The sequence below is a fragment of the Streptomyces sp. NPDC034111 genome, from assembly GCF_055575375.1.
On sequence record NZ_JBVIST010000003.1, the window covers coordinates 341,685 to 397,603 of the forward strand.

Genomic DNA, 55,919 nt, shown 5'->3' on the forward strand with positions numbered 1-55,919 from the left:
TCTCGTCCCGGCCGATGCGCTCCGCGACACCGGCGACGACGACCTGGCGGGAGAGCGGATGCCAGGGGAACACCAGGGAGATAGCGGGGTTTTCGGCCAGCTCGCGGCCTTTGCGGCTCTGGTAGTTGGTGAAGAACACAAAGCCGCGGTCGTCGAACGCCTTGAGGAGCACCGTCCGTGAGCTCGGCCGGCCGGCGCTGTCCGCCGTCGAGACGACCATGGCGTTCGGCTCGTGCAGCCCGGCCACGGTGGCGTCCTTGAACCAGCGCGCGAACTGGTCGTACGGACTGGCGGCGAGGTCGGACTCGGCAAGTCCCTCGGCGCGGTAGTGCGCACGCATGGTGGAGGGGTCGGGGGTCTCGGCGTGGGACGCGTCGGGTGGGTGCACGGCCTCATCTTGCAGCATCGGGTCCGGCCAGGTCAGCCGGGAGGGGCGGAAGTCTGCCCCTCGTCGACCGGCCGTAACCCTCCCGTCGGCAAATCGACCAGTGTGCCGGATGTCACGCTTCCCCGCAGGTGGGGGACCCGCCAAAATCGTGGGGCGGTCCACTGTGGCCCCCGGACAGGGGGAGCTATCGTGTTCCGGCCGGCCCGAGCACCCGCGCACCACGCGCCGCACCACACCGCTTACGCCGCCCGCGGCCCGACCCCCCGCGGGCAGGACCCTCGCGTGGCCGATGCTCTGGCGGGGCATCACCGAGGTGACCGGTACGGACCGCGAGCTGCCCGGCGCAGCCGCGTAACCGCACCGCCACCGCACAGCTGACTCGTCCGCCCGGCGCCGGTCATGGACCGTACGCCGTACCCATCTTGAGGAGCCGCCTGATGTCCGACTTCGTACCCGGACTCGAGGGAGTCGTCGCGTTCGAGACGGAGATCGCCGAACCGGATAAGGAGGGCGGCGCGCTCCGCTACCGCGGGGTCGACATCGAAGACCTGGTGGGACAGGTGTCCTTCGAGAACGTCTGGGGGCTGCTGGTCGACGGGGCGTTCAGCCCCGGCCTGCCGCCCGCCGAGCCGTTCCCGATCCCGGTGCACTCCGGCGACATCCGGGTCGATGTGCAGTCCGCGCTGGCGATGCTCGCGCCCGTATGGGGCCTGAAACCGCTGCTGGACATCGACGAGGCGACCGCCCGCGACAACCTCGCCCGCGCCGCGGTGATGGCGCTGTCGTACGTCGCCCAGTCGGCGCGCGGACAGGGCCTGCCGATGGTGCCGCAGAAGGAGATCGACAAGGCGGAGACCGTCGTGGAGCGCTTCATGAAGCGCTGGCGCGGCGAGCCCGACCCCAAGCACGTCAAGGCCGTCGACGCCTACTGGACCTCGGCCGCCGAGCACGGCATGAACGCCTCCACCTTCACCGCCCGGGTCATCGCCTCCACCGGCGCGGATGTGGCGGCGGCGCTCTCCGGTGCGGTCGGTGCGATGTCCGGGCCGCTGCACGGCGGCGCGCCCTCCCGCGTGCTGGGCATGATCGAGGAGATCGAGCGGACCGGCGACGCCGGTGCCTATGTCCGCAACGCGCTGGACAACGGTGAGCGGCTGATGGGCTTCGGCCACCGCGTCTACCGCGCCGAGGACCCCCGAGCACGGGTGCTGCGGCGCACCGCCAGGGAGCTGGCCGCCCCCCGCTTCGAGGTCGCCGAGGCGCTGGAGAAGGCCGCGCTGGAGGAGCTGCACAACCGCCGCCCGGACCGGGTGCTGGCCACCAACGTCGAGTTCTGGGCCGCGATCGTGCTGGACTTCGCCGAGGTCCCGGCGCACATGTTCACCTCCATGTTCACCTGCGCCCGCACGGCCGGCTGGAGCGCGCACATCCTGGAGCAGAAGCGGACGGGCCGACTGGTCCGGCCGTCGGCCCGGTACGTGGGGCCGGGGGCGCGTAGTCCTCGGGAGATCGCCGGGTACGAGGCCGTGCGGTAAGGGTTCGGCCTTCCCACGTTTTTGTCCGTCCCGCCATGGTGGTTTCTCGCCGTGGCGCCTGCGGCGGGCCAGGTGGTTGTCGGGTGCGGTGACGGACCTCCGGGGCCTTGTTGGTGGACTGCTTCGCTTTACGTCCACCAACAAGGCCCCTCCGGCCCGTCCCCTCCCGTTGGGGAAAAGGAAAAGGCCGGTGGGGGTGCACGTCACTGACCACGTGCACCCCCACCGGCCTTGGTCCACCCACCCACGGGAGGGGCCGCGCCGCAGGACGAAGTCCGGAGGAGCGGCACCGCACCCGACAAAACCACGCCCGCCGCCAGGCGCAACGGCGAGAACACGCACGGCGGGACGGACAAAAACGTGGGAGGGCCGCCTAGCGGCCAGCGCTTAGTGCGGAGTCGATGATGTGCGCCCACTCCTCAACAACCCGTTCCCGCCGGGCCGAGTCGTCCGTCAGGAGGTTGGCCAGGCCCAGCCCCCGTGCCATGTCGAGCAGCCCCTGTACGGTCTCCCGTACTCCGGGTACGGATTCGTCGGCGTCGAGCAGCGCCACGGCCGTACGGTGCGCCTCCCGGCCGACGCGGGCCTCCAGGGCGGTGACCGGTTCGCGGAGTTGCTCCTCGTCGGAGGCGGCCACCCACAGGTGCAGGGCGGCCCGGAACAGCGGGCCTGTGTAGAGGCCGACCAGTTCCTCGACGATGATCCGGGTACGGGCGACGGACCCGGCGGGCGGCAGGTTGTGGGCGACGGCCTTCAGGGCGGCCTGCCGTTTGTCCGCGACGTGTTCGACGGCGGCGGTGAACAGGTCCTCGCGGGTGCGGAAGTGGTGCTGGGCGGCGCCCCGCGAGACGCCCGCCCGTTCGGCGACCACCGAGACCGTGCTGCCGCTCCAGCCGCGCTCCGCCAGACATGCGAGGGCGGCCTCCAGCAGTTTCAGGCGGGTGGCGCGGCTGCGCTCCTGCTGGGGCTGCCGGTCGCCGCGGGCCGGGGTCAGCGCGCCCATGCCGGGGCCCGTCGCTCCAGGAAGGCGGTCATGCCCTCGCGGGCCTCGGCGGAGCCGAAGAGCCGCGCGGACTGCTCGGCGAGCGCGTCCGTGTCGCGGTCGAAGGCCCTGAGCACCTCGGCGGTCAGCAGCTTCTTCGACTCGGCCAGTCCCTGGGGTGAGCCCTTGCGCAGCCCTTCCAGTACGGTAGCGAGGCCGGTGTCGACGTCCTCGGCCGCGAGTGTGATCAGCCCGATCCGGGCGGCCTCTGCCGCGCCGAACTTCTCGCCGGTCAGGTAGTAGCGGCCGGCCGCGCGCGGGTCCAGCCGCGGCAGCAGCGGCAGGGAGATGACGGCGGGCGCGAGGCCGAGGCGGGCCTCGGTGAAGGCGAAGGTGGCCGCCGGGCCGGCCGCGGAGAGGTCGCAGGCGCCGAGCAGCCCGAGGCCGCCGGCCCTGACGTGGCCGGTGACCCGGGCGACGACGGGCCGGGGCAGCTCCACGATGGCCCGCAGCAGCCGGGCCAGTGCCAACGGCCCGTCCTTGGCCGCCCCCGAGGTGGCCTCGGTGAGGTCGGCCCCGGCACAGAAGGTGCTGCCCGTATGGGTGAGCACGACCGCCCGGGTCCCGTCGTCGGCCGCGGCGTCCGCGAGCGCCTGGTGCAGTTCGGCCATGAGCCGGGCGGAGAGCGCATTGCGGTTGTGCGGGGAGTCCAGGGTGAGGGTGGTGATGCCGCGCTCGTGGGAGCGCGACACCAGCGGTGTCCCGGGTCCGTCGGTCATCGTCCGTCGAGCTCCTTTCCCTGGCGCGCGGTGCGCGTCGCAGGATCTTTGCATCCCGCGGTCAGTACGACTTCGGCAGGCCCAGCGACTGGTGGGAGACGAAGTTGAGGATCATTTCGCGGCTGACCGGGGCGATCCTGGCCACCCGGGCGGCGGTGATCAGCGAGGCGAGGCCGTACTCCTGGGTGAGGCCGTTGCCGCCGAGGGTGTGGACGGCCTGGTCGACGGCGTGCACCGCGGCCTCGGCCGCCGCGTACTTGGCCATGTTGGCGGCCTCCCCCGCGGCCAGGTCGTCGCCCGCGTCGTAGAGGTGGGCGGCCTTCTGCATCATCAACCGGGCCAGCTCCAGCTCGATATGGGCCTGGGCGAGCGGGTGGGCGAGGGCCTGGTGGGCGCCGATGGGCTCCTTCCACACCTGGCGGGTGCGGGCGTAGTCGACGGCCCGGCCGAGGGCGTAGCGGCCCATGCCGAGGGCGAAGGCGGCGGTCATGATGCGTTCGGGGTTGAGCCCGGCGAAGAGTTGCAGCAGTCCGGCGTCCTCGTCGCCGACGAGGGCGTCGGCGGGCAGCCGTACGTCGTCCAGGGTCAGCTCGAACTGCTTCTCCGGGGCGGCCAGTTCCATCGGGATCGGGCGGCGGCCGAAGCCGGGGGTGTCGCGCGGGACGATGAACAGGCAGGGCTTGAGGCGGCCGGTCCTCGCGTCTTCGGTACGGCCGACGATCAGGGTCGCGTCGGCGATGTCGACGCCCGAGATGAACACCTTGCGGCCGTTGAGGATCCAGTCTCCCCCGGTCTCCTTGCGGGCGGTGGTGGTGATGCGGTGGGAGTTGGATCCGGCGTCCGGTTCGGTGATGCCGAAGGCCATCTTGCGGGAGCCGTCGGCGAGTCCCGGCAGCCAGGTCCGCTTCTGCTGCGCGGTGCCGAAGCGGGCGATGACCGTGCCGCAGATGGCGGGCGAGACCACCAGCATCAGCAGCGGGCAGCCGGCCGCGCCCAGTTCCTCCAGTACGAGGGAGAGTTCGGCGATGCCGCCGCCCCCGCCGCCGTACTCCTCGGGGAGGTTGACGCCCAGGTAGCCGAGCTTGGCGGCCTCGGCCCACAGGTCGTCGGTGTGCCGGCCTTCGGCGACGACGGTGGTGACGTACTCCCGGCCGTAGCGCCTGCCGAGGGCGGCCACGGAGGCGCGCAGGGCGCGGTGTTCCTCGGTCTCGATCACAGGACTGCTCATGGCGTTGCTCATGACGGCTCCTTGTGTGCGGTGAGGGAGGTGCGTACGGGCCCCCTTGCATGCCCCTGAGGCAGGGGAGGGGTCAGTCCGTGACGACCGCCAGCAGGGTGCCCACCTCGACCTGCTGGCCGGTGCGGGCGGGCAGGGCGGTGAGGGTGCCGGCGGACGGCGAGGTGATCTTGTGTTCCATCTTCATCGCCTCCAGCCAGAGCAGTGGCTGCCCGGGCTCGACCCGGGCACCCTCGGCGACCCCGTCCGCGATCCGGACCACCGTGCCGGGCATGGGGGCGAGCAGGGAGCCCGGCTCGGTGCGGGCCGCCGGGTCGGGGAAGCGGGGCAGTGCGGTCAGGATGCAGGTGCCCTGGGGGGTGTCCACGTGGATCCGGTCACCGTAGCGGGTGATCGTGAACGTGCGGCGTACGCCGTCCACTTCGAGGACGACGAGGTCCGCCGCGGCGCGCACCACGCGCACCCCGTCGGCGGTCAGGCCGTCCCTGGTGTGCCGGTAGTGGACCTCGTGTTCGGTGCCGTCGGGTTCGGTGCGGTAGCGCTTGGTCTGCGGCTGCGACGGCAGGTTGCGGAAGCCGCCGAAGCGGGAGCGGCCGTGGGCGTCGGCGAGGGCGGCGGCGAGCGGGGCGCAGGGGTCGGCGGCGGGTGCGGTGAGGGTGTCCAGGTGCCGTTCGTAGAAGCCGGTGTCCATACGGGCCCCGGTGAACTCGGGGTGCCGCAGGGACCGTACGAGGAGGTCCCGGTTGGTGACGGGCCCGTGGACAGCGGCCCGCTCCAGGGCTCCGGCGAGCCGGCGCACCGCCTCGTCGCGGGTGGGGGCGTGGGTGACGGCCTTGGCGAGCATCGCGTCGTAGTGCACACCGATCGGGTCGCCGTCGCGGTACCCGGTGTCGAGGCGTACGCCGGGAACGGTGAGGCGATGCAGGGTGCCGGTCTGCGGGGCCCAGCCGGCGGCCGGGTCCTCCGCGTACAGGCGGGCCTCGACGGCGTGACCCCGCGGGGCCGGGGGCTCGCCCTCCAGGGGGCTGCCCTCGGCGAGGCGGATCTGGAGGGCGACCAGGTCGATCCCGTACACGGCCTCGGTGACGGGGTGTTCGACCTGGAGGCGGGTGTTCATCTCCAGGAAGTGGGCCCGGCCGTCGGCGACCAGGAATTCGACGGTGCCGGCGCCGACGTAGCCGGTGACCCGTGCCGCGTGTTCCGCCCTCTCGTGGAGGGAGGCGGTCAGTTGGGGGGACAGGCCCGGCGCCGGCGCCTCCTCGATGACCTTCTGGTGGCGCCGCTGGAGCGAGCAATCCCGGGTGCCGAGTACCCACACGGTGCCCCGGTCGTCGGCGAGGATCTGCACCTCGACGTGGCGGCCGCCCTCGACATAGGGCTCGACGAACACCTCGCCGTCGCCGAAGGCACTGCGCGCCTCGGCCCGCGCCGCCGTCAACTCGCCGTCCAGCTCGGCGAGTTCGCGTACGATCCGCATACCGCGGCCGCCGCCGCCCGCCGCCGCCTTCACCAGGACGGGCAGGTCGCCGGCCGTGACCGTCTTCAGGGGCGCGACGCCCATGAGCTCCTTGGCGCGCGTCTTGGAGGCCATCGCCTCGATCGCCCCGGGCGGCGGTCCGATCCAGATCAGTCCGGCGTCGAGGACGGCCCGCGCGAAGCCGGCGTGTTCGGACAGGAACCCGTAGCCGGGGTGCACGGCGTCGGCGCCCGCGTCCAGGGCCGCCTTCACCAGGAGGTCACCGCGCAGATATGTCTCGGCGGGCGTCGCCCCCGGGAGCCGCACCGCGATGTCGGCCTGGCGGGTGTGGAGGGCGTCGGCGTCGGCGTCGGAGTGCACGGCGACGGTGCGGATGCCCAGCTCGCGGCAGGTACGGAAGACCCGGCAGGCGATCTCGCCACGGTTGGCGACGAGTACAGAGGTGATCATGTGGACCTCACATCCGGAAGACGCCGAACCCACCGCGTGCGCCTTCCACCGGCGCCGTGTGGATCGCGGACAGACACAGGCCGAGCACAGTGCGGGTGTCGCGCGGGTCGATGACGCCGTCGTCGTAGAGCCGCCCGGACAGGAACATCGGCAGCGACTCCGCCTCGATCTGCTGCTCCACCATCGCCCGCAGCCCGGCGTCGGCCTCCGCGGCCTTGTCGTCGTATGGCTGCCCCTTGGCCGCCGCCGAGGCGCGGGCGACGATCGACAGCACGCCGGCGAGCTGCTGCGGCCCCATCACGGCGGATTTGGCGCTCGGCCAGGCGAAGAGGAAGCGGGGGTCGTAGGCGCGGCCGCACATCCCGTAGTGGCCGGCGCCGTAGGAGGCGCCCATCAGGACGGAGAGGTGCGGGACCTTCGAGTTCGACACCGCGTTGATCATCATCGCGCCGTGTTTGATGATGCCGCCCTGCTCGTACTCCTTGCCGACCATGTAGCCGGTGGTGTTGTGCAGGAAGAGCAGCGGGATGTCGCGCTGGTTGGCCAGCTGGATGAACTGCGCGGCCTTCTGGGACTCCGCGCTGAAGAGCACGCCCTGGGCGTTGGCGAGGATGCCGACCGGGTAGCCGTGCAGCTCGGCCCAGCCGGTCACCAGACTCGCTCCGTACAGCGGTTTGAACTCGTCGAAGTCGGAGCCGTCGACGATCCGGGCGATGACCTCGCGGGGGTCGAAGGGCGCCTTGAGGTCGCCGGGGACGATGCCGAGCAGTTCGTCCTGGTCGTACGCGGGGGGCGCGGCGGGTCCCGGATCGGGGTGCGCCTTGCGCCGGTTGAGGCGGGCGACCACCCGCCGTGCCTGGCGCAGTGCGTCGGGTTCGTCGAGGGCGAAGTGGTCCGCGAGCCCGGAGGTGCGGGCGTGCATCCCGGCCCCGCCCAGCGACTCGTCGTCGCTCTCCTCACCGGTCGCCATCTTCACCAGCGGCGGCCCGCCGAGGAAGACCTTGGCCCGCTCCTTGACCATGATGACGTGGTCGGACATGCCGGGGACGTACGCGCCGCCCGCGGTGGAGTTGCCGAAGACCACGGCGACGGTCGGTATGCCGGCGGCCGACAGCCGGGTCAGGTCCTTGAACAGCGCCCCGCCCGGAATGAAGATCTCCTTCTGGCTGGGCAGGTCCGCCCCGCCGGACTCGACCAGCGAGACCACCGGGAGCCGGTTGGCGAAGGCGATCTCGTTGGCCCGCAGCGCCTTCTTCAGCGTCCAGGGGTTGGAGGCGCCGCCGCGCACCGTCGGGTCGTTGGCGGTGATCAGGCACTCCACGCCCTCGATCACCCCGATGCCGGTGACCAGCGAGGCGCCTGTCCGGTAGTCGCTGCCCCAGGCCGCGAGCGGGGACAGCTCCAGGAAGGGGGTGTCGGGGTCGACCAGCAGCTCGATCCGCTCCCGGGCGAGCAGTTTGCCGCGTTCCCGGTGCCGGGTGCGGTACTTCTCGCCGCCGCCCGCGAGCGCCTTGGCGTGCTCGGCGTCGAGCTCGGCCAGCTTTCCGAGCATCGCCGCCCGGCGCTCCGCGTACTCGGCGCCGGTCGGGTCCAGCGCGGTCCTGAGCACGGTCACAGCAGTACCTCCGGTATGTCCAGGTGCCGCGCGCGCAGCCACTCCCCCACGGCCTTGGCCTGCGGGTCGAACCGGGCCTGGGCGGCCACGCCCGCACCGAGCAGCCCGTCGACGACGAAGTTGAGCGCACGCAGATTCGGCAGCAGATGCCGCTCGACGGGCAGGGCCGCGGTCTCGGGCAGGAGCTGCCGGAACCGCTCGACGGTCAGCTCATGTGCCAGCCAGCGCCAGGCGTCGTCCGTACGGACCCACACCCCGACGTTCGCCGCACCGCCCTTGTCGCCGCTGCGAGCCCCGGCGATCCGGCCGAGGGGCGCCCGCCGGGTGCCCGCCCCCGGCAGCGGTTCGGGCAGCGGCGGATCCGGCAGCCGCACCAACTCCCTTGCCGCAGGCGGAGGTTGGATGTCCATCCGGCTGCCGTCCGGCAGTACGGCGCGGTGCGGCACCTCGTCCGCCGGCACCGCCACCGCCTCGAAGACCCCGTACGGGGAGCCCTTCCCGGGCGGTGCGGTGAGGTGGAAGCCGGGGTAGCTGGCCAGCGCCAGTTCGACCGCGGCGCCGCTGACCACCCGCCCCACCGCGTCCTGGTCGGCGTCCCGCACCACCAGCCGCAGCAGCGCGCTCGCCTCCTCCTGGACGTCCGCGTCGTCCCGGTCGGTGCGGGCCAGCGTCCAGCGCACCTCGGCCGGGCGCGCACCGGCGGCCTCGAACGCCGCCTCCATCTGCGCCCGCACCAGTGCGGCCTTGGCCGGCACCTCCAGCCCGGTCAGCACGAAGGTGACCTCGTTGCGCCAGCCGCCGAGGCGGGTGAGCCCGGCCTTGAGGGTGGGCGGCGGGGCCTCGCCTCGTACCCCGTCGATCCGGACCCGGTCCGGGCCGTCCTGGGTGAGCCGTACGGTGTCCAGCCGCGCCGTCACGTCCGGTCCGGCGTAGCGCGCGCCGGACGTCTCGTACAGCAGCTGGGCGGTGACGGTACCGGTGGTGACCGCGCCGCCGGTGCCCGGATGCTTGGTGATCACGCAGCTGCCGTCGGCGGCGATCTCGGCGAGCGGGAAGCCGGGCCACCGTACGTCATGGCCGCCGAAGAAGGAGTAGTTGCCGCCGGTGGCCTGGGTTCCGCACTCCAGGACGTGCCCGGCGACCACCGCGCCGGCCAGCTGGTCCAGGTCCTCAGGGCGCCAGCCGAAGTGCGCCTGGGCCGCGCCGCTGACCAGTGCGGCATCGGTGACCCGCCCGGTGATCACCACATCGGCCCCGGCGCGCAGACAGGCGGCGATCCCGCCGCCGCCCAGATAGGCGTTGGCGGTCAGCACCCCCTCGCCCCAGCCCCCACGGGCCAGCAGATCGTCCCCCTCCACATGCGCCACCCGTACGGAAACGCCGGCCTTCTGCGCCAACTCCCGTACGGCGTCGGCGAGTCCGGCCGGGTTGAGCCCGCCCGCGTTGGCGACGATCCGCACCCCGCGCTCGGCGGCGAGCCCCAGCCCCTCCTCCAGCTGCCGCAGAAAGGTCCTGGCGTAGCCGCGTGCGGGGTCCTTGAGCCGGTCGCGCCCCAGGATGAGCATGGTCAGCTCGGCGAGGTAGTCACCGGTCAGGACGTCCAGGGGGCCGCCGGTGAGCATCTCGCGCAGCGCGTCGAACCGGTCCCCGTAGAAGCCGGAGGCGTTGCCGATCCGCAGCGGCTCGCCGCCGCTCATCCGGCGCCGCCCCGCGACCTGGGCGCGCGGCCCTTCCCCGGCGGGCCCGCGAAGGCCTGGGCGATCCCCAGCCACCGCTCGGCCTGGGCCCCTTCGGCCCGCAGGGACGGCAGGTCGTCGCGGTGCGCCCGCTGGGTCACCAGCAGGCAGAACTCCAGGGCGTCCCCGGTCACCCGCTGCCCGGCGCCGGCCGGCCCGTACTCCCACCGAGCCCCGTCCGGCGCCCGCAGCTCGACCCGGAACTCCTCTGCGGGCGGGGTCAGTTGATGAGTGACATAGGCGAAGTCCCGGGTCCGCACCCCGATCCGGGCGATATGCCGCAGCCGGGCGGTGGGGAGGCGTACGACGCCCAGCGCATCGGCGACGTCCTGGCCGTGCGCCCAGGTCTCCATCAGCCGCGCGGTGGCCATCGAGGCGACGCTCATCGGCGGGCCGTACCACGGAAGTTTCCCGCCCGCCGGATGCGCGGCGAGCACCCGGAGCAGTGCGTCACGGCCGTCGCGCCAGCCGGCCAGCAGCTCGGCGGGCGGGGTCTTCGCCCCCGCGGCGGCGGCCTCGTCGACAAAGGTCAGCGGCGAGGCAAGGGCCTCCTGCGCGGCCCGTACGAACCCCTCGGGGTCGGTGGCGGAGCGCAGCGCCTGCCGGTCGGTCCACGCCAGGTGGGCGATCTGGTGGGCGATGGTCCAGCCCTCGGCGGGTGTCGGCTCCGCCCAGCGCCCGGCGGGAAGCCCGGCGACCAGCGCGTCCAGCTCCTCACTCTCCGCCCTGAGATCCGCCAGTACGGCGCCGGGATCCAACACGCGGCACTCCCCTCGTCGGCCCCATGTGGCGTAGGGCCTGTCGTCAAACTCCCGTCGTTCGCCCGAAGGGCGGGCCCCGCGGCGTCTGGTGCGTGCGATCGCAAGGCGGAGGGTCGCCCCGATACTGGGTGTATCGGGGCGATCCCGACAACGCGGCGAGCGTGCGTGCCAGGCGTCGCGGGGCAGGCGGGAGTTTGACGACAGGCCCTACGGCCAGGGCAGGTTGACAGGTGTTGTGGTGCGGTTCGGGTCCGAGGGTGGCAGCGCGGCGAGAAACAATCAAGCACGCCTGCATGATTTTCTCGCCGCCGCCGGACACCCCGCCGGGCCGCGGCGATGGCCGGATTCCCCTCGCCCGCACGGCGGAGACGCCCGGTACCCCGGGCGGACGGCGGACCGCGGCCGGCCGACGAGGCTGTGAGGGTCCCTCCGTGGTGCCGACACGGATGCCTCCCACGGCAGGCGCCACGGGGGGGCACCACGGAGGGCACCACGGAGGGCAGTTGTCCACCTCACGAAAGGTCCTGAAGATGCGCACTTCCCCGAAGAGACGAGCCGTCGGCGTCGGCGCGGCGGCCGCCGCTCTCCTCATCGCCTGCGGAGCCACCTCGGCCTCGGCCTCGTCACCGGCCTCGTCACCGGCCGGACCGGCGGCCCGCCCGGCGGCCGCCCCGTACGTCACCCTGACGGTCGGCAACATCCACGGCGCCCCCGCCTACGCCAAGCCGTCCTCGTCCAGCCAGCGCTTCCGGACGTTCCGGTACGGCACCGAGCTCGAGATCGCCTGTCAGACCACCAGGACGCCTTCGGGGCACCTGTGGTACCTGCTGTACAACACCATGCCGACGACGTGGGTGTACTCGGGGAACTTCTTCTCCCCCGCGCACCCGCCGAGGGAATGCTGAGGGGCGGTACTGCTGAGGGGCCGTGCTTCCCTGATGGGCCTCGGCGGGCGGCCCCTCGGCTCAGCCGTGAGCCCCCGCGCTCCGTACCGCGCCCACGCTCGCGACCACGACGAGCCCGATCGCCAGCACCTCGGCCCACCCCAGCGCCTGGTGCAGCACCAGGAAGCCCGCGGCGGCCGCGGCGGCCGGCTCCAGGCTCATCATGACCGCGAAGCCGGAGGCCGGGAGCTTGCGCAGGGCGAGCAGTTCCAGCGTGTAGGGCAGCACGGACGACATCAGGGCGACCGCGGCACCCAGGCCCAGGGTGACCGGGTCGAGCAGTGCGGAGCCCGCGCCCGCGATACCGAGCGGCAGGCTGAGCACCGCGGCGACGGTCATCGCCAGCGCCAGCCCGTCCGCCTGCGGGAAGCGCTGTCCCGTCCGCGCGGAGAGCAGGATGTACGCGGCCCACAGCCCGCCGGCCGCCAGTGCGCACGCCGCGCCGACGAGGTTGAGCCCGTCGAACCCCTCGCGCCCCAGCAGCACCACCCCGCCCAGCGCCAGCGCCGCCCACAGCAGACTCAGCAGTCGGCGCGAGGTGGCCACCGACAGGATCAGCGGACCGAGGAACTCCAGGGTGACCGCGGCGCCCAGCGGGATACGGTCGATCGCCTGGTAGAGGAGCGAGTTCATACCGACCAGTGCGACGCCGAAGGCGAGCACCGTCGCCCAGTCACCGCGCCGGTACCCCCGCACCCTGGGGCGGCAGACCACCAGCAGCACCAGGGACGCCACGGCCAGCCGCAGGGTGACCACGCCCAGCGCGCCCACCCGCGGAAAGAGCAGCACCGCGACCGACGCCCCGAACTGCAACGAGACGATGCCGCCGATCACCAGCGCCACCGACGCGATCCGCCCCCGTGCCCCGGACGCACCGCCGGGCCCCGCCGCGGCCTGCGCGCTCAGCACCTCCGGCGAGGGCGGCACCGGATGCGGCAGCCCGCCGTCGGCCGGGTCGGCAGAGGCCGAAGGGGCGGGATCTATGGATGTGGCGGGATTGACAGAAGTGGCGGGTATCCGTCCCTCGGGACCGGCGGGCGAAGGGTTCACCCCACCACGCTAAGGCCCGCCGTTCCGGTCCGTGAAATGCTGTTTCCCCCCTTGTTATGCTCCCCACGCATGAGCATCGAGCTGCGCCACTTCCGCTGCTTTCTGGCCATCGCCGACACCCTCAGCGTGACCCGCGCCGCCAGCCGTCTGCATCTGACCCAGCCCGCCGTCTCCCGCACCCTGCGCCAGCTGGAGCAGGCGCTGGGCGCCCGCCTCGTCGACCGCTCCACCCACCACCTGGCGCTCACCCCCGACGGCCACGCCTTCCGCGACCGGGCCGCGCTCGCGGTGACCGCCTTCGAGCGCGCCCTCCGCTACGCCGACCACACCACCTGGCCCCTGCGCCTGGGCCACGCCTGGTCCGCCGCCGGCACGGACACCACCGCCCTGCTCCGCCGCTGGCGCGAGGCCCACCCCGACACCCCGCTCGAACTCCGCCGCATCGACGACCGCACGGCCGGCCTGGCCCGCGGCGAGGTGGACGCCGCACTGCTGCGCGGCGAGGTCGACGCACCGGGCCTGGTCACCGAACGGCTCACCACCGAACCCCGGGTCGCAGGACTCCCCGCCGACGACCCCCTGGCCCACCGCACCGCCCTCTCCCTCTCCGACCTGGCCGGCCGCACCCTCGCCGTCAACACCGTCTCCGGCATCACCACTCTCGACCTGTGGCCGCCCACCGCCCGCCCGTCGTCCACCCTCACCATCGGCAACACCGACGACTGGATCGCCGCCATCACCGGCGGCCGCGCCGTGGGCGTCACCACCTCCGCCACCGCCGAGATGCACCCCCACCCCGCCATGTCCTACATCCCCCTCACCGACGCCCCGCCCGTCCCCGTGGTCCTCGCCTGGCGCGCCGGCCCCGGTCACCCGCGGATCCGGGACCTGGTGGCACTGGCCCGGGAGGTCATGGGGCAGGACCGGGCGTGATCACGAGCAGGCCGCAACGCAACAGGGGCGGGCCGGTCCCCGCTGCGACGAACGCCCGTGGACCGGCCCACCCCCTGTCGGCGGATTCCGTCAGAGCGTGAACTGACTGACCACGGCCCGGTGATCGGACGGCCAGTTCTCCTTCTCACCGCCGTAGACCTTCGAGCTGGTGGCGTCCAGCGAGCCGCCCTTGTACAGGATGAAGTCGATGCGGTCCTGGGGCTCGGGCTTGTTGCCGTAGTCGCTGTTGGTGGCGACCTTCGGGCTCCAGGTGTCGCCGGGGGAAGCCGCCTCGTCCGGGTTGACCTCACGGTAGGAGTCCCCGAACCCCCCGTTGGCGAACGCCTTTGTCGCGGGCCATTCCACGACCGAGTCACAGTGCTTCGCCTTGGTCTTCTCGGTCCAGTCCATGTGGGACGGGGAGTTGAGGTCCCCGGCGATGATCGCTGGTGAGGAACCGGCCCACTTGACGATCGACTCGGCCTGCTGCTTGCGCTCGGCCTCGTCCGCGTAGATCGCCTCGTAGCTGTCCTTGTCGAAACAGGCGTTGTACGGCCCGTACTTCGTGTAGCCCAGGTGGATCGAGTACACCCAGACTCCCTTGATTTTCGCCGCCACCGCCACGTCCGACAGCGAGTCGACCTTCTCGATGGGCTGACTGCTGATGACGTCGACGTCCAAACCGCTCTGCGTGTAGTGCTCCCAGCCCAGCTTCTCGGCGATCTGCTTGGTGACGGCCTTGTCGGTCTCCTGGAGGGCCACTACCTCGGTCCCGGAAGCCTTGATCTCCTGGACGGTCGTATTGACCCCGTCCGTGACCTGGGAGCCGCCGTGCCAGGTGTTGAGGCTCATCACGGTCAGCGTCTCGTCGTCCGCCTGGGCGGTGCTCACCGTGGCGACGGAGACCGCCGCACTCAGGGCGAACGCGGCAGCAATTGCGGGTATGACGCGTCGTCGGTTCATCGTGTGGACTCCTTGGTGGGGGGTGGCATCAACGTGCCAGATGTGAATGGAGTAGCCACTAACAGAGATTGAACGAATGAGACGCCATCGCTCAACCAACCACGCCGCCTGACGGCCTCATTGGGCCCCGGACCGGGCCCTGTCTTGGCTCGGCTTTCCACGCGACCGTCCGCCGCACCGGGAGTCCCGACCCCGCCGCGGTCCGGCTCGCACCGCCGTTCAAGCCCCTGGCCGGTGCGGCCTGTTCGCACGTCAGTACCCTGCAAGGCCTACCGTCCAGCCGACCAGCACCCCGGGGGATCACCCTGTCCGCGCACCCTCCGCCCCACGGCGGCCCCGCCCCGTACGGCCCTCAGCCGCCCGGCCCGGGCCCGTACGGCCCCCAGCCGGCGTACGGCCAACCGCCGGTGTACCCCCAGCAACAGGCCTACGCCCAGCAGCCGCCCTACGGCGGCCAGGCCGCGCACCCGCAGTGGATCCCGCCGGGCGAGCCGGTGTTCGTCCCGACGGGGAAGGTCCAGCGCAGGTGGGTCCGTCCGCTGGTCGCGCTCGGCGCGCTGGCGGCCGTCGCCTCCGGGTTCGCGCTGCTGAGCTGGCTGGCGGACGACGGCAAGCCACCGGTCAAGACCGCCGAGGAGGCCGTCCTCGGGGACTGCCTGGAGAACCGCGGGACCGGCGAGGACCCCAACCTCTTCGTCATCGACTGCAAGAACCCCAAGGCCAGATACCGGTACGTGTCCCGCGGCCAGTGCCGTCCCGAAGACGACCGCTATGAGTACGGCCGCCGCTACGCGAAGAGCACGATGTGCCTGATGAGGGTCACCCACTGAGCGCCGGACGATCGCCGCGCCGGGGGTCAGCCCGGAGCGGGTAGTGCCCCGGCGGGGGCGTACGGCCCCCCGACCCCCCACGCTTGGTGCATCGCGTCCGCGAACGCCTCCGCCAGCAGATGTTCGCCCCACTCCGAGGGGTGGGTCCCGTCATACGTGGCGCGGTCGGTCTCCCACCCCGCGGGTTCGGAGGCCAGCAGCAGCGGGGACCCCGGCGTGGAGAGGTCCGCGACGGTCTTGGCGAGGAGTTCGTTGAAGTGCTCGCACTGGGCGGCGAAGGCGGGGTCGGCGGTGGCGCGGACGTTGGGGATGACGGGCATCACGACGGCCCGGATGTGCGGTGTCGCGGCCCGTGCCCGGGCCACGAACTCCCGTACGTTCCGGGCGGTCTGCTCGGCGTTGGTGTAGAAGCCGAGGTCTATCAGGCCCAGCGAGATCAGCAGGGTGTCGGCGTCGTGGTGGCGCACCGCGTCGCCGATCAGCGGCGCCATGTGCAGCCAGCCCTCGCCCCAGCCGGCGAGATGGGAGCGGGCCTCCTCGGGGAAGGAGGGGTCGGCGTAGGCGTCCGAGGTGGCGGCGTCCTCGGCGGCGTCGTGCAGCGTCCGGCGCGGGCCGACGATGCGGTACGGGCCGCCGTGGGTGGCGTTCAGGTGCTGCCACATGCGGTAGCGCCAGGTGAAATCGCCGGTGCTGCCGATCGTCATCGAGTCACCGACGAACATGATCCTCATCCGGTCATGATGGCCGAGAACCCCTACCGGCGGGTACGTGACGCTGGCCACGCCCGCCGGCAGCGCGCCCGGGATGGCAGTCTGTGCCCATGCGTTCGCTTCTGTGCGCGGCCGGTGCCGCGGGGGTCCTGTGGGTGGCGGCGGCCGGGGTGGCCGTCGCCGATGATCCGGCCGGCTTCTCCGTGCGCGATCCCCGGATAAGCGAGTCCAGCGGCCTGGCCGCCAGCCGGCTGCACCCCGGGATCTACTGGACCCACAACGACAGCGATGACGGCCCGTACATCTACGCCGTCGACAGCGCCTCCGGCCGTACCGTCGCCAGGATCACACTGCGCGGCATCGGTGCGCCGCGCGATGTCGAGGCCATCTCGGCCGGCCCGGACGGCGCCCTCTACGTCGGCGACATCGGCGACAACTACGGCGGCAAGTGGGACCACGTGTGGATCTACCGCTTCCCCGAGCCGAAGCGGCTGCGCGATGCCACCGTCACCGCCACCCAGTTCAATGTGCGGTACGCGGACGGTCCGCGGGACGCCGAGGCGCTGATGGTGCACCCCAAAACCGGCCGGGTCTACCTCGCCAGCAAGAAGCAGGACGGCAGCGGCGCGCTCTACGAGGGCCCGCGACACCTGACCACCGGCGGCATCAACACCTTCCGCAGGGTCGCACCGGTCGACCTGTGGGCGACCGACGGCGCCTTCTCGCCGGACGGTACGCGGCTGGTGCTGCGCAGCTACTTCGGCGCCCGCATCTACCGCTGGCAGGACGGCCGCCCCAAGGACCTCGGCAGCGTGGGCGTCCCCATCCAGCAGCAGGGCGAGTCGGTCACCTTCACCCCCGACGGGCGCACCCTGATGTACGGCTCCGAGGGCCACGACAGCGAGGTCAAACCGGTCGGCCTGAGCGACCGGCAGCTGCCGGAGTCGGCGCGGGACGCCGACGATCCGGCGAACCCGGACGGGAACAACCGGCCCGGAGGGAAGGGGAGTTCGGGGGCGGACGAGCTGGACCCGGGCTTCGTCAAGGGGGCGATGGTGCTCGCGGTGGCGACGGCACTGGTCGTGGCGGTACGGCGGCTGCTGCGGCGACGGTCCTAGGAGATGTCCTCCCGGTCGTGCCGGGCTCACGAAGGCTGCTTCTCCTCGGTCACCAGCCGCAGTTCGTAATGGAGGGTCCGCTGCTTCTTCAGCCGGTGCGCCAGCGGCACCAGCAGCCCGTGGAGCAGCGGGTACTTGCGGGTCAGCGACCGCTCGGCCCGCCGGTACTCCCGGGTCTGCGGATCCAGCAGCCGCACGCGGGCCCTGACGGCCGGTCCGGTGGGGCGGCCCCGCCAGGTGGACGGGCAGATCTCCACCTCCGGGAAGTTCCGCATCCGCTTGGCCTTCCAGGCGTCGCCGTACGTGCGGAAGTAGGCGTGGTCCCCGTCGACGGCGATATTGACCGGTGTGCCGACACCGGTGCCGTCCCGCTTGTACGTGGTCAGCAAGATCGTCCCTTGCCGCTCGAAGGGGGCGAGGCCGGGGCTGGGGAGAGTCGTCATGCCTCCCATACAGGCACATCCAGGCCGTTTTCGTCATGCTCCGGTGCGTCCGTTCGGGGGACCCTCCCGGCGTCCGTCCGGGTGATCCTCGTCAGGAGCGGGGGCAACGGACGCCCCAGGCCCCGGCGGACGCCCGCCGGGGCCTGGGGGAACGCGTGCCGAACCGGCTGCTACAGCCGGCCGATCACATGGTCGATGCAGGCCGTCAGGGCCTCGACGTCCGACGGCTCGATCGCCGGGAACATCGCGATCCGCAGCTGGTTGCGGCCGAGCTTGCGGTACGGCTCGGTGTCGACGATGCCGTTGGCGCGCAGCGCCTTGGCGACGGCGGCCGCGTCGATGTCGTCGTTGAAGTCGATCGTGCCGATGACCTGCGAGCGCTTGGCCGGGTCGGTGACGAACGGGGTGGCGTACTTGGAGTCCTCGGCCCAGCCGTAGAGGGTGCGCGCGGAGGTGGCGGTGCGGCGGACCGCCCAGTCCAGGCCGCCCTGGCCGTTGATCCACTCCAGCTGCTCGTTGAGCAGGAAGAGGGTGGACAGCGCCGGGGTGTTGTACGTCTGGTTCTTGCGGGAGTTGTCGATCGCCGTGGGGAGCGAGAAGAACTCCGGGATGTGGCGGCCGGACGCGTGGATCCGCTCGGCGCGCTCGATCGCGGCCGGGGAGAAGACGCCGAGCCACAGTCCGCCGTCGGAGGCGAAGGACTTCTGCGGGGCGAAGTAGTAGACATCGGTCTCGGCGATGTCGACGGGCAGGCCGCCGGCGCCGGAGGTGGCGTCGACCAGGACGAGCGAGCCGGCGTCGGCGCCCGCGACGCGCTTGAGGGGCGCGGCGACACCGGTCGAGGTCTCGTTGTGGGTGAAGGCGTAGACGTCCACGCCCTCCTCGGCCTGCGGCTCCGGGTGGCTGCCCGGGTCGGCGGAGATGACGGTGGGCTCCGCCAGCCACGGCGCCAGCTTGGCGGCCTTGGCGAACTTCGAGGAGAACTCACCGAAGGTGAGGTGCTGGGACTTGGCGTCGATCAGGCCGTGCGTCGCGATGTCCCAGAACGCGGTGGAACCGCCGTTGCCGAGGATGACCTCGTAGCCCTCGGGGAGCTGGAAGAGCTCGCGTACGCCGTCGCGCACCTTGCCGACCAGGTTCTTGACCGGGGGCTGGCGGTGGGACGTACCGAGCAGGGAGCTACCGGTGGCGGCGAGCGCGTCGAGCGCCTCCGTACGCACCTTGGAGGGGCCCGCGCCGAAGCGTCCGTCGGCGGGCTTGATGTCAGCGGGAATCTGGATATCAGCCACGGGGGAAGCCTAATCCGTCGCCGTCCGCGGCCCGACGGCGCGTCCAGCGGGTGAGATGCCGGTGGATCGCAGGGTGGACGGTGCGGCGGGAAGCCCTAGGGGGTGTCTTCTGCGTAGACGGCGGCGGTGGCGGCCGCGGCCTCGGCCAGCACCCGGCGGGCCTCGGGCGGGCCGAGCACCTCCAGGGAATCACCGAACTGGAGCAGCTGGCGGACGGCGTTGACGACGGGGTAGGCCAGCTCGATGACCGCCCACCCGGGGTCCTCGTGGTCCGCGCCCTCTTCGGTGTCCCCCGTACGAGGTGGCCCGGTCAGCGCCCCGCCCAGGATCCGTACCGCCAGATCGAGCCGGTCGCGGCGGATCCGGGCGGTCACCCGTACGTCCGCGGGCCGCTCCTCCACCTCGCGCCGCAGCTGCTGCCACACCTCGGAGAGCTCCACGCCCGGGCAGCGCCGCACCGGGGCGTCGGTCAGCGTCGCGCGCGCCACCCGGTCGGCCCGGAACAGCTGCGGCCTGCCGCGCCGGTCGGCGACGAGGTACCAGGTGCCGGCCTTGGCCACCAGCCCGTACGGATCGACGGTGTAGCTGCGCAGCCGGGTCTCGCCGCTGTGGCGGTAGCGGATCCGCAGCCGCAGGTCGGTGAAGACGGCCTGGTGCAGTTCGGACAGGTCGACGGCGGGGCGGGGGCCGCTGAGCCAGCGGTCGGGGTCGACCAGGATGCGGCGGCCGGTCAGCTCCGCGGCCGGCCGGTGCGGGGCGGGCAGCGCGGCCATCACCTTGCGCAGCGCCGAGCCGAGCGCGTCGTCCAGGCCGAGGGCGGTGTGCGCGCCCTGTGCGGCCAGGACGAACAGGGCGCGCGCCTCGTCGGTGGTCAGCCCGGTGACATCCGTACGGAAGCCGGGCAGCAGCGCGATCCCGCCGTGCCGGCCGCGCTCGGCGTACACCGGGACGCCGGCCGCGGAGAGCGAGGCAACATCGCGGTGGACGGTACGGGTGGAGACCTCCAGCCGCGCGGCGAGCTCACCGGCCGGCACCCGGCCGCGGGTCTGGAGGAGCAGCAGGATCGAGAGCAGACGGTCCGACTTCACAGCCCGATTTATATATGACGGCGGATGTCAACTTATGGCGCCAGAGTGCCGGGCATGGAGATCAACGACCTCGCGCAGCCGTCCGCCCGCCCCACCCGCCCCACCCGCCCCGCTTCCGTCCTCGACCCCGCCGCCGTGGCCGCTCTCGTACGCCAGGTGCAGGGCCCCGTCCTGCTCCCCGGCGACGACGGCTACGACGCCGAGCGGTCCGGGTTCCAGCTGGCCCGCCGGCACCGGCCGGCCGTCATCGTCGGGGCCCGCTCCGCCGACGATGTGGTCGCCGCGGTGCGCTTCGCCCGCGACCAGGGGCTCCCGGTCGCCGTCCAGGCCACCGGGCACGGACTGTCCGCGGCCACCGACGGCGGGCTGCTGATCAGCACCCGGCGGATGGCCGGGGTACGGGTGGACCCGGCAGCCGGCACCGCACGGGTCGAAGCGGGCGTGGTCTGGGGCCAGGTCATCGAGGCCGCCGCCCCGCACGGCCTCGCACCGCTCAACGGCTCCTCCCCGGGCGTCGGCGTCATCTCGTACACCCTCGGCGGCGGCGTGGGCGTACTGGCCAGGACGTACGGCTTCGCCGCGGACCACGTACGGTCCGTCGACCTGGTCACCGCCCACGCCCGGCAGCTGCACCTGACCGCGGAGCGCGACCCCGAGCTGTTCGGGGCGCTGCTCGGCGGCGGCCACGGCCTCGGGGTGGTGACCGCGATGGAGTTCGCCCTGATGCCGGTGGACCGCCTCTACGGCGGGCAGCTGGTGTTCGGCGGCGCGCAGATCGACGAGGCGCTGGCGGCGTATCTGCGCTGGACCGCGACCGTCCCGGACGAGCTGACCTCGTCGCTCGCGCTGATCGCCTACCCCGACCTGCCGCAGCTGCCGGTGCCGCTGCGCGGCCGCTACCTCGCGCAGATCCGCATCGCCTACACCGGGAGCCCGCAGGACGGCGAACGGCTCGTGGCGCCGCTGCGCGCGGTCGGGCCGCGGGTGCGCGACGACCTGCGCGAGATGCCGTACACCGAGTCCCACACCATCCACCAGGACCCCAGCGACCCGCACGCCTACGACGGCGACAACGCGCTGCTCAGCGGGGTGGACGCGGCGGCACTGCGCCGGGTGGCCGCACTGACCGGGCCGGCCGCGCCGGTGATGTGCGTGGTCCAGCTCAACCACCTCGGGGGCGCGCTGGCCCACGGCCGCGGCACGGTCGGACACCGCAACGCCCGCTACGCCCTGCGACTGCTCTCCCCGCTGGACGGCACGGACCTGGCGACCGTACGGACGCTGCACGCCGAAGCGCTCGCCGCCGTCGAGCCCTGGCGGCTCGGCCGGAGCGTGAACTTCCTCTTCGGCGGCCACGGGGAGCGGCCCGACGCGGCCGAGGTGGCGCGCAGCGTGCACGACGCCGGGGAACACCGCCGGCTGACGGACCTCAAGGCCGCCCACGACCCGGAGAACCTCTTCCGCTTCCACCCGGCGGCGGCCGCCGTGGACGGCCGCGCACCGGCCGCCGCCACCACGCTCTCCCCCTGACAGTCCCGCCGGGGAGCCATCACCCCGTCCCAGTGGGCAGGCTGGAGACATGGCTGAACGCAGGGAGACGGAGCAGCGGGATCTGGCGAAGGAGTTGGCGGCCGCGGTACGAGGGGAGGTTTCGTTCACCGCGGCCGACCGGGCACTGATGACCATGGACGCGTCCAATTACCGGCGGGTGCCCGAGGCGGTGGTCGCCCCCCGGGACGCCGAGGACGTCGCGGCGGCGCTGCGGGTGTGCCGCGAGCACGGCGTACCGGTGGTGCCGCGCGGCGCAGGGACCAGCATCGCCGGGCAGGCGACCGGCGCCGGAGTGGTCCTGGACTTCACCCGGCACCTGCGGCGGATCGTGTCACTGGACCCGGACGCCCGCACCGCCGTCGTCCAGCCGGGCGTCATCCTCGACGACCTGCGGACGGCGGCCGGCCGCCACGGGCTCACCTTCGGCCCGGACCCCTCCACCCACAGCCGCTGCACCCTCGGCGGCATGATCGGCAACAACTCCTGCGGCTCGCACTCGGTGGCCTGGGGCACCACCGCCGACAACGTCCGCGCCCTGGAGGTGCTGACCTACGGCGGCGAGCAGGTACGCGCCGGGCGCGGCAGCGACCCCACCGGCGCCCCCACCGGACTGCCCCCGCACCTGCGGGACGGCGTCAAGACCCTGATCGACCGGGAGTTGGCGGTGCTGCGCACCGGCTACCCCGACCTGCCCCGCCGCATCTCCGGCTACGCACTCGACGCACTGCTGCCGGAACGCGGCACCGACCTCGCCCGCGCCCTGACCGGCAGCGAGGGCACCCTCGGCGTGCTGACCGAGGCCACCGTACGGCTCGTAAAGACCCCGGCAGCCCGGGTACTCGCCGTCCTCGCCTACCCCGACGAGAGCGCCGCCGCCGAAGCCGCGCACACCCTCCTCCCCCACCAGCCGATGACCGTCGAGGGGATGGCCGCCGACCTGGTGGGCGGCGCGGCCGGACTGCCCAAAGGCGGCGCCTGGCTGTTCGTGGAGATGGGCGGCGCAAGCCCCGCCGAGGCGACCGCCCGCGCCGAGGCACTGTGCCGGGCCGCCGCCGCGGACGGCACCACCGGCCACGCCGTCGTCACCGACCCGGCCGGCCAGCGGGCACTGTGGCGGATCCGCGAGGACGCCTCCGGCACCGCGACCCGCATGCCGGACGGCTCGGAGGCCTGGCCCGGCTGGGAGGACTGCGCCGTACCCCCCGCCCAACTGGGCCCCTACCTACGGGACTTCCGCTCCCTGCTCGCCCACCACGGCCTGCGCGGCACCCCCTACGGCCACTTCGGCGACGGCTGCATCCACATCCGGATCGACTTCGACCTGCTCACCGACACCGGCATCCGCCGCTTCCGCCGCTTCTCCTACGACCTGGCCGAATTGGTGGTCTCCCACGGCGGCTCGCTCTCCGGCGAACACGGCGACGGACAGGCCCGCGCCGAACTCCTGCCGAAGATGTACGGCCCCGAACTGGTCGGGCTGTTCGAACGATTCAAGGACCTCTGGGACCCGTCCGCCGGACTCAACCCCGGCATGCTCGTCCGCCCGGCCCGGCTCGACGAGAACCTCCGCTTCGCGCCACTGCCCAAGCGCCCGGTCCCCGTCGCCTTCGGCTACCCGCACGACGACGGCGACTTCACCGCCGCCGTACGCCGCTGCGTAGGCGTCGCCAAATGCCGCAACGCCGCTCTCCCACCGGGCTCCGCCGACGTCATGTGCCCCTCCTACCGCGCCACCGGCGAGGAGCAGCACTCCACCCGCGGCCGGGCCCGCCTGCTGCACGAGATGCTGGCCGGCGAGGTCATCACCGACGGCTGGCGCTCACCGGAGGTCCACGACGCCCTCGACCTCTGCCTCTCCTGCAAGGGCTGCCGCAGCGACTGCCCCGTCGGGGTGGACATGGCCACCTACAAGGCGGAGTTCCTCCACCACCACTACGAGGGCCGGCTGCGCCCCGCCTCCCACTACTCCATGGGCCGCCTCCCCCAGTGGCTGCACGCCGCCGCCCCCACCGCCCCCGCCCTCAACGCCCTCGCCCGTACGCCCCTGGCCGCCGTCGCCAAACGCCTCGCCGGTATCGCCCCCGAGCGGCCCCTCCCCACCCTGGCCACCGAAACCTTCACCCACTGGTGGCGGCACCGCCGCGCCACCGCCCCCACCACCGGCCCCGGCCGTACGGTCCTCCTCTGGCCCGACACCTTCACCAACCACCTCGCCCCGGAGGTCGGCCGCTCCGCCGTACGCGTCCTCGAAGCCGCCGGACTCCGCCCCCTCCTCCCGCCCGCCGCCCCACCACGCCCGGCCGGCGCCCTCCCCCTGCCGCGCCGCCACCGCCCCCTGTGCTGCGGCCTGACCTATGTCTCCACCGGCCAGCTCGACCAGGCCCGCGCGGTGATGCGCCGCACCGTCGACGTACTGACCCCGCTCCTGCGCCGCGGCCGCCCCCTGGTCGTCCTGGAACCGAGCTGCGCCGCCGCCCTCCGCACCGACCTCCCCGAACTCCTCCCCGACGACCCCCGGTCCGCCCGGCTGGCCGCCTCCGTACGCACCTTCGCCGAAGCCCTGGAGGAACTGGCCCCCGACTGGCAGCCCCCGCGCATCGACCGCCCGGTCGCCGGCCAGACCCACTGCCACCAGCACGCCGTCCTCGGCGACGCCGCCGACCGCCGCCTCCGCGAACGCGCCGGCCTGACCGGCCGGTTGAGCGGCGGCTGCTGCGGCCTGGCCGGCAACTTCGGCTTCGAACGCGGCCACTACGACGTCTCGGTCGCCTGCGCCGAGGACCAGCTCCTCCCCGCCGTAAGGGCGTGCTCCCCCACCACCGAAATCCTCGCGGACGGCTTCTCCTGCCGCACCCAGCTGGCCCACCTCTCCGACCGGCGGGGCCGGCACCTGGCGGAGGTACTGGCGGAAGGGCTGGACGCGGAGGAGGAAGCGGCGGCCGGCAAGACGGAAGGCGAAGAAGAGGAGGAGGACGAAGGAGAGGAGGAGGCAGGGTAAGAGGAGGGCAGGGTAAGAGGAAGGGCAGGAGGACCGGAAGGGGAGGAGGATCGGAAGGGGAGGACGAGCGGGGCCGGTACGGCCCACCGTGGCCGCCGCCCCGCAGGTCACCCACCCCGGTCCTTGCTTGGAGCGCACTTCAAGGCGTTGGCTGAGGAACCATGAAGTACACGCAGCTCGGACGCACCGGACTCAAGGTCAGCCGACTCGTCCTCGGGACGATGAACTTCGGGCCTCAGACCGACGAGGCCGACAGCCACACCATCATGGACGCGGCGCTCAGCGCCGGGATCAACTTCTTCGACACCGCCAACGTCTACGGCTGGGGCGCCAACAAGGGCCGCACCGAGGAGATCGTCGGGTCGTGGTTCGCCAAGGGCGGTGGCCGACGGGACAAGACCGTGCTGGCCACCAAGGTCTACGCCAACATGGCACCGGACGCCGACGGGGTCTGGCCCAACCACGACAAACTCTCCGCGCTCAACATCCGGCGCGCGGTCGACGCCAGCCTCAGGCGGCTGGGCACCGACCACATCGACCTCTACCAGTTCCACCACGTCGACCGGGACACGCCCTGGGAGGAGATCTGGCAGGCGATCGACGTCCTCGTCCAGCAGGGCAAGATCCTCTACGCCGGGTCGTCCAACCACGCCGGCTGGCACATCGCCCGGGCCAACGAGACCGCCGCCCGCCGCGGCTCGTACGGCCTGGTCAGCGAGCAGTGCCTGTACAACCTCGCCGAACGCCGCGCCGAGATGGAGGTCATCCCGGCCGCCCGCGGCTACGGCCTGGGCGTCCTCCCCTGGTCGCCGCTGCACGGCGGACTGCTCGGCGGCGCCCTCCGCAAGGAACGCGAGGGCGGCGCGGCCCGCACGGTCTCCGGGCGGTCGGCCGACTCCCTCGCCAATTCCACCATCCGCGCCCAGATCCAGTCCTACGAGGACCTGGTCGCCAAGTACGGCCTGGAGCCGGGCGAGGTCGCACTCGCCTGGCTGCTCACCCGGCCCGGAGTCACCGGCCCGGTCGTCGGCCCCCGTACCGCCGACCAGCTCGCCTCGGCGCTCCGCGCCGTCGAGCTGAAGCTGCCGGACGAGCTGCTGGTATCGCTCGACGAGATCTTCCCCGGTCCCGGCCCGTCACCCGAGGCCTTCGCCTGGTGAGGGGGCCGGTGCGCGGGCGGTGAGGGTGAGGCGGGCGGTGCGCGGACGGTCGCCGGTGAGGCGGCCGGTGCGTGGACGGCGACGGTGAGCCGGGCGGTGCGCGGACGGTCGCCGGTGCGGGGGCCGGTGCGTGGACGGCGACGGTGAGCCGGGCGGGCCTCAGCGCACGGCTGCCGCCACGATCACGACGACGAGCAGCACGGCGAAGAGGCCGGACATGATCCGGTTACGGGTTTTGGGATCCACCCTCTGAGCGTAACGGGGGCGGACCCGAACATTTCACCGGGCCGGGAGGGGACGGGACGGGCGGGCCGTGCGGGGACGGGCGGGCGCCCGTCACTGCCCCAGCGGCCAGGAGGCGATCTCCTCGTAGTGCGGCTGGGCGCCCGCCACCCCGGGGGCCGGTGGCCGGCTGTGCATCAGTGAGAGCGCCCCGACGGTCCAGGGGGAGCCGGCGAACTCCTTGAGGGCGCTCGCGTACGGGGCCAGATTCAGGCCGTGGACGCGGTTTCTGGCGAGGGTGAGGTGCGGGGTGTACGGGCGGTGCTCGTCCGTCATGAAGACACCCGCACGCCGGCCCGCCGCTGCCGCCGAACCGGCGAGCTTGCCCATCGCGGGGCGGTCGCCGTCGGCCCCCGCCCACACCACCCGGTCGGAGAACCGGCCACCGCCGGCGATCCGCAGCTCATAGGGGTCACGCCGGTGGGCCGCGCGGGCCAGGCGCTCCTGGAGACCGGGCAGGAGCTCGTCGGACACCTCGCCGTAGAAGGCCACGGTGAAGTGCCAGCCGTCCCGGCCGGTCCAGCGCAGCCGGTCCGCGGCCGGGAGCCGCTTCAACTGCGCCACCTCGGCGGCCAGTTCTTCGAGCGCACGGGCGGGCGGCAGCACAGCGGCGAACAGTCTCATGAGTCAGGCGTACGTCCCCCGGCCGCGGCCGTCAATTCCACCGGGCCTTCCGCCGGGCTCTCCGCCTGGCCCTTCGCCGGGCTCTCCGCCGGGCCTTCCGCCTGGCCCTCCGCCGGGGCCCTCGGTCTGGCCTTGCCACGGAACCGACGACCAACCGGCCGGCCCGCCCTATGCCACCGGGGCCAGCTCCTTCTCCCCCCGCGGCGCCGAATCCGTACCCCGCGGCACAAAAGCGACATGCTGATGCCCACGACGCAGATCGATCTTCAGACGGAGGCCGCCCACCCGGGCCAGGACCAGGCCGACGAAGGCCGCGGCCGCCAGCGAGACCACACCGCCCGCCATAAAGCCGACCCGGGCCCCGAAGGCATCGGTCACCCAGCCGACGAGCGGGGCTCCGAGCGGCGTACCACCCATGAACACCATCATGAACAGGCTCATCACCCGTCCCCGCATCACCGGATCGGTGGCCATCTGCACGCTGGAGTTGGCGGTGACATTGATCGTCAGACCGACCATGCCGATCGGGGCGAGGAGAGCCGCGAAGACCCAGAACGACGGGGCGAGGGCCGCCGTGATCTCCAAGATTCCGAAGACCATCGCCGCGCCGACCAGCAGCCGCAGCCGGGAACTGCCGCGCCGGGCCGCAAGCAGCGCACCGATCAGGGAACCGGCCGCCATCAGCCCGTTGAACAGGGCATACGTACCGGCGCCCTGATGGAACACGTGGTAGACGAACGCGGTCAGCCAGATCGGGAAATTGAAGCCGAATGTGCCGATGAACCCGACCAGAACGATGGGCCAGACAAGCTCGGGACGCCCGGAGACATAACGCAGGCCCTCACGCAGCTGCCCCTTGCTGCGCGGCACCCGGTCGGCCTTGTGGAGCTCGGCGGTCCGCATCATCAGCAGCCCGGTGACCGGCGCGATGAACGAGAGGCCGTTGAACAGGAAGGCCCAGCCGCTGCCGAAGGCCGTGATCAGAACACCGGCGACGGCGGGGCCGATCAGCCGCGCGGACTGGAAATTGGCCGAGTTGAGGCTGACGGCGTTGCGCAGATCGTCCTGGCCGACCATCTCGGAGACAAACGCCTGCCGCGCCGGATTGTCGACGACCGTGGCCAGCCCGAGGAGGAAGGCAACGAGATAGACATGCCAGACCTGCACCTGCCCGCTGAGCGTGAGCACGGCCAGAGCCAGCCCGGTCAGCCCCATCGCGGACTGGGTCAGCAACAGCAGCCTGCGCTTGGCGAAGCGATCGGCGATCACGCCGCCGTACAGCCCGAAGAGCAGCATCGGCAGGAACTGCAACGCGGTGGTGATCCCGACCGCGGCAGACGAACCGGTAAGGCTGAGCACCAGCCAGTCCTGGGCAATGCGCTGCATCCAGGTACCGGTGTTGGACACCATCTGACCAGTGGCGAAGAGCCGGTAGTTACGTATACGGAGCGAACTGAACGTGCCCTTGCGCGGCGGGGCGGCGGGGCTCGTGGTGGTACCGGCGGCGCGGCCGGTGGTACCGGCGGCGGGGCCGGTGGTGGTGGCGGCGGGCCCGGTCGTAGCAGTGGCGGCGCCGGTCGCGGCGGTGGAACCGGCATCTGGGCCGGCGGTCGTACCGGCGGTGGCAGTAGCCGCGGTGGCGGTATCAGGGGCGGCGGCGCCTCGGGTGCCCCCAGGGGCGGCGCCCCGTGCGGTAGCAGTAGCGGCCGCATTCCCAGCCGCGTTCCCGGCCGCGTTCCCGATGACGGTCGAGGCCATACCGCCGGAAAGCGTGCCGTCGGAATCCGTACCGTCGGAATCCGTGTTGCCGGAAACCGTGCTGTCGAGAACCGTGTCCTCGGAAACCGTGTCGTGGTGGAAGTTCGGTGCGGGGGCGGAGTGTGCTCCGGATCCCGTACTCAAAGTGGGTTCGCCTCCTTGACCTGGGGTTTGTCTATAGCTGGGCCAGCTTCTCCAGTACGGGCGCGGCGGCCCGTAGCTTTGCCCACTCGTCCGCGTCCAGCCCGGAGGCCAGCTCGGAGAGCCAGGCGTTGCGCTTGCGGCGGCTCTCTTCGAGCATCGCCTCGGCCTGTTCGGTCTGCGTGACGACCTTCTGGCGGCGGTCGTCCGGGTGCGGTTCGAGCCGGACCAGCCCCTTGGCCTCCAGCATGGCCACGATGCGGGTCATCGACGGCGGCTGCACATGCTCCTTGCGGGCCAGCTCACCGGGCGTGGCATGGCCGCACCGGGCCAGGGTGCCGAGCACCGACATCTCGGTGGGGCTCAGCGACTCGTCCACCCGCTGGTGCTTGAGTCGTCGGGACAGGCGCATCACGGCGGACCGCAGCGCGTTCACCGCGGCCGCGTCGTCTGGGGTGCCCTCCCGGCCGTCAGGCTGGGGGCGGGACAGTTCCGGCATGGTCTTTAGCATAACTCATTACCCTCTCTAAGGAAAGCCGGAGGGGCGCCCGATAGCGACACCCGGCAGGAATCACCCATATGAGTGAGGACGCGGCCGAAAGCGACACGCCTGAGCACGAAAGGGCGGGATCGTGTCCGTATGGGATCGCGAGTGCTCAGCCTGCGCGTGGACGGAGCCCTGCTGGAGCGCATTCAGCAGCACGCCGCAAAACGCGGAATGAGCGTCCAGGACTATGTGGTCCGGACGCTCATCCGCGAGGACTTCGACGAGCGCTTCCAGTCGTCGGTCAACGAAACGGAACGCCTCAGCGTCTGGGACACGGCCACCTGAAACTCTTCACTCTCCGCCACCCTCCGCCGGAAACTAATTACTCTCCGTGTTCGTTGCCGTAAATGGAAGAGGAAGAGGCGGCGGGCAGGAGGAGGACAGGGAGGAGATAGCACCCGCCATGTCACACGGCTACCGAGGAGAAAACAGGAGGGAGGGGGAAGGGAGGAGACAGGGCGGAGACAGGGCGGAAGCGGCGCCAGCCGTAGCCGACCGCCGGGGAAGGAGCCAACGCCCGCCGCCCCCCGCAGCAGGTCGCGACACCCTCCCCGCCACCCCGCTACCTCACGCCGGCTACCTCCCCCACCCCGCTACTTCACGCCCAGTGCCTGCTCGATCGGGTGCAGCAGGAAGTAGACGAGGAAGCAGAGGCCGACGGCGTTCAGCAGCCAGGGGATCTGCTTGAAGCGCCCGGTGGCGGTGCGCAGCAGGATGAAGGCCAGTACGCCGATGCCGATGCCGTTGGTGATGCTGTAGGTGAAGGGCATCGAGCTGATCGTCAGGAACGCGGGGATGCCGACGGTGAAGTCGCTCCAGTCGATCTGCGTGACGTTGGCGGCCATGATCAGGAAGCCGACGACGACGAGCGCGGGCGTGGCGGCCTGCGACGGGACGACGGTCGCCAGCGGCGTGAAGATCAGCGCGAGCAGGAACAGCCCGCCGGTCATCAGGTTCGCCAGGCCGGTCCGGGCTCCCTCGCCGACGCCGGCCGTGGACTCCACGAAGCAGGTGTTGGCGGAGGCGGAGCCGAAGCCGCCGCCCGCGACCGCGATGCCGTCGGCCATCAGGATCCGGCCCATGCCCGGCAGGTTGCCGTTCTCGTCGGTCAGCCCGGCCTCCTCGCCGACGCCGATGATGGTGCCCATCGCGTCGAAGAAGCCGGAGAGCAGCACAGTGAAGACGAAGAGGCAGCCGGTGAGTACGCCGACTTCCTTGAAGCCGCCGAAGAGGCTGATGTGGCCGATCAGGCCGAAGTCCGGGGCGCCGATGATCTTTTCGGGGACATTGGGGACCGCCAGGCCCCAGGCGGCGTCCGGCGTGTTGGTGACGGCGTTGATGATGATCGCGACGACGGCCATGGTGACCATGCCGATCAGGATCGCGCCCTTGGTCTTGCGCACGATCAGCACGAACATCAGCGCCAGACCGACGACGAAGACCAGCACCGGCCAGCCCTTGAGCTGACCGCCCTGGCCCAGGCCCAGCGGCACGGTGGTGTGGGCGGCGTCCGGGTTACGGGTGACGAAGCCCGCGTCGACCAGGCCGATCAGCGAGATGAACATGCCGATGCCGATGGCGATCGCGCGGCGCAGGCCGTTGGGGATCGCGTCCATCACGCGCTGCCTGAGGCCCGAGGCGACCAGGATCATCAGCACCAGGCCGGCTAGGACGACCATGCCCATGGCGTCCGGCCAGCTCATCTTGGGGGCGAGCTGGAGGGAGACCACGGCGTTGATGCCGAGGCCGGCCGCGATGGCGATCGGGACGTTGCCCATCACGCCCATCAGGACCGTGCTCAGTCCGGCCATCAGCGCGGTGGCGGTGACCAGCTGGCCGTTGTCGAGGTGATGACCGAACTTGTCGACTCCGGAGCCGAGGATGATCGGGTTCAGCACGATGATGTACGCCATCGCGAAGAACGTCGCCAGACCGCCGCGGAGTTCGCGGCTTACCGTCGACCCCCGCTCGGAGATCTTGAAGAAGCGGTCGAAACCGTTCTTCGGCGGCTTCGGTGCCGGGTTCTCAAGGGCGTCGACCGGCGTGGTGGCCGAGGGGGACATGCGGGGACCTCAGTCGGACGGGCCTGGGGCAGGCGCGGGGGCCCGAGGGCCCGGAACACGTACAGAGCTTCACTCACCGGATCGGATTGGAGGAATCAACGATCCAATCCGGTCAGATCTAGAAAGGTTCAGTATGAATAAACAATGCACTGATCGCTATCTCCGCGCGTAGACCCTTGCGGCAGGGGGCCTCTGGGCGCATCTGCCCGTCCGATGTGTCCCCCGTTCGGCCCCGTGCCCGGCCCCCGTAAGCTGAGCCCTATGTGGAAGAAGTCCGAACTGCGCGAGGCGCCGGCGCCCCTGGAGGGCCCGGTCGTCGGCACGATCACCGGCGGCACCATCATCTGGTTCGTGCTCTTCCTCGGCCAGCTCCCCTTCTACGGCTGGTTCGCCGACCGCGGCCACTCCTGGTGGGTGTGGACCTGCCTGGCCGGCGGCGGCCTGGGGCTGTTGGGTATCTGGTACGTCCGCAAGCGGGATGCCGCGATCAAGCGTGCCGCGGCGGCGGCCGACGGGTCCTGAGCCCAGCGGGCCCGGAACCCGACGGATCCTGACCCCGGCGGCCCCTGACCGTGGTGGGTCCTGGCTCCGGTGAGTCCTGATGGTGGTGGGTCCTGGCCCCGGTGGGTCCTGGCCCCGGTGGTCCTGGCCCCGGTGGTCCTGGCCCCGGTGGGTTTGGCTTTCCGGCGGCTGCTGACCGACGGCTCCTGATCCGGCGGAGCCCGCCCCCACAGCAGCTCCTGACCCGGTGGCCCCTGCCCCGACGGCAGCTCTCGTCCCTGACGGCAGCCCCCGACCCCGGCGACCGGTCCCACGGCGGCCGCTCCCCCGCCCGCGGACCCCGCCCGATCCAGCGGGTGAAGTGCGCCGTCCGCCCGTAACGTCGAGGGCATGACGGAGCGGACGCGGTCCGGGGTGGAGGGCCCCGGGGCGGGCGGCGGGTCGGCCGGGCGGGCCGGCCGGGAACCGGTCAGTCCCGGCCTGACCGCCGCCGAGGTCGCGCAGCGGGTCGCCCGGGGCGAGGTCAACGACGTCCCGGTCCGCTCCTCGCGATCCGCGGCCGCGATCATCCGCGGCAATGTCTTCACCCGCTTCAACGCGATCATCGGCGTGCTGTTCGTGATCATCCTGATCGTCGGGCCCATCCAGGACGGCCTGTTCGGGTTTGTGATCGTCGCCAACACCGGCATCGGCATCGTCCAGGAGCTGCGTGCCAAGAAGACCCTGGACAAGCTGGCGGTCGTCGGGGAGGCGAGGCCGACCGTCCGGCGCGACGGTGTCGCGGCCCCGCTCGCCACCTCCGAGGTCGTTCTCGACGACGTCATCGAGCTCGGCCCCGGCGACAAGGTCATCGTCGACGGCGAGGTGCTGGAGACCGACAGTCTGGAGATCGATGAATCGCTGCTGACCGGTGAGGCCGATCCGGTCGTCAAGAAGCCCGGTGAGGCGGTGCTGTCCGGCAGCTTCGTCGTCGCGGGCGGTGGCGCCTTCACCGCCACCAAGGTCGGCCGTGAGGCGTACGCCGTCCAGCTCGCCGAGGAGGCCAGCCGCTTCACCCTGGTCCACTCCGAACTGCGCACCGGCATCAGCCAGATCCTCAAGTACGTGACCTGGATGATGGTTCCGACCGCGATCGGCCTGATCCTCAGCCATCTGCTCACCTTGGGGCTGCCCGGCGACGCCGCAATCCGCCGGATGGTCGCCGGGATCGTGCCGATGATCCCGGAGGGGCTGGTCCTGCTCACCTCGGTCGCCTTCGCGATCGGGGTGATCCGGCTCGGCCGGAAACAGTGCCTCGTTCAAGAGCTCCCCGCCATCGAGGGCCTGGCGCGGGTCGATGTGGTCTGCCTGGACAAGACGGGCACGCTGACCGAGGGCGGTATGGACGTCAGCGGGCTGAGGCCGCTCGGCTCCGCATCCGGAGGTTCGGAGACGGGCGGAACCTCGGAGACGGGCCGAAGCTCGCACACGGGCGAAGGCTCGGAGACGGGCGCAGGCGACGCGCGGCGGAACGGTGACCCGGAGACGGGCGCAGACTCGCCGACAAGCAGAAGCTCGGAGACAGGCGCAGACCCGCAGGCGAGCCGAGGCGACGCGCGGCGGAGCGGTGACCCGGGGGTGTATATCGAGCAGGTTCTCGGTGCCCTCGGCGCTTCCGATCCCCGCCCCAACGCCTCCCTCCAGGCCGTCATCGACGCCTATCCCGCCGACGCGGGCTGGCGCTGCACCCGTTCCCTGCCGTTCTCCTCCGCCCGCAAATACAGCGGCGCGGCCGTCGAGGGCCCCGACGGCGCACGGACGACCTGGCTCCTCGGCGCCCCGGACGTTCTGCTGCCGCCCGGTGACCACCGCCTCGCCGAGATCGACGATCTCAACGCCCGGGGTCTGCGCGTCCTCCTCCTGGCCCGTACCGGGCGGGAGTTGGACGACCCCGAGGTCGCGCGGGACGTCCGCCCCGCGGCGCTGGTCGTCCTGGAGCAGCGGCTGCGGCCCGAAGCCCCCGACACCTTGCGCTACTTCGCCGACCAGGGCGTCGCCGCGAAGGTCATCTCCGGCGACAATGCGGTATCGGTCGGCGCGGTGGCCGGCAAGCTCGGGCTGCCGGGCGCCGATGCCCCGGTGGATGCCCGTCGGCTGCCGGGCGCTACGGACGCGATGGCCGCCCGCCTCGACGAGGGTGCGGTCTTCGGACGGGTCACCCCTCAGCAGAAGCGGGAGATGGTCGCCGCTCTCCAGTCCCGCGGGCACACCGTCGCGATGACCGGTGACGGCGTCAATGACGTGCTGGCCCTGAAGGATGCCGACATCGGGGTGGCCATGGGCTCCGGCTCCGAGGCCACCCGTGCCGTCGCCCAGATCGTGCTGCTCAACAACAGCTTCGCCACGCTGCCTTCGGTGGTCGCGGAGGGTCGCCGGGTCATCGGCAACATCACCCGCGTCGCCACCCTCTTCCTGACCAAGACGGTCTACTCCGTCCTCCTGGCCATCCTGGTGGCCTGCTGGCAGATCCCTTACCCGTACCTCCCCCGGCATCTCACCCTGCTGTCCACCCTGACCATCGGCGTCCCGGCGTTCTTCCTCGCCCTGGCGCCCAACAAGGAGCGCGCCCGCCCGCACTTCGTCCGCCGGGTGATGCGCTACGCGATCCCGTCGGGCCTGATCATCGGGCTGGCCGCGTTCGGTACCTATCTGCTGGCCCGCCACTACTACACGGGGCCGGACGCGCTGCCCGCCGAGACCAGCGCCGCGACCCTGACCCTCTTCCTCGCCGCGCTCTGGGTCCTGGTGATCATCGCCCGCCCGTACACGTGGTGGCGGATCGCCCTGGTCCTGACGATGGGCCTGGCCTTCCTGGTCGTCCTGGCCACGCCCTGGCTACAGGACTTCTTCGATCTGCGGCTGGTCGGGACGACGATGCCGTGGGCGGCGGTGGCGATCGCGGCGGTGACGGCGGTGCTGCTGGAGGTCAACTGGCGTTGGGTGGCCTGGCGGTTCCCGGCCTGAGCCTGGCGGTTCCCGGCCTGAGCCGGGCGGGGGTTCCCGGCCTGAGCCCGCCTGCAATGCGGCCCGGCGCACTCCCCGGCACCCGGGTGTACGGGGGGATGGGGTGCCACGGGGAGGCGCCGGGCCCGGGGAGGCCGCTGCTCAGAGAGAGCAGCGGCGAGGCACCCGACTCAGCACCCGAGTCAGCAGTCAGGAAGCAGCGGCAGGGTGGCGGCGCAGTTGTTCGGTGTGTTGTTGGTGATGGAGCTCCCGAACAGCCAGACGGTGCCGGCGTTCTTGTAGATTCCGCCGCCGGTGACGGTGGCGGTGTTGTTCTGGACGTTGCTGGTGTTGAGCACCAGCGAGTTGTCGCTGTAGATCCCGCCGCCGTAGGAGGCCGCGCTGTTGCGGACGGAACTGCCGGTCAGGGTGACGACGCCGCCGAGGTTGGCGATACCGCCGCCCACGCCGAAGCCCGCGTCACCGCGGCTGACGGTGACCGTGTTGAGGGTGAGCTGGCCGTGAGCGACCGGGTTCTGCGAGGGGCCGTCGACCTCGAAGATCCGGAACGGGGCGGCTCCCGGCGCCCGGACGATCTCGGTGGCCAGCCCGGTCATGGAGATCGGAGTGGTGATGTTCGGAAGTCCGGCCGGTCCGCCGGCGCCGCCCCCACTGTGCGCGCTGGTCAGGGTGTAGGTGCAGAACGGCGCCAGGGTCAGCACGCCGCCGCCTGCGGCGTTGGCCCCGTTGACCGCGTTGACCAGTGCGGTCTCGCTGCATGTGACGGCCGTCGGATCCGCCGCCTGTGCGGGCAGGGCGGTGGCCGCGCACAGCGCCAGAGCACTGGCCACGGTCGCCCCTCGGAGAGTACGGATGGCTCGCACAACGCCTCCTCGGACGTAGTTCTGAGCTACCCGCAGCCGCCGCGGCCTCCGGACGGACTCAGCAGCTGATGCCCTCCTCCGGCAAGGCGCGACAACGCGGCAACGCGACAAGGCGCCGTGGACCGAGGCCCCTCGGGGCCTGCCGGCTACCGCACTTCACTCCCTGACGGAGGGATGGGCAGCCCACCTGGTCGGACACCGGAAGTAACTCATCCGGGTGATGCGGCCAGCAAGGGAAAGGGCCCGCAGCCACCCTTTCGGCGGAGCGTGCGCGGTCTTCACCACCCTTACGGGGCCGGACCGCCCTAACGGGCCGGTCACGGAAACCGCCCGGTGATGGCGGCGCCCAGCGCTTCCCCCTACCCTCCGCCCCATGAAGCTGATTTCGGGGGACCTCGCCCACGCGGTACTGGCCGGCCGTCACCACTACCACCACCACTACCACTCCGGCGGCGGCTCCTACGGGGGCGGCATCGACTGGTGGGAGTGGCTGATTCTGGGCGTCGGCGCCGTGGTGTTGGTGTGGTCCCTGGTCAGGAAGTTCTCCTCGGACTGAGCCGCGCCGGGAGGCCGGCCCCCGTCGCGGTGCGACGGGGGCCGTTCCCGGTCCGTTCCGGTCAGTCGAACCAGCGGGCCCGCGCCAGTTCCTCGCCGCGTTCCGGGTCCTCCAGGAGGGCGGCGACCTCGAAGCGGCGGGGCCATTGGGCGGTGGCCCAGGCCAGGCCGGCGGCGACGCCTTCGAGGGTGGCGGCGTGCAGGGTGCCGTCGGTCCAGCGCCAGTCGAGTTCGGCGGTGTCGTCGGGGCCGTCGCCGACGAGGAGTTCCTCGTGTTCGAGGTAGGACTCGGGGGTGGCGGGGCCGAGGAGGATGCGTACCGCGTCCGGGACGTCATGGCGTACGCCCTCGGAGCGGATCTCGGCGTTGACGGCCTCGCTCAGCCGGCGGACCTGGAGCAGTTCGGCCAGGTCGGCGGCGCGCTCCGGGCGTACCGGCAGGAGGGGGAGGCGGGTGGCGAGCGGCATCAGGTCGGGGGCGTCGGCGACCACGGCGTCGGCGGCGTCCACCACCCGCAGTTCGCGGTCGAGGACTGTGCGCAGTTCGTCGGGCAGGGTCACCTGGTCGGGGTCGAGGCGGGACAGCAGGCCGTAGAGGGCGTGGAGTTGGGCGGTTCCGATGGGCAGGTGCGGGTCGGCGAGGCGGGTCAGCAGTTCCGCGGCGCCGCCGGGCTCGTCGAGGAGGGCGGTGACGGAGGTGCGTACGCCGAGGGCGCGCAGGACCTGGGCGTCGACCTCGCCGGCGTCCGCGGACTCGTACAGTCCGGCCAGCAGCGGGTCGCCGCCGGCGGCGCGGAGGCCGGCGGGGCGGCGGCCGTCGAGTACCGGGTGTCCGCGCAGCCACCAGGCGGTGTAGGGGCGGACGGATTCGGTGGTGCCGTCGGGGAGGAGGACGCGGACGGGGGCGGTGAGCGCGTCGCGCAGCGGGGGCTGGGAGAGCATCGCCAGGACCTGGGGCCAGGCGTCGTCGTCGACGAGGTCGAGGTCGCGGACGGCCACCAGCTCGGTGACGACGGGCGGGAGCGGGGTCTCCGGCAGTGCGTCGAGGATGTCCTCGCACCAGACGTCGACCGCGTCGAGCAGTCCGACGTCGTCCGGTTCGGCGAAGTCGCTGTCCCGTGGCTCCATTTCGTCCGGGTCGAGGACGACGTCGGTGGCGCGTACGAGTGCGAAGCCGGCCAGGACGCCCACGGCGGTCAGCGGCTGTTCGCCCCAGCGTTCGGCCAACTCGGCGTCGCAGGAGGCGAGTTCGCCCTCGCGGATGACCCGGTCGAAGGGGCTGCCGGGGTAGACCAGCTCGCCCGCCGGGGCGAGTTCGCCGTCCTCGTCGGGCAGGGCGAGCGCGCCGAGCCAGGGTTCGTCGCCCGGTGAGAGGTTGGCGTCCCGGACGAGCCCGAGGACGGTGTCGGCCAGTTCCTCGGCGCCCAGGGGTGTTCCGGGGCCGCCGCCGTCGAAATCGTCCGCGAAGAGGTCGTAGGCGTCCTCGTCGGCGTCGAGGGAGTTCTCAACGGCCGCCCGGACCTGGGGGGTTGTCAGGACGGCGCGGGGTGCGGCGGGGGTGGCGCCGAGTTTTTCCAGCAGGGGGTGCACCGCGTCGGGGTGGGCCACCTTCAGGCCGAGCCGGGCGAGGGTACGGTGCCGGGCCGCGGCCTCGGCGTCGCCGCCCGGGCCGCCGGCGGGCAGCGGCAGCAGTACCTGTCGTGGTCCGATCGTGGTCCGTGCGGTGCCGTTGGTGCCGCCGGGCCCCTGTCCTGCGGTGCCCGCGAGCGGCACCGGCAGTCCGCTGAGCCGGTCGGGGTCGGTGCCGGCCAGTGCGTCGTAGAGCCGCCACCACCAGCCGGGTGAGCGTTCGACGCCGGCCAGCCGGTCGATCATCTCCCCCAGCGGCACCCGGGCCACGCCCAACGCCCGCAGCTCCGGGCGGCGTTCGAGGCCGGCCGGCAGCAGGCTGGGGAAGAGTTCGGCCAGCACCCCGACCGCCGCGGCGCCCGCGCCCTCGACCAGTTCGGCGTCGACGGGCCGCAGGATGTAGCGCTCGGCGGTGCCGGCGGCCTCGTCCCACTCACCGGCCGGTAGGCCCTCGGGCTCGGGCCGTTGGCCGCCGGGAGTGCCGGCGCTCGGCAGGAACCGGACCCTCGGCAGCAGCTCCAGCACCTGGCGGCGCAGCTCGCTGTCGAGGCCGCCCTTGCCCAGCGGGCCGGGCACCAGGTCGAGGGTGCCGACCGACACCGGTTCCCAGGCGTCCAGCAGCGCCGCGTAGGCGGCGGCCGCCCGGCCCACCAGGAAGTCCGCGAGCGGGCCCGGGGCGACATGGCGCCGGGTCGGCTCCAGCGGGAACGAGGCGATCAGCAGGGCAGGCAGTCCCAGGGGTTCGTCGGTCGGCGTCGGGGCGTGCACCACCGGCGCGGTTGCGGGCTGCATGGGCGCGCCCTCGGCGTCCACCGGCACCGCCCAGGTCACCGTCCAGGCCGGCCGCAGGCGTTCCTCCACGGGCCGGTCGGCGAGCAGCGCAGGGTCCAGCGGTCCGCCGTCGGTCGCCACCCGCCAGCGGGTGGCGCCCCGCTCGCTGTCCTCGATCCGGACGTACGGGCCCTGCGGCAGCCGCCGCAACTCCCGTACGCCTTCGGGGGTCTCGACGATCACCTCGGACAGGCCGGGCAGCGTCAGCAGCAGCGCCGCGTCGATCCCGTCGAGCAGCCGCTCGGCGAGGTCCTGCGCGGCGATGTCGCGCAGCGGCAGGACGACCGCGGTGTCGTAGCCGTCGGGTGCGGTGCCCTCGGCGGGCAGCGGCAGCCGGAGCAGTGGTACGTGGCCGTCGCGGCGGCGCAACTCGCCGCCCAGGCCGGGGCTGTGCGCCGCGACTTCCTCGGTCATCGCCCGGGCCTCGGCGAGCGACCACCGCACCCCGCCGGTGCGTCCCACCAGGGCGGGCTCGTCGCTCACGGACAGCACGGCGGCGAAGCCCACGCCGAACCGGCCCACCGCGCCGGCCGCCACGCTCGGCTCCCGCTTGGCGGAGGCGCGGAGCGTGGAGAGGGATTCGACGCCGGTGGCGTCCAGGGGAGCGCCGGTGTTGGACGCGACGAGTACGGCGGGCGCGCTGCCGTCGGCCGGGTGGAGGGTGAGCCGCAGGCGGCCGGGGACGCCGGCGCGGGCGGCCGCGTCGGCCGCGTTCTGTGCCAGTTCGACGGCGAGGCGGTCGCGGTAGCCGCCGAGGGCGAGGTCCTCCTCCGCGTTGGCGTCCTCGCGGAACCGGGCCGGTGAGGCGGCCCAGGCGTCCAGCACACCGCGCCGCAGCCGAGCCGTCCCGAACGGGTCCCCGGCGGCGCCTCGCACCCACGACGTTGCGGTCACGTGTGTTGTCTCCCTCGTGTGTCGATGCCCTGACGTTATCGCCCCACGTTGTCGGCTGACCCGCCGTGGGGGTTGCTGTTGTTTCCGCCTTCGGCGGGTGGGTGTGTGGGCTCCGGCCCCGCCCCCTCCCGTACGCGAACGGGACCCCACCCCGGTGGGGGATTTCAAAAGACCGGAAGCTCGGCCGTAGCGCGATGCGGCCGAGCTTCTGGGTCTGTGTGATGCGTGGGGGCGGACGGTCTCAGCTGTGGCCCAGTTCCTCCGCCGGGCCGGTGTCCTCCACCGAGCCGCCGTCCCGTTCGGGGCGGAGCGAGAGCGGTTCGACCACGGTCTCGTCCACGACGGGCGGGGCGGGACGTGGCGGCTTCGGCATGACGGCGGCCTCGGAGTGCGCGCCGCAGCCGTAGGCGAGGGAGACGACCCGGCCGTCGGCGGGGGAGAACTCGTTGGCGCAGACGCCGAAGGCCTGGCGCAGGGAGCCGGTCAGCGGGGTGAGGAAGCCGCAGGTCATGCAGGTTGCGGGGGCGGCCTGGGCCATCGGGGTCTTGGCTCCGTAGGCCTCCTCCCAGCGGTCCGCGGCGGCGTGCAGGCCGTAGCGGGAGAGCACCCGGGCGCGGCGCATGCCCAGTTCCTCGGCGACGGCCGCGATACCGCCCCGCTCGGGGACGGGCTGGATCGCGGGCGAGCCGGGGAGGACGTCGGCCTCCTCGGTGTCGGCGACCTCGGCGGCCATGCCCTCGGCGACGGCGGAGTTCGGCGGCGGGATGTCCTCACCGGTGAAGCCGGGTTCCAGGCGCAGATCGTCGGCCTCGGTGGGCAGCAGATCGCCGGGGCCCATGTCGCCGGGGCGCAGCCGTTCGCTCCAGGGCACCCACTCCGGTGCGAGCAGTGCGTCGGGGCCGGGCAGCAGCACCGTCTCGGCGAGCGTGACGATCTTGGCTCGGGAGGCCCTGGCGACCGTCACGGCCCAGCGCCAGCCGCGGTAGCCGGGGTCGTTGGCGGCGAAGAGATGGGTGACGACGCGGTCTCCGTCGGCGACGGCGGCGATGTGCTCGCCCACCATGCCGGGGAGTGCCACTTCCTCCGCCGCCGCCCGGGCAAGGTCGACCGCCTCGGCGCACAGGCGGTCCGGGGTACGGCTTCGCATCGCAGCACTCACAAGAATCGATTCTCTCTTCCACGCCGTCTCACGAGTGCGCCAGCCGCAGCTGTCCTTGTCCTGTCCGGACGACCGGCGAGGCCGGGGGCGGGCGGAGCGGACCAGGGGACCGCGTCGACGTCCGCGCCCGATCGGTTCGGTCGAGCGCACCTCATACGACCCATTCTGCTGGATCGCGGATCGCAATGAGACACGCGGCCAAATCCGACCGCCGGTGGCGCGCTACACACGCTACCCCTTCAACGGTGTACGACTCCTCGGCGGGAGCCGCAATTGGCGGCGGCGGGGAACGCGGAGCGGTGCGCTGCGCGCCGCCGGGCGGAGAAAGTGCCCACTGCTGGGCGAGTTGGGGCACTATGGCCGGGTGGCTGCTGCCGCACGGACGTCGAGGGTGGCGAAGGTGGCGAAGGCATCGCGGAAGTCGTCGGGAGCATCGTCGCGCAGGCCGTCCCGGGTGCCGCGGGGCGGGGCCGGGGAGGGCAGGGGGCGGCGGGCGGCCCGGGCGGCCGGGCGGGCGCTGCACCGGCCGTTCACCGGCGCGGCCCGGCGGATACGGCGCGCGACGCATGCCCACGGTGCGGGTGAGTCCGGGCTGGGCAAGCTGATCGAGCTGCATGCGGTGAACTCCGCGGGCGACATGCTGATCACCGTCGCGCTGGCTTCGACGGTGTTCTTCTCGGTGCCGACGCAGGAGGCGCGGGGCCGGGTGGCGCTGTATCTGGCCGTGACGATGGCGCCGTTCGTGCTGCTCGCGCCGGTGGTCGGGCCGCTGCTGGACCGGGTGCCGCATGGTCGCCGGGCGGCGATGGCCGGGGCGATGCTGGCCCGGGCGCTGCTGGCGCTGACGCTGTCGGGGGCGGTGGCGACCGGTGGTATCCAGCTGTATCCGGCGGCGCTGGGTGTGCTGGTGGCGTCGAAGGCGTACGGGGTGGTGCGCAGTGCGGTGGTGCCGCGGCTGTTGCCGCCGCGGATCTCGCTGGTCAAGGCCAATTCGCGGGTGACGCTGGCCGGGCTGCTGGCGACGGGGGCGGCGGCGCCGGCCGGGGCGGGGCTGCATCTGATCGGTCCTGGCTGGCCGCTCTACGGGGCGTTTGTGGTGTTTGTGGCGGGTACGTTTCTGTCGCTTTCGCTGCCGCACAAGGTCGACTCGGCGAAGGGCGAGGGCCGGGCCCTGCTGGCGTCCCGCGAGGCGGCGGAGGCGGGGGGCGGCACGCGGCGGAAGGCGGGGCTGCGGACGGTCGGTCCTTCGGTGCTGCACGGTCTCCAGGCCAATGCCGCGTTGCGGGCGCTCTCCGGGTTTCTGACGTTCTTCCTGGCGTTCCTGCTGCGCGACCAGCCGCTGGGCGGGCTGGGCGCGGTGGTCTCGCTGGGGCTGGTGGCGGTGGCCGCCGGTGTCGGCAATGCGCTGGGGACGGCGGTCGGGGCGTGGCTGAAGGCCCGGGGTCCTGAGCAGATCGTCGCGGTGGTGCTGGGGCTGGCGCTGGCGGTGATGGTGCTGGCCGCGGTGTTCTACGAGGTGCTGGCGGTGGTCGTGGTCACCGCGGCGGCGGCCACCGCGGGCCTGTGCCAGGCGCTGGGGAAGCTGTCGCTGGACGCGATGATCCAGCGCGATATGCCGGAGGAGGTGCGGACCAGTGCGTTCGCCCGGTCGGAGACGGCGCTTCAGCTGTCGTGGGTGGTGGGCGCCGCCGTCGGGATCTCGCTGCCGCTGATCGGGGTGCTGGGGATGTCGGTGGCCGCGGGGCTGGTGGCGCTGGGTGTGGCGCTGGCCGTACGGGGGCTGCTGGGCGCGGCGCGGCGGGGTGGTGCGCGGAGCGCGCGGGTGGCCTGAAGGTGGGGTGCGGCGGGGCGGTGCGCGACCGGTGGCGCGGCACGCCGTACCCGGGCGTGGCGTGAGTGGGGGCGCCAGATAGCCTGCCCGTATGACCGCTGCGTTGATCTCCTGGGGCAAGGGCCGCCGCGCCGCTGCCGCCATCGGTGCCGTGTCCCTGGGTCTTGTCACCCTCTCCGCCTGCGAGAAGCCGACCGCGCTCGCGACCGTGACCGTCGGTTCGTCGACGGTGACCGCCGAGGCCACCCCCGGCTGCGACGGCAAGGGCGAGGAACTGTCGCGGAAGGACGTCGCCGCCTGCATCACGAAGAAGGGCGGCAAGACGCTCACCGTGCACCCCGGTGAGCGGGTGCGCGTCGGTGTCGAGCCCGACGTCGCCAAGTCCGGCTGGATCGTCATCGGCGCCGGCCCCGTGATGCGGGAGCCCAGCAACCAGACGTACCGCAGCTTCGACGCGGACACCCTCTTCATGCAGCAGAACCCGCAGACCGGTCAGACCTCCTACACCAAGGACGTCACCCTCCAGGTCGCGGAGATCGGCAAGGGCTCCCAGGGCCCGACGACGATGTGGCACTTCACCCTGAAGCAGAAGAACTGACCGTTCCGGGCGCAGGCAGTGGGGGCTGAGTGATGCGGATCCTGGTCGTCACGGCGGTGGCCGCCGAACGCGACGCGGTACTGGCCGCGGTGGCGGACGACGGCGCGGCGCGGGCGCAGGAACTGCCCGGCGGTTATGCGCTGCACCGCGCGGGCGGCCGGCCGGTGGCGCTGGAGGTGCTGGCCGCCGGTGTCGGTCCGGCCGCGGCGGCCGCCGGTACCGCCACCGCGCTGACCGCCGCCGCACTCGCCGGGACGCCGTACGACCTGGTGGTCTCGGCCGGTATCGGCGGCGGTTTCTCCCCCGGTCCCGGCTCCTCCCCCGGCCCCGGCGCGCCCGTGGGCTCGGTGGTGGTCGCGGACGCGATCGTCGCGGCCGATCTGGGTGCCGAGACCCCCGACGGTTTTCTGCCGGTCACCGAGCTCGGCTTCGGCACGGTGGCGCACCGTCCCGACCCGGCGCTGGTCAAGGCCGTCGCGGCGGCCACCGGTGCGGCCACCGGCACCGTCGTCACCGTCTCCACGGTCACCGGCAGCGCCGCCCGCACCGCCGAGCTGGCACGGCGTCACCCGGGCGTGCTGGCCGAGGCGATGGAGGGCTTCGGGGTCGCCGAGGCCGCCGCCGCGCACGGTGTGCCGGTGCTGGAGGTCCGTACGGTCTCCAATCCGGTCGGGCCCCGGGACCGCGCCGGCTGGCGCATCGGCGATGCCCTCGCCGCGCTCACCGGCGCCTTCGGCGCGCTCCCGGGAGCCGTGGCGGCCGCCACCGGACCGGCTCCGGAACCTCCCCCACGCTCGACTTCGCTCACGCGGGGGGACCCCCACGTCCCTGAGGAGGGCCCGTGACCCGGCCGTTGAACATCGCGTACTCGCCGTGCCCGAACGACACCTTCGTCTTCGACGCGCTGGCGCACAGCCGGGTCCCGGGCGCCCCGGAGCTCGCGGTCACCTTCGCCGATATCGACCTCACCAACGGCATGGCCGAGCGCGGTGAGTTCGATGTGCTGAAGGTGTCGTACGCGGTGCTGCCGTGGGTGCTCCAGGAGTACGCGCTGCTGCCGTGCGGCGGGGCGCTGGGGCGCGGCTGCGGCCCGCTGGTGCTGACCCGGCATCAGGGCGCCGCCGCGGATCTGGCCGGAAAGACGGTCGCGGTGCCCAGCGAGCGGTCGACCGCGTATCTGTTGTTCCGGCTGTGGGCGGCGGCCGAGGTGCCGGGCGGTGTCGGGGAGATCGTGGTGCTGCCGTTCCACGAGATCATGCCGGCCGTGCGCGACGGCAAGGTCGATGCGGGCCTGGTCATCCATGAGGCGCGCTTCACGTACCAGAACTACGGCCTGGTCCGCCTGGCCGACATGGGTGAGCACTGGGAGCTCACCACCGGCCTGCCGATCCCGCTCGGCGCGATCATCGCCAAGCGGTCGCTGGGCGAGCGGACGCTGCGTGAACTGGCGGCCGCGATCCGCACGTCCGTCCTGATGGCCTGGGACGACCCGGAGGCCTCCCGGCCGTATGTCCTGGAGCACGCCCAGGAGATGGACCCGAAGGTGGCCGACGCGCACATCGGGCTGTACGTCAACGAGTTCACCGCCGGCCTCGGTGAGGACGGCTATGCCGCGGTGCGCGGGCTGCTCACCCGCGCCGCGGCCGAGGGGCTGGTACCGCCCCTCGGCCGCGATGCGCTGAGTTTTGTGTGAGGCGCCGGGCCCGGGTCCGTGCGCGGGGGCGCCGGTCCGGTCCGGGCGGGGTCAGACGTCGAGCTGGTCGGCGACCGCGCGCAGCATGCCGGCGATCTTCGCGCCGTGCACCTTGTCGGGGTAGCGGCCGCGCTCCAGCTGCTGGGTGACGTTCTCCAGGAGCGTGGTGAGGTCCTGGACGATCGAGGCGAGTTCGTCGGGCTTACGGCGCTGCGCCGCGGCGACCGAGGGTGCGGGGTCGAGGAGTGTCACGGTCAGCGCCTGGTCGCCGCGCTGACCTGCTACGACGCCGAATTCGACGCGCTGGCCAGGCTTGAGTGCGGCCACGCCGTCGGGCAGCACCGACGAGTGCACGAAGACGTCACCGCCGTCATCGCGGGAGAGAAAGCCGAAGCCCTTCTCACTGTTGAACCACTTGACCTTGCCGGTAGGCACGTCTGTCCTCGTCCTCGTACTCGTTGGAAAAATGCTGGGCCGGTCCACCGCGGAATTGCGGAAGAAACCGTCTGGATAGCAATGCAGCGGGCCGCAGGACCCGCCACCACCAAGGCTAATGGTCCCAAGGCCGGTGACAAGACGCCGCCGGGTGGATCCTCGGTGCTCCTGGCCCGGACTTACCCTGGTCAGGTGTCTGACGAAACTCCCCGGGACGGGGATCTGCTGGTCCGAATCGGCGCGATCATGTTCCTTGTTGGCGCAGCGGCCACTCTCGCCACGGTCGCCCCGCTGTTCCTCGGGCAGCACCCGCTGCCGTCGGTCTTCTACTGGGTGTGCATGCTGATGGGCCTCGGTTTTCTGGTCGCCGCGGCCGGAGTGGTCCGTTCCGCCGTCGCGCAGCGCCGTCAGGCCGGGGTGGTCACGGGGTCTTCCGGGGCGGCGTCGCCGTCCGGCCCTTCCGCGAGGTAGCGCACCAGCCACGCCGGGAAGGCCGTCAGGTCCCCGAGCAGCACATCGGCGCCGGCCGCCCGCAGTTCGCCCTCGTCGCACGGCCCGGTGGCCACCGCGACGGACAGCGCCCCCGCGGCGCGGGCGCCGCGCACGTCCCCGGTGTGGTCGCCGACGTAGATCTGCGCGCCGTGCTCACGCAGCGCCCCGGCCTTGGCCTCCGCCCACAGCGAGCCGATGACGGCGTCCGGCTCGATGCCCAGGTGCGCCAGGTGCAGCTTGGCGTTGGGCTCGTACTTGGCGGTCACCACGATCGCCCGGCCACCCGCCGCCTGCACCGCGGCGATGGCCTCCGGCGCGCCCTCCAGGGCCGGTGTCGGGGCGATCGCGTACTCCGGGTACAGCGCGCGGTAGACCTCGCTGATCTCGGCCACCCGCTGTTCGGGGAACCAGCGGCGGATCTCCTCCTCCAGCGGCGGCCCGAGCCGGGTCACCGCGGCCTCGGCGTCGACGAAGGTCCCGGTCCTGGCGGACAGCTCCTGGTAGGCGGCCTTGATGCCGGGGCGGGAGTCGATCAGCGTCATGTCGAGGTCGAAACCGACCGTCAGGGGGTACGCAGCCATGCCCGCCATTGTGCAGGGGCCCGCGATCCGGCCGGAGGGGGCCTTCGCCCGGCCCCGCTCCGCCGGCCAGGCCGGGCGGCTGCCGGGGCCGGACGGCCGGCCGGTGGCCGGGACGTCACCGTGCCCGCCTCAGCGCGCCGCCCGCCGCATCCGCCACAGCAGGAACAGCGCCGAGGCGACGGCCGCGACGCGGGCCATGGCCGGCAGGGCGTCCAGCAGCTCCTGTCCCAGCCGGCCCTGGGCGATCGGCTCGCCCCAGCGGCCGTCGAAGCGGCCCCACAGCCACACCACCAGGCCGGCGGCGACGGTCCCCGGCACGCCGAGCGCCGCGAACTTGGCCTCGGTGCGGGTCAGCCTGGGCGCTACATAGGCCAGCGCCCAGCCGCCCGCCAGCGCGAGCCAGGAGCCGAGCACGGCGCCGGCCACCAGGAGGAGCACCGCCAGCGTCGGGACGGGGCTGAGCCACGCCCGGAGCGGGACCGGACCGGTGACGTCCGCGGCCTCGTCCTCGCCGTCCGCGACGTCGGCGGCCTGACCGTCGGCCGCCGCGCTCCGTCGCCGGGCGAGCGCACGCCGTAGCAGCCCGGGGAGCGTGCGCTGCCCGTCCGCCGCGCCGTCCAGGGCCGGGTCCGCTTCCGCTTTCGCGCCGCCCTTCGTCAGCGACAGCCGGCCGTCGTCCTCGGCCTCCTCGGCCTCCTCGGCCTTGGGACGGTCCCATATCTCCGGGATCTCGATCCCGCCGACGAATCCGGGGACGGTCTCGCCCGGCCCGAACGGCGCCGGTTCCACCCGCCACCAGTCGGGCGCCTCGCTCCCGTCACCCAGTTCGTCCGCGCCCGCGAGGTGCGGGGGCAGACCGGCCGCCGGGAGGGCGTCCGCGTCCGCCCGGCCGTCGCGCGGCGCGGGGAGCCCGTCGTTCTTGGGGGGCTTGCCGTTCTTCGTGGGGGCGGTGCCGTTCGTGGCCGGCCGGCCGGTCAGCCCGCTGCGCCGGGCCAGGCCGGCGAGCGTGTCGCGGGCGGTGGTCCACCGCGGCGCCGGCTCGCCGGTCTGCGCCGGCTCTGCCGGCGGCGGGGCGCCCCCGGCCGCCGCGACCACCGCCTCCGGCGTCCCCAGCCGCGCCAGCAGCTTCTTCACCCCGGCCACCGAGTCGGCCTGCTGCCCGTCTATCTCGGCGCGGAGGCTGCTCACCAGGCGCATCCGCGTGGCGGAGGGCAGGCCCCGCTGCTGGGCCAGGTCGCCCACCCGGCTCAGATAGTCAAAGACGAGCTGATCGCTCTCGATCCCCACGAAATCCCCTGCGGCGTGCGCTGGTTGCTCCCCCGACGGTACCGCCTCGACCGCCCGCGGGGCCGGAGGCTGCCGGGGGCCGGGCGGGGTGGCGTACGGGTGCCGTGGCCGCCGTGCACCGCCGCCGTGCCGCCGCTCACTGCCCCCGCACACCTTGCCCCGCTAACGTAGGACGAATGACCGATACCCCGCGCACCCTCGCCGAGGAGCTTCGGACCCGCACCGACAGCGGGCTCATCGGGCTGCTGCGGGCCCGGCCCGACCTGCTCAATCCGGTGCCCGGCGATGTCACCCAGCTGGCGACCCGGGCCGGGACGCGGGCGTCGGTGGTGCGCGCGGTGGAGCGGCTCGACCGGTTCGCGCTCCAGACCGCCGAGGCGCTGGCGGTGGCGCCCGATCCGTGCCCGTACGACACGCTGGGCGCGCTGATGGGCGGGGACGCCGGGGACGAGGCGGTGGCCGCCGCGCTGCCCGGGGCGGTGGCGGAGCTGCGGGCGCAGGCGCTGGTGTGGGGGCCGGACGACCGGCTGCGGCTGGTGCGGACGGCCCGGGAGCTGCTGGCGCCCAGCGCCGCGCACCCCTCGCCGACCGGCCTGGGTCCGACCGTCGCCGAGGCCACGGCCGGGATGTCGCCGGGGCGGCTACAGGAGATCATCGCCGCGGCCGGGCTGCCCACCACCCATGACCCGGTCTCCGCGGTCGCCGCGCTCACCGGGCTGTTCACCGACCGGGCCCGGATGGCGGCCCTGCTCGACACGGCACCCGCGGAGTCCGTCGCGGTCCTCGACAAGCTGCTGTGGGGCCCGCCGTACGGCGGGGTCACCGACCGCCCGGCGCCGCACCTGACGTGGCTGCTGGACCGGGGGCTGCTGCTCCCGGCGGGCGCCCGCAATGTCGTGCTGCCGCGGGAGGCCGCGCTCCATCTGCGCGGCGGGCGCGCGCACCGCACCCCGGAGCCGGAGCCGCCCGCGCTCGTGCCCACCACGGAACGCGATCCACAGCTTGTGGACAACGCCGCCGCGAGCCAGGCGTTCACCGCCCTGGCGACCGTCGAGGAACTGCTCAAGGAGTGGGACCTGGGCGGGCCGCCGGTCCTGCGCGCCGGCGGCCTGAGCGTCCGCGACCTCAAGCGGACCGCGACCGCCCTGGACACCACCGAGCAGCTGGCCGCGTTCTGGCTCGAACTCGCCTACGGGGCCGGGCTGATCGCCTCCGACGGCGAGGCCGACGAGCGGTACGCGGCCACCCCGGCGGCCGAGGAGTGGCTGCAACTGCCCGATCATGAGCGCTGGGCGGTGCTGGCGGCCGGCTGGCTGCCGGCGACCCGTACCCCGGGCGTGGTCGGCACCGCCGATGCGAAGGGGCGCGCACTGGCCGCCCTCGGGCCGCATCTGGACCGTTCGCCGGCGCCCGAGGTCCGCCGGCGCGCGCTGGCTCTGCTGGCCGCGCTGCCGCCGGGGACGTCGGTGCCGGCGTCGGCCGTGCTGTCCCGGCTGCGCTGGGAGCGTCCGCTGCGGGGGGCCGGGGCGGGGACCGGGGTCGCCGCGGTGCAGTCGACGAGCATGGCTGCGGCGGCCGGCGAGGGCCAGGCGGCGGGCGCGCCCGCGCCCCTGTCCGCCTTCGCGTCCGCGTCGGCGTCCGCGGCCGCCGCCCCCGACGACCTCCGCTCGCGGCTGGCCCAATGGGCCCTGGCCGAGGCCGAATTGCTGGGGGTGACGGGGCGCGGCGCGCTCTCCGCCCACGGCCGTGCGCTGACCGGCACGGATCCGGAGGCGGCCGCCCCGACCCCCGTCGAGGCCGAGGCCGCCGCGGCCCGCGCCGCCGCGCTGCTCGCCCCGCTCCTCCCCGAACCCCTCGACCATGTCCTGCTCCAGGCGGATCTGACCGCCGTCGCCCCGGGCCCGTTGCAGCGTCCGCTGGCCGAGGCGCTGGGCGTGCTCGCCGATATCGAGTCCAAGGGCGGCGCGACGGTCTACCGCTTCACCCCGGCCTCGGTGCGCCGTGCCCTGGACGCCGGGCGTTCCGCCGCCGAGCTCCAGGAGTTCCTGCACGCCCACTCCCGTACGCCGGTCCCCCAGCCGCTCGCCTACCTCATCGAGGATGTGGCGCGTAAGCACGGCCGGCTGCGGATCGGCGCGGCCAGCGCCTACGTCCGCTGCGACGACGATGCGCTGCTCGCGGAGATCCTCGCCGACCGCCGCGCCGCCGCGCTCCGCCTGCGCCGGCTCGCGCCCACCGTGCTCGCCGCCCAGACCTCCCCCGAGCAACTGCTCGACGGGCTGCGGGCGATGGGCTACGCCCCGGCCGCCGAGTCCGCCGCCGGCGATGTCCTGATCGCCCGCGCCGACGCGTACCGCACCCCGCCGCGCAGCGCCCCCGCCCCGGTCCCCGAAGGCCCGCCGTCGCCGGACCGGACCCTCCTCCAGGCGGCGGTCCGCGCCATCCGCGCCGGTGATCTCGCCGCCACCGCGGAGCGCAAGCCGGTGCCGGCTCCCGCCCCGGCCGCCGGCGCCTTCCCGCGTACGACCTCCGCCGAAACCCTCGCCACCATGCAGGCGGCGGTGCTGACCAACTCCGCCGTGTGGATCGGCTACGTCAATGCGGACGGTGCCGCCAGCCAGCGGGTGATCGCGCCGGTACGGGTCGAGGGCGGCTTTGTGACGGCGTACGACCACACCGCCGACGAGGTCCGTACGTATCCGCTGCACCGGATCACGGGCGTCGCGGAACTGGCGGACGACGCGGTCTGAGGTCCCGGTCCGGGGCGCGGCGGTGCCCGGCCGCTGCGGGTGAACGGCCGGGCACCGCGGGGGGGGGTTCGGGCCGGTCAGCGGGGCCAGCCGCAGTGAACGTGGGTGCGGTGTCCGGGGTCCCCCGGGCCGAGCACCTCGGTGGCGCCGAGCTTCTTGCAGGCGGCCATCAGGGGGCGGTGCGGGGCGCCGCTGCCGATGTGGCGTCCGTTGATGTGGGTGAGGTCGAAGGCGAGCCCGGCGTAGTGCCTGGAGCGGCTGCTGTGGTCACCGCCGACGATCTCGGAGACCGAGATCCGGTAGCCGTACTGGGTCCGCAGCTTCAGCAGCCCGTTCAGCATCCTGGTGTCCAGGAGGACGCGGCGGTGCGGGCGGTCGCCCCAGGGGCTGGTCAGGGCGCCCCGGCCGTGGGCGGTGTCGACGATGTTCTGGCGGGCGCTGGAGGCCGGGTGGGACCGGCTGACGTGGGTGGTGGCCAGCGCGATCCCGTTCGTCCGCAGGATCTGCTGGGCCAGCGCGCCCCGTCCGGGGCGGCGGTGGCCGGGCCGGTGGCCGCGGTGCCCAGGAGGGCGGCGAGGGCGGTGGCCCCGGCGATCAGGCGCGGGGCGAGGGTGCGTACGGAACGGATCGAACGGGCGGAACGGGCGGAGCGGGTGGTCAGGGGTGTTGTCTGCATTGCTGACTCCTTGTCAGGTGAGGTGGGGTGGGATGGGTGAGGTGGGCTTGTGGACGGCCTGCGGCCGGAGCCGGTGGTGGCCGGAGACGTGGCCGGGGACGGTGACGGCGGCCGCCGGGGCCGCGGCGGGTCAGCGGGCCAGCTGCCGCAGCTGGGCGAGACTGCCGCGGAAGACATTGCGGTCGCCGGTCCCCGGGATGCCGGGGGTGCTGCCCCGGTCGGTGTGCTGCCAGAACGTCCAGGAGCGGCCGGCGCCCGGGACGGGCCGCGGTTCCTCGGCGCCGCTGCCGTACCGCGCCAGCCACAGCGGATGGCCGGCGAAGACCCGGCCCTGGCCCGCCATGCACTCCCGTACGAAGGATGCCCGGGTGTAGACGATCGGCGTGACCTTGAAGGCCTTGCGGACCTCCTGGAGGAAGACCGCCAGCTGCCGGGGGCGCAGCGCGGCCGGGCAGACCTCCTTGCCGTTGCGCCGTACCTTCTCCACGTCCAGTACGGGCGGGAGTTCACCGGCCCGGTCGCCCCGGTAGCCGGCCGCGCGGGCGACAGTGATGAACTGCCGGGCCTGGGCGGCGCCGTCGCCGGTGCTCCTGGGGTCGAAGAAGTGGTACGGCGCGTGCAGCAGCGACGTGGCGGCAGCGGCCGCGTAGTCGCGGGTGAACCAGGTGTCGTTGCCCCTGGCGCTTGCTCCCTGGGTGGCCTTGAGGAAGGCGAAGTGGTGGGACCTCGCCACCGTCTTCCAGTCGATCCGCTCGTCCTCGCGCTCTCCGTGGCTGTAGTGGCTGGTGTCCACCCCGGCCACTGGGTACGAGGACGGCGCGGCGGCCCGGGCGGGCGGCGCGAGCGCTGCCAGGGCGGCGAGGACGGTCCCCACCGCCGTAGCGGCAAGGGCGGTACCCACCCGAACGGGTGATGTCAGGGGCATGGAAGGTTCCCTCGTTTCCTTGCTGCACGGGTCTGTTGAACGCCTCCGCCGCCGCATCCGCGCAGGCCGGGGCGCCCCTTGGCCAGGGGTGACGGTGGAGGGGGAGGTGCGGGGCCCGGTCGGCCGCGCTCCACCACCTTGCAGCAGCGGCAGGGGAGTTCACTACGATCTGCCGCGCTCGCGCTCATGCATCGATGCAGCGGCCCGATGCACGGCGCTGACCTGCACGTATGCAAGACGTACGGAGGGGCGCGGCAGCCGGGCGCCCCGGGCGGGCCCCGGCGGCGGGTGCGGAACACGGAAGAACCAGCGGGGGAAGCATGACGAGACCGATCGGGTCCGGGCCGGAGGCCGGCCCGGCGCTGGCCGAACTGCTCAGGAAGTGGTGGGAGTTATCGGCGCGGGACGGCCGCCCGAAGCCCACCCAGCAGTCCCTGGCCGGGCGCCTCGGCATCGACCAGACCACCCTGTCCCGCTATCTGAACCCCCGTCACCCCTCCACGGCGCCCCTGAAGACCGTCGAAACCCTCCATACGGTCCTGCGCGCACCGGCGGCCGACCTCGCGCGGGCCCGCGCCCTGGCCGAGGAGGCGGCCGCCGCCGGCCCAGCCACCCGCAGAGCGCCGCGTACCGCGGAGGAGCGGACACCCGCCGAGGAGCGGCCGGCCACCGAGGAGCGGGCACCCGCCCCGTCCCGCACATCCGCCCCGTCCCCCACACCCGCCGGTCTCCGCCGGGCCGCCGCCCGTCCCGCCCTCGCGCTCCTGGCCGTCCTCGCCCTCGGCAGCGGCATCGGCGTCGGCTGGCGTGCGCCGGCCGGGGACGCCGGCCCGGACACCGCCGCCCCGTCGGGCGCGGCCGCCTCGGCGCGTCCGGCGCTCTCCGGCTGGCCGCTGGTCCGCAAGGGCCATCTGCTGTGGTCGGCCCGCACCGTGCAGTACCTGCTCCGGGCGCACCGCTACGACGTGGAGCCGGACGGTGACTTCGGACCGGGCACGGCCGCCGCCGTCAAGGACTTCCAGACCGCCCACGGTCTGCTCCCCGACGGCAAGGTCGGCCCCCGGACCTGGTCGCATCTGATCATCCGGGTCGACTCCCACAACGCCCCGAAGCCGGCGGTCCTGGCCCTTCAGTACCTGCTCGACAACACCGGCATCCGCACCGACCTGACCGGCCTCTTCACCCCCTCCACCGTCCGCTCCCTGGACACCTTCCAGCGCTCCCGGGGACTGCCGGTGACCGGTGTCGCCGACGCCGGCACCTGGCAGGCGCTGCTGGCCGCACAAGGGCCGCCGGTCCATCGCTAACGGGTCCGCGGGCCGATGCGGCACACTGGACGTTTGGCCGTATGTGCGGCCGATGTCTGCGGCCGACGGCCCGGGAAGCGAAAGGCGAGGCGCGTGAACGGACCTCTCATCGTCCAGAGCGACAAGACGCTGCTTCTGGAGGTGGACCACGAGCTGGCGGACGCCTGCCGGCGGGCCATTGCGCCCTTCGCCGAGCTGGAGCGGGCGCCGGAGCACATCCATACGTACCGGGTGACGCCGCTGGGGCTGTGGAACGCCCGGGCCGCCGGGCACGACGCCGAGCAGGTCGTGGATGCGCTGGTGCAGTTCTCGCGGTATCCGGTGCCGCATGCGCTGCTGATCGACATCGCCGAGACGATGTCGCGCTACGGGCGGCTGACGCTGGTCAAGGACCCGGCCCACGGGCTGGTGCTGACCTCCACCGACCGGCCGGTGCTGGAGGAAATCCTGCGCTCGAAGAAGGTGCAGCCGCTGGTCGGGGCGCGGCTGGATCCGGACAGCGTGGTCGTGCACCCCTCCGAGCGCGGGCAGATCAAGCAGACCCTGCTCAAGCTGGGCTGGCCGGCCGAGGACCTGGCGGGCTATGTCGACGGTGAGGCGCATCCGATCGCGCTGCGCGAGGACGGCTGGGCGCTGCGGCCGTACCAGCAGCAGGCCGTGCAGGGGTTCTGGCACGGCGGCTCGGGTGTGGTCGTACTGCCCTGTGGTGCGGGAAAGACGCTGGTGGGGGCCGGCGCGATGGCCCAGGCGAAGGCCACCACGCTGATCCTGGTGACGAATACGGTCTCGGCCCGGCAGTGGAAGCACGAGCTGGTGCGGCGGACCTCGCTGACCGAGGACGAGATCGGTGAGTACAGCGGGACGAGGAAGGAGATCCGGCCGGTCACCATCGCCACGTACCAGGTGCTGACGACCAAGCGGAAGGGCGTCTATCCGCACCTGGAGCTCTTCGACTCCCGCGACTGGGGCCTGATCGTCTACGACGAGGTGCATCTGCTGCCCGCGCCGGTCTTCAAGTTCACCGCCGACCTCCAGGCGCGGCGGCGGCTGGGGCTGACCGCGACGCTGGTGCGCGAGGACGGGCGGGAGTCGGACGTCTTCTCGCTCATCGGTCCGAAGCGGTTCGACGCGCCGTGGAAGGAGATCGAGGCGCAGGGCTATATCGCCCCGGCCGACTGCGTCGAGGTGCGGGTCAATCTGACCGACTCGGAGCGGCTGGCCTATGCGACGGCGGAGACCGACGAGAAGTACCGCTACTGCGCGACGACCGCGAGCAAGCAGTATGTGACCGAGGCGCTGGTCCGCCGGCACCAGGGCGAGCAGACCCTGGTCATCGGGCAGTACATCGACCAGTTGGACGAGCTGGGCGAGCATCTGGACGCGCCGGTGATCAAGGGCGAGACCACCAACGCGCAGCGGGAGAAGCTCTTCGAGGCGTTCCGGCAGGGCGAGATCTCGGTGCTCGTGGTCTCCAAGGTCGCGAACTTCTCGGTCGACCTTCCCGAGGCGACGGTGGCGATCCAGGTGTCCGGCACCTTCGGCTCGCGGCAGGAGGAGGCCCAGCGGCTGGGCCGGGTGCTGCGTCCCAAGGCGGACGGGCACGAGGCGCGGTTCTACTCGGTCGTCGCGCGCGACACCATCGACCAGGACTTCGCGGCGCACCGCCAGCGCTTCCTGGCCGAGCAGGGGTATGCGTACCGGATCGTGGACGCGGACGAGCTGCTGGCGGCGGACGAGGACGTGTAGGCGCGTGCGGATCCGGGCGGTCAGACCGCCCGGGTCCGGGTCGTCAGCTCCCGGTCGGAGCGCGGGGGCGGGACACGGCTGCCGGAGGCCGCGTCCGGGAGGGCGGCGGAGCGCCGGGTCCACCAGACCAGGGCGGCCAGCAGCCCCAGAGCGAGCAGCGGGTACGGGGCCGCGACGGGCTGCTGCCACCAGGAGAGGTGCAGGTCGAGGTCGCCGGCGCGCGGTACGAGCCACATCGTGCGGGCGGTGAAGACCAGGGTCACGGCGGCCAGCAGCGCCCGGCGCCAGGGTCTGTGCCGGGTGTGCGCGGCGAGCGCGATGAGCAGCGGTACGCACCAGACCCAGTGGTGGGACCAGCTGATCGGCGAGACCAGCAGCGCCGTGAAGGCCGTACAGAGCACGCCCCAGCTGTCCAGGCCGCGGCGCACACAGACCCGGCGGGCGGCGTAGAGCCCGGCCGCCGCGGTCAGCACGGCCGGCACCGCCCACAGCAGGCCCGGGTCGGGCTGGTGCAGCAGGCGGGCGATCAGGCCCTGGAGGGACTGGTTGTCGATGATCCAGACCTTGCCGACCCGGTCGGTCTCGAACATCCGCCGGGTCCAGAACTCGACGCTGGCACCGGGCAGCACCAGGTAGCCGAGCAGCGCCGAGGCCAGGAATCCGGCGAGGGAGCACAGTGCGGCCTTCACCCTGCCGGTAAGGAGCAGATAGA

At 73.1% G+C, this 55,919-nt stretch carries 48 protein-coding genes (2 of these 48 cut by a window edge); 20 read left to right on the top strand and 28 right to left on the bottom strand.

The genetic code is table 11. The features are described 5' to 3' along the window. Positions 1-406, bottom strand: the 5' portion of a protein-coding gene (pdxH, locus tag ACZ55A_RS10860) for a pyridoxamine 5'-phosphate oxidase (RefSeq protein ID WP_468837310.1). Its footprint begins 314 nt before the window's first position; the window shows 406 of its 720 coding nt (coding positions 1-406); it begins with the start codon at positions 404-406; the stop codon falls past the left edge of the window. A 419-nt stretch (positions 407-825) separates the two neighbouring features. Between pdxH and ACZ55A_RS10865 the strand changes: the two genes are divergently transcribed. Then, the gene (locus ACZ55A_RS10865) at positions 826-1,923 is read left to right on the top strand and encodes a citrate synthase 2 (RefSeq protein WP_468837313.1); all 1,098 of its coding nucleotides are present in this window, start codon (positions 826-828) and stop codon (positions 1,921-1,923) included. Between the two features lie 373 nt (positions 1,924-2,296). Here ACZ55A_RS10865 and ACZ55A_RS10870 read toward each other — a convergent pair whose 3' ends face one another. From ACZ55A_RS10870 to ACZ55A_RS10900, 7 genes are all read right to left on the bottom strand, one after another. Next, complete coding sequence (locus tag ACZ55A_RS10870) at positions 2,297-2,926, bottom strand: TetR/AcrR family transcriptional regulator (RefSeq protein WP_468837316.1); 630 nt, start codon at positions 2,924-2,926, stop codon at positions 2,297-2,299. After that, complete coding sequence (locus ACZ55A_RS10875; RefSeq protein ID WP_468837319.1) at positions 2,914-3,684, bottom strand: enoyl-CoA hydratase family protein; 771 nt, start codon at positions 3,682-3,684, stop codon at positions 2,914-2,916. Before ACZ55A_RS10875 ends, ACZ55A_RS10870 begins: the two co-directional genes overlap by 13 nt. A 61-nt stretch (positions 3,685-3,745) precedes the next feature. After that, complete coding sequence (locus ACZ55A_RS10880; protein WP_468837947.1) at positions 3,746-4,912, bottom strand: acyl-CoA dehydrogenase family protein; 1,167 nt, start codon at positions 4,910-4,912, stop codon at positions 3,746-3,748. Positions 4,913-4,994: 82 nt separating this feature from the next. Continuing rightward, the gene (locus ACZ55A_RS10885) at positions 4,995-6,848 is read right to left on the bottom strand and encodes an acetyl/propionyl/methylcrotonyl-CoA carboxylase subunit alpha (RefSeq protein WP_468837321.1); all 1,854 of its coding nucleotides are present in this window, start codon (positions 6,846-6,848) and stop codon (positions 4,995-4,997) included. A 7-nt stretch (positions 6,849-6,855) separates the two neighbouring features. Then, positions 6,856-8,463: an acyl-CoA carboxylase subunit beta gene (locus ACZ55A_RS10890; protein WP_468837324.1), complete on the bottom strand. Its 1,608-nt coding sequence runs from the start codon at positions 8,461-8,463 to the stop codon at positions 6,856-6,858. After that, a complete protein-coding gene (locus ACZ55A_RS10895; protein WP_468837327.1) occupies positions 8,460-10,160 on the bottom strand; it encodes an acyclic terpene utilization AtuA family protein in 1,701 nt (566 codons plus the stop codon). The genes ACZ55A_RS10890 and ACZ55A_RS10895 overlap by 4 nt, the downstream gene beginning before the upstream one ends. After that, on the bottom strand, positions 10,157-10,960 hold the full coding sequence (locus ACZ55A_RS10900; RefSeq protein WP_468837330.1) for a TIGR03084 family metal-binding protein: 804 nt from the start codon (positions 10,958-10,960) through the stop codon (positions 10,157-10,159). The genes ACZ55A_RS10895 and ACZ55A_RS10900 overlap by 4 nt, the downstream gene beginning before the upstream one ends. A gap of 530 nt (positions 10,961-11,490) precedes the next feature. On the opposite strand from ACZ55A_RS10900, the gene ACZ55A_RS10905 reads away from it, so the two are divergent. Then, positions 11,491-11,865: a hypothetical protein gene (locus tag ACZ55A_RS10905; protein WP_468837333.1), complete on the top strand. Its 375-nt coding sequence runs from the start codon at positions 11,491-11,493 to the stop codon at positions 11,863-11,865. 60 nt (positions 11,866-11,925) lie between these two features. On the opposite strand, the gene ACZ55A_RS10910 is transcribed toward ACZ55A_RS10905, so the two are convergent. Next, the gene (locus ACZ55A_RS10910; RefSeq protein WP_468837950.1) at positions 11,926-12,810 is read right to left on the bottom strand and encodes an EamA family transporter; all 885 of its coding nucleotides are present in this window, start codon (positions 12,808-12,810) and stop codon (positions 11,926-11,928) included. A 213-nt stretch (positions 12,811-13,023) separates the two neighbouring features. Here ACZ55A_RS10910 and ACZ55A_RS10915 point away from each other — a divergent pair, with 213 nt between their 5' ends. After that, entirely contained in the window at positions 13,024-13,887 is an 864-nt protein-coding gene (locus ACZ55A_RS10915; protein ID WP_468837335.1) for a LysR family transcriptional regulator, read from the top strand. Between the two features lie 90 nt (positions 13,888-13,977). Here the strand turns inward: ACZ55A_RS10915 and ACZ55A_RS10920 are convergent, their stop codons facing one another. After that, positions 13,978-14,850 (bottom strand): endonuclease/exonuclease/phosphatase family protein, encoded by an 873-nt coding sequence (locus ACZ55A_RS10920; RefSeq protein ID WP_468837338.1) that lies wholly within the window; start codon positions 14,848-14,850, stop codon positions 13,978-13,980. A gap of 407 nt (positions 14,851-15,257) precedes the next feature. On the opposite strand from ACZ55A_RS10920, the gene ACZ55A_RS10925 reads away from it, so the two are divergent. Beyond that, entirely contained in the window at positions 15,258-15,680 is a 423-nt protein-coding gene (locus ACZ55A_RS10925) for an LppU/SCO3897 family protein (protein ID WP_468837341.1), read from the top strand. 26 nt (positions 15,681-15,706) lie between these two features. Here ACZ55A_RS10925 and ACZ55A_RS10930 read toward each other — a convergent pair whose 3' ends face one another. Next, on the bottom strand, positions 15,707-16,402 hold the full coding sequence (locus ACZ55A_RS10930; protein ID WP_468837953.1) for a GDSL-type esterase/lipase family protein: 696 nt from the start codon (positions 16,400-16,402) through the stop codon (positions 15,707-15,709). Positions 16,403-16,500: 98 nt separating this feature from the next. Between ACZ55A_RS10930 and ACZ55A_RS10935 the strand changes: the two genes are divergently transcribed. Then, positions 16,501-17,508 carry a hypothetical protein gene (locus ACZ55A_RS10935; RefSeq protein ID WP_468837344.1) on the top strand — a complete coding sequence of 336 codons (1,008 nt, stop codon included), beginning with the start codon at positions 16,501-16,503 and terminating at the stop codon, positions 17,506-17,508. 26 nt (positions 17,509-17,534) lie between these two features. On the opposite strand, the gene ACZ55A_RS10940 is transcribed toward ACZ55A_RS10935, so the two are convergent. The 3 genes from ACZ55A_RS10940 to ACZ55A_RS10950 form a co-directional block, all read right to left on the bottom strand. Continuing rightward, positions 17,535-17,951, bottom strand: coding sequence for a PPOX class F420-dependent oxidoreductase (locus tag ACZ55A_RS10940; RefSeq protein ID WP_468837347.1), 417 nt, complete (start codon positions 17,949-17,951; stop codon positions 17,535-17,537). A 170-nt stretch (positions 17,952-18,121) separates the two neighbouring features. Next, the gene (gene serC / locus ACZ55A_RS10945) at positions 18,122-19,240 is read right to left on the bottom strand and encodes a phosphoserine transaminase (RefSeq protein ID WP_468837350.1); all 1,119 of its coding nucleotides are present in this window, start codon (positions 19,238-19,240) and stop codon (positions 18,122-18,124) included. 95 nt (positions 19,241-19,335) lie between these two features. Further along, on the bottom strand, positions 19,336-20,328 hold the full coding sequence (locus tag ACZ55A_RS10950; protein WP_468837353.1) for a helix-turn-helix transcriptional regulator: 993 nt from the start codon (positions 20,326-20,328) through the stop codon (positions 19,336-19,338). Positions 20,329-20,382: 54 nt separating this feature from the next. Between ACZ55A_RS10950 and ACZ55A_RS10955 the strand changes: the two genes are divergently transcribed. The 3 genes from ACZ55A_RS10955 (at position 20,383) to ACZ55A_RS10965 (ending at position 26,037) form a co-directional block, all read left to right on the top strand. Next, the gene (locus ACZ55A_RS10955; RefSeq protein ID WP_468837356.1) at positions 20,383-21,858 is read left to right on the top strand and encodes an FAD-binding oxidoreductase; all 1,476 of its coding nucleotides are present in this window, start codon (positions 20,383-20,385) and stop codon (positions 21,856-21,858) included. Between the two features lie 49 nt (positions 21,859-21,907). After that, positions 21,908-24,877 (top strand): FAD-binding and (Fe-S)-binding domain-containing protein, encoded by a 2,970-nt coding sequence (locus ACZ55A_RS10960; protein WP_468837359.1) that lies wholly within the window; start codon positions 21,908-21,910, stop codon positions 24,875-24,877. Positions 24,878-25,038: 161 nt separating this feature from the next. Further along, on the top strand, positions 25,039-26,037 hold the full coding sequence (locus ACZ55A_RS10965; RefSeq protein ID WP_468837362.1) for an aldo/keto reductase: 999 nt from the start codon (positions 25,039-25,041) through the stop codon (positions 26,035-26,037). 336 nt (positions 26,038-26,373) lie between these two features. Here the strand turns inward: ACZ55A_RS10965 and thpR are convergent, their stop codons facing one another. The 3 genes from thpR to ACZ55A_RS10980 all read right to left on the bottom strand — a co-directional run bounded on the left by thpR (position 26,374) and on the right by ACZ55A_RS10980 (position 29,341). Continuing rightward, positions 26,374-26,943: an RNA 2',3'-cyclic phosphodiesterase gene (gene thpR, locus ACZ55A_RS10970; protein WP_468837365.1), complete on the bottom strand. Its 570-nt coding sequence runs from the start codon at positions 26,941-26,943 to the stop codon at positions 26,374-26,376. Between the two features lie 168 nt (positions 26,944-27,111). Further along, positions 27,112-28,701 carry an MFS transporter gene (locus ACZ55A_RS10975; protein WP_468837955.1) on the bottom strand — a complete coding sequence of 530 codons (1,590 nt, stop codon included), beginning with the start codon at positions 28,699-28,701 and terminating at the stop codon, positions 27,112-27,114. A 175-nt stretch (positions 28,702-28,876) separates the two neighbouring features. Further along, a complete protein-coding gene (locus tag ACZ55A_RS10980; RefSeq protein WP_468837367.1) occupies positions 28,877-29,341 on the bottom strand; it encodes a MarR family winged helix-turn-helix transcriptional regulator in 465 nt (154 codons plus the stop codon). A 141-nt stretch (positions 29,342-29,482) separates the two neighbouring features. On the opposite strand from ACZ55A_RS10980, the gene ACZ55A_RS10985 reads away from it, so the two are divergent. After that, the gene (locus ACZ55A_RS10985) at positions 29,483-29,674 is read left to right on the top strand and encodes a hypothetical protein (RefSeq protein WP_468837370.1); all 192 of its coding nucleotides are present in this window, start codon (positions 29,483-29,485) and stop codon (positions 29,672-29,674) included. A gap of 308 nt (positions 29,675-29,982) precedes the next feature. Here the strand turns inward: ACZ55A_RS10985 and ACZ55A_RS10990 are convergent, their stop codons facing one another. Then, on the bottom strand, positions 29,983-31,452 hold the full coding sequence (locus ACZ55A_RS10990) for an NCS2 family permease (RefSeq protein WP_468837373.1): 1,470 nt from the start codon (positions 31,450-31,452) through the stop codon (positions 29,983-29,985). 261 nt (positions 31,453-31,713) lie between these two features. Here ACZ55A_RS10990 and ACZ55A_RS10995 point away from each other — a divergent pair, with 261 nt between their 5' ends. After that, on the top strand, positions 31,714-31,974 hold the full coding sequence (locus ACZ55A_RS10995; protein WP_468837376.1) for a DUF2530 domain-containing protein: 261 nt from the start codon (positions 31,714-31,716) through the stop codon (positions 31,972-31,974). 369 nt (positions 31,975-32,343) lie between these two features. Then, positions 32,344-34,956 carry an HAD-IC family P-type ATPase gene (locus tag ACZ55A_RS11000; RefSeq protein ID WP_468837379.1) on the top strand — a complete coding sequence of 871 codons (2,613 nt, stop codon included), beginning with the start codon at positions 32,344-32,346 and terminating at the stop codon, positions 34,954-34,956. A 182-nt stretch (positions 34,957-35,138) separates the two neighbouring features. Here the strand turns inward: ACZ55A_RS11000 and ACZ55A_RS11005 are convergent, their stop codons facing one another. Next, positions 35,139-35,786, bottom strand: a complete 648-nt coding sequence (locus ACZ55A_RS11005; protein ID WP_468837381.1) for a hypothetical protein — start codon at positions 35,784-35,786, stop codon at positions 35,139-35,141. A 406-nt stretch (positions 35,787-36,192) separates the two neighbouring features. Here ACZ55A_RS11005 and ACZ55A_RS11010 point away from each other — a divergent pair, with 406 nt between their 5' ends. After that, on the top strand, positions 36,193-36,375 hold the full coding sequence (locus tag ACZ55A_RS11010; RefSeq protein WP_468837384.1) for a hypothetical protein: 183 nt from the start codon (positions 36,193-36,195) through the stop codon (positions 36,373-36,375). A gap of 61 nt (positions 36,376-36,436) precedes the next feature. On the opposite strand, the gene ACZ55A_RS11015 is transcribed toward ACZ55A_RS11010, so the two are convergent. Both ACZ55A_RS11015 and ACZ55A_RS11020 read right to left on the bottom strand, forming a co-directional pair. Further along, positions 36,437-39,727: a sacsin N-terminal ATP-binding-like domain-containing protein gene (locus ACZ55A_RS11015; protein ID WP_468837387.1), complete on the bottom strand. Its 3,291-nt coding sequence runs from the start codon at positions 39,725-39,727 to the stop codon at positions 36,437-36,439. A gap of 241 nt (positions 39,728-39,968) precedes the next feature. Further along, complete coding sequence (locus ACZ55A_RS11020; protein ID WP_468837394.1) at positions 39,969-40,874, bottom strand: DUF3027 domain-containing protein; 906 nt, start codon at positions 40,872-40,874, stop codon at positions 39,969-39,971. Positions 40,875-41,340: 466 nt separating this feature from the next. Between ACZ55A_RS11020 and ACZ55A_RS11025 the strand changes: the two genes are divergently transcribed. The 4 genes from ACZ55A_RS11025 to ACZ55A_RS11040 all read left to right on the top strand — a co-directional run bounded on the left by ACZ55A_RS11025 (position 41,341) and on the right by ACZ55A_RS11040 (position 45,008). Beyond that, the gene (locus ACZ55A_RS11025; RefSeq protein ID WP_468837958.1) at positions 41,341-42,717 is read left to right on the top strand and encodes an MFS transporter; all 1,377 of its coding nucleotides are present in this window, start codon (positions 41,341-41,343) and stop codon (positions 42,715-42,717) included. A gap of 91 nt (positions 42,718-42,808) precedes the next feature. Further along, positions 42,809-43,315 carry a hypothetical protein gene (locus ACZ55A_RS11030; protein WP_468837397.1) on the top strand — a complete coding sequence of 169 codons (507 nt, stop codon included), beginning with the start codon at positions 42,809-42,811 and terminating at the stop codon, positions 43,313-43,315. 32 nt (positions 43,316-43,347) lie between these two features. Then, positions 43,348-44,160 carry a futalosine hydrolase gene (locus tag ACZ55A_RS11035; protein ID WP_468837399.1) on the top strand — a complete coding sequence of 271 codons (813 nt, stop codon included), beginning with the start codon at positions 43,348-43,350 and terminating at the stop codon, positions 44,158-44,160. Further along, positions 44,157-45,008 (top strand): 1,4-dihydroxy-6-naphthoate synthase, encoded by an 852-nt coding sequence (locus ACZ55A_RS11040; protein ID WP_468837402.1) that lies wholly within the window; start codon positions 44,157-44,159, stop codon positions 45,006-45,008. The genes ACZ55A_RS11035 and ACZ55A_RS11040 overlap by 4 nt, the downstream gene beginning before the upstream one ends. 51 nt (positions 45,009-45,059) lie before the next feature. On the opposite strand, the gene ACZ55A_RS11045 is transcribed toward ACZ55A_RS11040, so the two are convergent. After that, positions 45,060-45,443: a cold-shock protein gene (locus tag ACZ55A_RS11045; RefSeq protein ID WP_018089689.1), complete on the bottom strand. Its 384-nt coding sequence runs from the start codon at positions 45,441-45,443 to the stop codon at positions 45,060-45,062. A gap of 192 nt (positions 45,444-45,635) precedes the next feature. On the opposite strand from ACZ55A_RS11045, the gene ACZ55A_RS11050 reads away from it, so the two are divergent. Beyond that, positions 45,636-45,914, top strand: a complete 279-nt coding sequence (locus ACZ55A_RS11050; protein ID WP_468837405.1) for a hypothetical protein — start codon at positions 45,636-45,638, stop codon at positions 45,912-45,914. Here ACZ55A_RS11050 and ACZ55A_RS11055 read toward each other — a convergent pair. Further along, entirely contained in the window at positions 45,851-46,516 is a 666-nt protein-coding gene (locus ACZ55A_RS11055; protein WP_468837408.1) for an HAD family hydrolase, read from the bottom strand. The two genes, ACZ55A_RS11050 and ACZ55A_RS11055, sit on opposite strands and share 64 nt — an antisense overlap. A 129-nt stretch (positions 46,517-46,645) precedes the next feature. Next, a complete protein-coding gene (locus ACZ55A_RS11060) occupies positions 46,646-47,803 on the bottom strand; it encodes a hypothetical protein (protein ID WP_468837411.1) in 1,158 nt (385 codons plus the stop codon). Positions 47,804-47,979: 176 nt separating this feature from the next. Between ACZ55A_RS11060 and ACZ55A_RS11065 the strand changes: the two genes are divergently transcribed. Next, positions 47,980-50,553: a helicase-associated domain-containing protein gene (locus ACZ55A_RS11065; RefSeq protein ID WP_468837414.1), complete on the top strand. Its 2,574-nt coding sequence runs from the start codon at positions 47,980-47,982 to the stop codon at positions 50,551-50,553. Between the two features lie 77 nt (positions 50,554-50,630). On the opposite strand, the gene ACZ55A_RS11070 is transcribed toward ACZ55A_RS11065, so the two are convergent. The 3 genes from ACZ55A_RS11070 to ACZ55A_RS11080 form a co-directional block, all read right to left on the bottom strand. Further along, positions 50,631-50,894 (bottom strand): hypothetical protein, encoded by a 264-nt coding sequence (locus ACZ55A_RS11070; RefSeq protein WP_468837416.1) that lies wholly within the window; start codon positions 50,892-50,894, stop codon positions 50,631-50,633. A gap of 50 nt (positions 50,895-50,944) precedes the next feature. Beyond that, on the bottom strand, positions 50,945-51,229 hold the full coding sequence (locus ACZ55A_RS11075) for a hypothetical protein (protein ID WP_468837419.1): 285 nt from the start codon (positions 51,227-51,229) through the stop codon (positions 50,945-50,947). A 130-nt stretch (positions 51,230-51,359) separates the two neighbouring features. Beyond that, a complete protein-coding gene (locus tag ACZ55A_RS11080) occupies positions 51,360-52,154 on the bottom strand; it encodes a glycoside hydrolase family 25 protein (protein ID WP_468837421.1) in 795 nt (264 codons plus the stop codon). Between the two features lie 320 nt (positions 52,155-52,474). Between ACZ55A_RS11080 and ACZ55A_RS11085 the strand changes: the two genes are divergently transcribed. Next, positions 52,475-53,461 carry a peptidoglycan-binding domain-containing protein gene (locus ACZ55A_RS11085; RefSeq protein ID WP_468837424.1) on the top strand — a complete coding sequence of 329 codons (987 nt, stop codon included), beginning with the start codon at positions 52,475-52,477 and terminating at the stop codon, positions 53,459-53,461. A 93-nt stretch (positions 53,462-53,554) separates the two neighbouring features. After that, positions 53,555-55,207, top strand: coding sequence for a DNA repair helicase XPB (locus ACZ55A_RS11090; RefSeq protein ID WP_468837427.1), 1,653 nt, complete (start codon positions 53,555-53,557; stop codon positions 55,205-55,207). Between the two features lie 20 nt (positions 55,208-55,227). Here ACZ55A_RS11090 and ACZ55A_RS11095 read toward each other — a convergent pair whose 3' ends face one another. Next, positions 55,228-55,919, bottom strand: the 3' portion of a protein-coding gene (locus ACZ55A_RS11095) for a glycosyltransferase 87 family protein (RefSeq protein WP_468837430.1). It continues 592 nt past the right edge of the window; only the last 692 of its 1,284 coding nucleotides appear in the window; its start codon lies beyond the right edge, outside the window; the stop codon is at positions 55,228-55,230.

What these genes read in the sequence shown, in the direction of transcription:
- thpR (WP_468837365.1), bottom strand. Translation starts at nt 26,943, where the DNA reads ATGAGACTGTTCGCCGCTGTGCTGCCGCCCGCCCGTGCGCTCGAAGAA.
- ACZ55A_RS10885 (WP_468837321.1), bottom strand. Translation starts at nt 6,848, where the DNA reads ATGATCACCTCTGTACTCGTCGCCAACCGTGGCGAGATCGCCTGCCGG.
- ACZ55A_RS10940 (WP_468837347.1), bottom strand. Translation starts at nt 17,951, where the DNA reads ATGACGACTCTCCCCAGCCCCGGCCTCGCCCCCTTCGAGCGGCAAGGG.
- ACZ55A_RS11035 (WP_468837399.1), top strand. Translation starts at nt 43,348, where the DNA reads ATGCGGATCCTGGTCGTCACGGCGGTGGCCGCCGAACGCGACGCGGTA.
- ACZ55A_RS11055 (WP_468837408.1), bottom strand. Translation starts at nt 46,516, where the DNA reads ATGGCTGCGTACCCCCTGACGGTCGGTTTCGACCTCGACATGACGCTG.
- ACZ55A_RS11030 (WP_468837397.1), top strand. Translation starts at nt 42,809, where the DNA reads ATGACCGCTGCGTTGATCTCCTGGGGCAAGGGCCGCCGCGCCGCTGCC.
- ACZ55A_RS10880 (WP_468837947.1), bottom strand. Translation starts at nt 4,912, where the DNA reads ATGAGCAGTCCTGTGATCGAGACCGAGGAACACCGCGCCCTGCGCGCC.
- ACZ55A_RS10905 (WP_468837333.1), top strand. Translation starts at nt 11,491, where the DNA reads ATGCGCACTTCCCCGAAGAGACGAGCCGTCGGCGTCGGCGCGGCGGCC.
- ACZ55A_RS11070 (WP_468837416.1), bottom strand. Translation starts at nt 50,894, where the DNA reads ATGCTGAACGGGCTGCTGAAGCTGCGGACCCAGTACGGCTACCGGATC.
- ACZ55A_RS10875 (WP_468837319.1), bottom strand. Translation starts at nt 3,684, where the DNA reads ATGACCGACGGACCCGGGACACCGCTGGTGTCGCGCTCCCACGAGCGC.
- ACZ55A_RS10960 (WP_468837359.1), top strand. Translation starts at nt 21,908, where the DNA reads ATGGCTGAACGCAGGGAGACGGAGCAGCGGGATCTGGCGAAGGAGTTG.
- ACZ55A_RS10895 (WP_468837327.1), bottom strand. Translation starts at nt 10,160, where the DNA reads ATGAGCGGCGGCGAGCCGCTGCGGATCGGCAACGCCTCCGGCTTCTAC.
- ACZ55A_RS10865 (WP_468837313.1), top strand. Translation starts at nt 826, where the DNA reads ATGTCCGACTTCGTACCCGGACTCGAGGGAGTCGTCGCGTTCGAGACG.
- ACZ55A_RS10990 (WP_468837373.1), bottom strand. Translation starts at nt 31,452, where the DNA reads ATGTCCCCCTCGGCCACCACGCCGGTCGACGCCCTTGAGAACCCGGCA.
- ACZ55A_RS10920 (WP_468837338.1), bottom strand. Translation starts at nt 14,850, where the DNA reads ATGAACCGACGACGCGTCATACCCGCAATTGCTGCCGCGTTCGCCCTG.
- ACZ55A_RS11000 (WP_468837379.1), top strand. Translation starts at nt 32,344, where the DNA reads ATGACGGAGCGGACGCGGTCCGGGGTGGAGGGCCCCGGGGCGGGCGGC.
- ACZ55A_RS10965 (WP_468837362.1), top strand. Translation starts at nt 25,039, where the DNA reads ATGAAGTACACGCAGCTCGGACGCACCGGACTCAAGGTCAGCCGACTC.
- ACZ55A_RS10985 (WP_468837370.1), top strand. Translation starts at nt 29,483, where the DNA reads ATGGGATCGCGAGTGCTCAGCCTGCGCGTGGACGGAGCCCTGCTGGAG.
- ACZ55A_RS11075 (WP_468837419.1), bottom strand. Translation starts at nt 51,229, where the DNA reads ATGCAGACAACACCCCTGACCACCCGCTCCGCCCGTTCCGCCCGTTCG.
- ACZ55A_RS10995 (WP_468837376.1), top strand. Translation starts at nt 31,714, where the DNA reads ATGTGGAAGAAGTCCGAACTGCGCGAGGCGCCGGCGCCCCTGGAGGGC.
- ACZ55A_RS11065 (WP_468837414.1), top strand. Translation starts at nt 47,980, where the DNA reads ATGACCGATACCCCGCGCACCCTCGCCGAGGAGCTTCGGACCCGCACC.
- ACZ55A_RS10975 (WP_468837955.1), bottom strand. Translation starts at nt 28,701, where the DNA reads ATGGCCTCGACCGTCATCGGGAACGCGGCCGGGAACGCGGCTGGGAAT.
- ACZ55A_RS11085 (WP_468837424.1), top strand. Translation starts at nt 52,475, where the DNA reads ATGACGAGACCGATCGGGTCCGGGCCGGAGGCCGGCCCGGCGCTGGCC.
- ACZ55A_RS10935 (WP_468837344.1), top strand. Translation starts at nt 16,501, where the DNA reads ATGCGTTCGCTTCTGTGCGCGGCCGGTGCCGCGGGGGTCCTGTGGGTG.
- ACZ55A_RS11080 (WP_468837421.1), bottom strand. Translation starts at nt 52,154, where the DNA reads ATGCCCCTGACATCACCCGTTCGGGTGGGTACCGCCCTTGCCGCTACG.
- ACZ55A_RS10980 (WP_468837367.1), bottom strand. Translation starts at nt 29,341, where the DNA reads ATGCCGGAACTGTCCCGCCCCCAGCCTGACGGCCGGGAGGGCACCCCA.
- ACZ55A_RS10930 (WP_468837953.1), bottom strand. Translation starts at nt 16,402, where the DNA reads ATGTTCGTCGGTGACTCGATGACGATCGGCAGCACCGGCGATTTCACC.
- ACZ55A_RS10870 (WP_468837316.1), bottom strand. Translation starts at nt 2,926, where the DNA reads ATGGGCGCGCTGACCCCGGCCCGCGGCGACCGGCAGCCCCAGCAGGAG.
- ACZ55A_RS11020 (WP_468837394.1), bottom strand. Translation starts at nt 40,874, where the DNA reads ATGCGAAGCCGTACCCCGGACCGCCTGTGCGCCGAGGCGGTCGACCTT.
- ACZ55A_RS11010 (WP_468837384.1), top strand. Translation starts at nt 36,193, where the DNA reads ATGAAGCTGATTTCGGGGGACCTCGCCCACGCGGTACTGGCCGGCCGT.
- ACZ55A_RS10915 (WP_468837335.1), top strand. Translation starts at nt 13,024, where the DNA reads ATGAGCATCGAGCTGCGCCACTTCCGCTGCTTTCTGGCCATCGCCGAC.
- ACZ55A_RS10955 (WP_468837356.1), top strand. Translation starts at nt 20,383, where the DNA reads ATGGAGATCAACGACCTCGCGCAGCCGTCCGCCCGCCCCACCCGCCCC.